Annotated in this window: 38 protein-coding genes, 2 tRNA genes and 9 pseudogenes (1 of these 49 running past the window's edge); 25 read left to right on the top strand and 24 right to left on the bottom strand. The window is 48.9% G+C overall.

Annotation, left to right across the window (positions count from 1 at the left end; all coding sequences use genetic code 11):
* Positions 1 to 43: 43 nt before the first annotated feature.
* Positions 44 to 120 (top strand) — tRNA-Asp (locus tag KP22_RS15635).
* Between the two features lie 233 nt (positions 121 to 353).
* Complete coding sequence (locus KP22_RS15640) at positions 354 to 1142, top strand: endonuclease/exonuclease/phosphatase family protein (protein ID WP_039307112.1); 789 nt, start codon at positions 354 to 356, stop codon at positions 1140 to 1142.
* Positions 1143 to 1211: 69 nt separating this feature from the next.
* Here KP22_RS15640 and mltD read toward each other — a convergent pair whose 3' ends face one another.
* Entirely contained in the window at positions 1212 to 2585 is a 1374-nt protein-coding gene (gene mltD / locus KP22_RS15645) for a murein transglycosylase D (RefSeq protein WP_039307114.1), read from the bottom strand.
* Positions 2586 to 2655: 70 nt separating this feature from the next.
* Entirely contained in the window at positions 2656 to 3411 is a 756-nt protein-coding gene (gene gloB, locus KP22_RS15650; RefSeq protein WP_039307116.1) for a hydroxyacylglutathione hydrolase, read from the bottom strand.
* 43 nt (positions 3412 to 3454) lie between these two features.
* Here gloB and KP22_RS15655 point away from each other — a divergent pair, with 43 nt between their 5' ends.
* Complete coding sequence (locus KP22_RS15655) at positions 3455 to 4165, top strand: class I SAM-dependent methyltransferase (RefSeq protein WP_039307118.1); 711 nt, start codon at positions 3455 to 3457, stop codon at positions 4163 to 4165.
* Between the two features lie 19 nt (positions 4166 to 4184).
* Here KP22_RS15655 and rnhA read toward each other — a convergent pair whose 3' ends face one another.
* On the bottom strand, positions 4185 to 4751 hold the full coding sequence (rnhA, locus tag KP22_RS15660) for a ribonuclease HI (protein ID WP_167333804.1): 567 nt from the start codon (positions 4749 to 4751) through the stop codon (positions 4185 to 4187).
* On the opposite strand from rnhA, the gene dnaQ reads away from it, so the two are divergent.
* The 3 genes and pseudogenes from dnaQ to KP22_RS22810 all read left to right on the top strand — a co-directional run.
* Positions 4705 to 5442 (top strand): DNA polymerase III subunit epsilon, encoded by a 738-nt coding sequence (gene dnaQ, locus KP22_RS15665; protein WP_039307122.1) that lies wholly within the window; start codon positions 4705 to 4707, stop codon positions 5440 to 5442. The two genes, rnhA and dnaQ, sit on opposite strands and share 47 nt — an antisense overlap.
* 171 nt (positions 5443 to 5613) lie before the next feature.
* Positions 5614 to 5690 (top strand) — tRNA-Asp (locus KP22_RS15670).
* A gap of 261 nt (positions 5691 to 5951) precedes the next feature.
* Positions 5952 to 6179: pseudogene (locus KP22_RS22810) on the top strand (integrase arm-type DNA-binding domain-containing protein); the annotation flags it as partial.
* Positions 6180 to 6803: 624 nt separating this feature from the next.
* Here the strand turns inward: KP22_RS22810 and KP22_RS23050 are convergent.
* The 4 genes and pseudogenes from KP22_RS23050 to KP22_RS22235 form a co-directional block, all read right to left on the bottom strand.
* Positions 6804 to 7217: pseudogene (locus KP22_RS23050) on the bottom strand (DEAD/DEAH box helicase family protein); the annotation flags it as partial.
* An 82-nt stretch (positions 7218 to 7299) separates the two neighbouring features.
* Complete coding sequence (locus KP22_RS15680; RefSeq protein WP_156103761.1) at positions 7300 to 8124, bottom strand: DUF6094 domain-containing protein; 825 nt, start codon at positions 8122 to 8124, stop codon at positions 7300 to 7302.
* Between the two features lie 29 nt (positions 8125 to 8153).
* Positions 8154 to 8922, bottom strand: a pseudogene (locus tag KP22_RS23055) (hypothetical protein); the annotation flags it as partial.
* A gap of 97 nt (positions 8923 to 9019) precedes the next feature.
* A pseudogene (locus KP22_RS22235) lies at positions 9020 to 9258 on the bottom strand (ISAs1 family transposase); the annotation flags it as partial.
* Here KP22_RS22235 and KP22_RS21900 point away from each other — a divergent pair.
* From KP22_RS21900 to KP22_RS15730, 10 genes and pseudogenes are all read left to right on the top strand, one after another.
* Positions 9255 to 9772: pseudogene (locus KP22_RS21900) on the top strand (IS630 family transposase); the annotation flags it as partial. The pseudogenes KP22_RS22235 and KP22_RS21900 sit on opposite strands and share 4 nt — an antisense overlap.
* Before the next feature lie 209 nt (positions 9773 to 9981).
* Positions 9982 to 20577 (top strand): non-ribosomal peptide synthetase/type I polyketide synthase, encoded by a 10596-nt coding sequence (locus KP22_RS15690; RefSeq protein WP_167333805.1) that lies wholly within the window; start codon positions 9982 to 9984, stop codon positions 20575 to 20577.
* A gap of 60 nt (positions 20578 to 20637) precedes the next feature.
* Complete coding sequence (locus tag KP22_RS15695; RefSeq protein ID WP_039307126.1) at positions 20638 to 21555, top strand: chlorinating enzyme; 918 nt, start codon at positions 20638 to 20640, stop codon at positions 21553 to 21555.
* 5 nt (positions 21556 to 21560) lie between these two features.
* The gene (locus KP22_RS15700; protein ID WP_081926257.1) at positions 21561 to 22358 is read left to right on the top strand and encodes a thioesterase II family protein; all 798 of its coding nucleotides are present in this window, start codon (positions 21561 to 21563) and stop codon (positions 22356 to 22358) included.
* Positions 22359 to 22520: 162 nt separating this feature from the next.
* Positions 22521 to 26183: an AMP-binding protein gene (locus KP22_RS15705; RefSeq protein WP_039307129.1), complete on the top strand. Its 3663-nt coding sequence runs from the start codon at positions 22521 to 22523 to the stop codon at positions 26181 to 26183.
* Positions 26183 to 26932: a thioesterase II family protein gene (locus KP22_RS15710; protein ID WP_039307131.1), complete on the top strand. Its 750-nt coding sequence runs from the start codon at positions 26183 to 26185 to the stop codon at positions 26930 to 26932. The genes KP22_RS15705 and KP22_RS15710 overlap by 1 nt, the downstream gene beginning before the upstream one ends.
* An 11-nt stretch (positions 26933 to 26943) precedes the next feature.
* Positions 26944 to 28308, top strand: coding sequence for an MATE family efflux transporter (locus KP22_RS15715; RefSeq protein WP_039307133.1), 1365 nt, complete (start codon positions 26944 to 26946; stop codon positions 28306 to 28308).
* 42 nt (positions 28309 to 28350) lie between these two features.
* On the top strand, positions 28351 to 31947 hold the full coding sequence (locus tag KP22_RS21320; protein ID WP_052012544.1) for an SDR family NAD(P)-dependent oxidoreductase: 3597 nt from the start codon (positions 28351 to 28353) through the stop codon (positions 31945 to 31947).
* Positions 31948 to 32008: 61 nt separating this feature from the next.
* Complete coding sequence (locus tag KP22_RS15725; RefSeq protein WP_197061585.1) at positions 32009 to 32572, top strand: GNAT family N-acetyltransferase; 564 nt, start codon at positions 32009 to 32011, stop codon at positions 32570 to 32572.
* Between the two features lie 302 nt (positions 32573 to 32874).
* Positions 32875 to 33480: a LysE family transporter gene (locus KP22_RS15730; RefSeq protein ID WP_039307135.1), complete on the top strand. Its 606-nt coding sequence runs from the start codon at positions 32875 to 32877 to the stop codon at positions 33478 to 33480.
* 140 nt (positions 33481 to 33620) lie between these two features.
* On the opposite strand, the pseudogene KP22_RS21910 reads toward KP22_RS15730, so the two are convergent.
* A pseudogene (locus tag KP22_RS21910) lies at positions 33621 to 33929 on the bottom strand (integrase core domain-containing protein); the annotation flags it as partial.
* A gap of 16 nt (positions 33930 to 33945) precedes the next feature.
* Positions 33946 to 34827, bottom strand: a pseudogene (locus KP22_RS15735) (IS110 family RNA-guided transposase); the annotation flags it as partial.
* A 69-nt stretch (positions 34828 to 34896) separates the two neighbouring features.
* On the opposite strand from KP22_RS15735, the pseudogene KP22_RS22815 reads away from it, so the two are divergent.
* From KP22_RS22815 to KP22_RS21925, 3 genes and pseudogenes are all read left to right on the top strand, one after another.
* Positions 34897 to 35594 (top strand): annotated as a pseudogene (locus KP22_RS22815) (IS3 family transposase); the annotation flags it as partial.
* 674 nt (positions 35595 to 36268) lie between these two features.
* Positions 36269 to 37777: a group II intron reverse transcriptase/maturase gene (gene ltrA, locus KP22_RS15750; protein WP_167333806.1), complete on the top strand. Its 1509-nt coding sequence runs from the start codon at positions 36269 to 36271 to the stop codon at positions 37775 to 37777.
* 74 nt (positions 37778 to 37851) lie between these two features.
* Positions 37852 to 38358 carry an IS3 family transposase gene (locus tag KP22_RS21925; protein ID WP_081923421.1) on the top strand — a complete coding sequence of 169 codons (507 nt, stop codon included), beginning with the start codon at positions 37852 to 37854 and terminating at the stop codon, positions 38356 to 38358.
* A 148-nt stretch (positions 38359 to 38506) separates the two neighbouring features.
* Here KP22_RS21925 and KP22_RS15755 read toward each other — a convergent pair whose 3' ends face one another.
* The gene (locus tag KP22_RS15755) at positions 38507 to 39007 is read right to left on the bottom strand and encodes a S24 family peptidase (RefSeq protein WP_052012545.1); all 501 of its coding nucleotides are present in this window, start codon (positions 39005 to 39007) and stop codon (positions 38507 to 38509) included.
* A gap of 66 nt (positions 39008 to 39073) precedes the next feature.
* On the opposite strand from KP22_RS15755, the pseudogene KP22_RS15760 reads away from it, so the two are divergent.
* Positions 39074 to 39660: pseudogene (locus KP22_RS15760) on the top strand (integrase core domain-containing protein); the annotation flags it as partial.
* Between the two features lie 481 nt (positions 39661 to 40141).
* On the opposite strand, the gene nrdF reads toward KP22_RS15760, so the two are convergent.
* From nrdF to KP22_RS15795, 7 genes are all read right to left on the bottom strand, one after another.
* A complete protein-coding gene (nrdF, locus tag KP22_RS15765) occupies positions 40142 to 41104 on the bottom strand; it encodes a class 1b ribonucleoside-diphosphate reductase subunit beta (protein ID WP_039307144.1) in 963 nt (320 codons plus the stop codon).
* A gap of 24 nt (positions 41105 to 41128) precedes the next feature.
* Complete coding sequence (gene nrdE, locus KP22_RS15770; protein ID WP_039307146.1) at positions 41129 to 43276, bottom strand: class 1b ribonucleoside-diphosphate reductase subunit alpha; 2148 nt, start codon at positions 43274 to 43276, stop codon at positions 41129 to 41131.
* Positions 43273 to 43680: a class Ib ribonucleoside-diphosphate reductase assembly flavoprotein NrdI gene (gene nrdI, locus KP22_RS15775; protein ID WP_010280810.1), complete on the bottom strand. Its 408-nt coding sequence runs from the start codon at positions 43678 to 43680 to the stop codon at positions 43273 to 43275. The genes nrdE and nrdI overlap by 4 nt, the downstream gene beginning before the upstream one ends.
* Before the next feature lie 10 nt (positions 43681 to 43690).
* The gene (gene nrdH, locus KP22_RS15780) at positions 43691 to 43930 is read right to left on the bottom strand and encodes a glutaredoxin-like protein NrdH (protein ID WP_011094848.1); all 240 of its coding nucleotides are present in this window, start codon (positions 43928 to 43930) and stop codon (positions 43691 to 43693) included.
* 503 nt (positions 43931 to 44433) lie between these two features.
* Positions 44434 to 45228 (bottom strand): adenosylmethionine decarboxylase, encoded by a 795-nt coding sequence (speD, locus tag KP22_RS15785; RefSeq protein WP_039325154.1) that lies wholly within the window; start codon positions 45226 to 45228, stop codon positions 44434 to 44436.
* 44 nt (positions 45229 to 45272) lie between these two features.
* The gene (gene speE, locus KP22_RS15790; protein ID WP_039307150.1) at positions 45273 to 46136 is read right to left on the bottom strand and encodes a polyamine aminopropyltransferase; all 864 of its coding nucleotides are present in this window, start codon (positions 46134 to 46136) and stop codon (positions 45273 to 45275) included.
* A 108-nt stretch (positions 46137 to 46244) separates the two neighbouring features.
* Positions 46245 to 46592 (bottom strand): YacC family pilotin-like protein, encoded by a 348-nt coding sequence (locus KP22_RS15795; RefSeq protein ID WP_011094845.1) that lies wholly within the window; start codon positions 46590 to 46592, stop codon positions 46245 to 46247.
* Between the two features lie 369 nt (positions 46593 to 46961).
* Here KP22_RS15795 and KP22_RS15800 point away from each other — a divergent pair, with 369 nt between their 5' ends.
* Complete coding sequence (locus KP22_RS15800) at positions 46962 to 48647, top strand: ABC transporter permease (RefSeq protein WP_052012547.1); 1686 nt, start codon at positions 46962 to 46964, stop codon at positions 48645 to 48647.
* A gap of 4 nt (positions 48648 to 48651) precedes the next feature.
* On the top strand, positions 48652 to 49737 hold the full coding sequence (locus tag KP22_RS15805; RefSeq protein ID WP_039325155.1) for an ABC transporter ATP-binding protein: 1086 nt from the start codon (positions 48652 to 48654) through the stop codon (positions 49735 to 49737).
* Here KP22_RS15805 and KP22_RS15810 read toward each other — a convergent pair whose 3' ends face one another.
* The gene (locus tag KP22_RS15810; RefSeq protein WP_039325156.1) at positions 49738 to 50172 is read right to left on the bottom strand and encodes a GNAT family N-acetyltransferase; all 435 of its coding nucleotides are present in this window, start codon (positions 50170 to 50172) and stop codon (positions 49738 to 49740) included.
* Between the two features lie 149 nt (positions 50173 to 50321).
* Here KP22_RS15810 and hpt point away from each other — a divergent pair, with 149 nt between their 5' ends.
* Complete coding sequence (gene hpt, locus KP22_RS15815; protein WP_209428708.1) at positions 50322 to 50858, top strand: hypoxanthine phosphoribosyltransferase; 537 nt, start codon at positions 50322 to 50324, stop codon at positions 50856 to 50858.
* Positions 50859 to 50916: 58 nt separating this feature from the next.
* Here hpt and can read toward each other — a convergent pair whose 3' ends face one another.
* A complete protein-coding gene (gene can, locus KP22_RS15820; RefSeq protein ID WP_039307156.1) occupies positions 50917 to 51558 on the bottom strand; it encodes a carbonate dehydratase in 642 nt (213 codons plus the stop codon).
* Between the two features lie 138 nt (positions 51559 to 51696).
* Here can and KP22_RS15825 point away from each other — a divergent pair, with 138 nt between their 5' ends.
* Both KP22_RS15825 and KP22_RS15830 read left to right on the top strand, forming a co-directional pair.
* Complete coding sequence (locus KP22_RS15825) at positions 51697 to 52635, top strand: ABC transporter ATP-binding protein (protein ID WP_039307157.1); 939 nt, start codon at positions 51697 to 51699, stop codon at positions 52633 to 52635.
* Positions 52632 to 53402, top strand: a complete 771-nt coding sequence (locus KP22_RS15830; protein WP_039307158.1) for an ABC transporter permease — start codon at positions 52632 to 52634, stop codon at positions 53400 to 53402. Before KP22_RS15825 ends, KP22_RS15830 begins: the two co-directional genes overlap by 4 nt.
* Before the next feature lie 70 nt (positions 53403 to 53472).
* Here the strand turns inward: KP22_RS15830 and panD are convergent, their stop codons facing one another.
* The 5 genes from panD to pcnB all read right to left on the bottom strand — a co-directional run.
* Positions 53473 to 53853, bottom strand: coding sequence for an aspartate 1-decarboxylase (panD, locus tag KP22_RS15835; protein ID WP_039325177.1), 381 nt, complete (start codon positions 53851 to 53853; stop codon positions 53473 to 53475).
* A gap of 17 nt (positions 53854 to 53870) precedes the next feature.
* A complete protein-coding gene (panC, locus tag KP22_RS15840) occupies positions 53871 to 54725 on the bottom strand; it encodes a pantoate--beta-alanine ligase (RefSeq protein WP_039307160.1) in 855 nt (284 codons plus the stop codon).
* Positions 54726 to 54879: 154 nt separating this feature from the next.
* Positions 54880 to 55674, bottom strand: coding sequence for a 3-methyl-2-oxobutanoate hydroxymethyltransferase (gene panB / locus KP22_RS15845; RefSeq protein WP_039307162.1), 795 nt, complete (start codon positions 55672 to 55674; stop codon positions 54880 to 54882).
* 116 nt (positions 55675 to 55790) lie between these two features.
* Positions 55791 to 56288 (bottom strand): 2-amino-4-hydroxy-6-hydroxymethyldihydropteridine diphosphokinase, encoded by a 498-nt coding sequence (folK, locus tag KP22_RS15850; RefSeq protein WP_039325157.1) that lies wholly within the window; start codon positions 56286 to 56288, stop codon positions 55791 to 55793.
* Positions 56288 to 57671: the 3' portion of a polynucleotide adenylyltransferase PcnB gene (gene pcnB, locus KP22_RS15855; protein WP_209428709.1), read on the bottom strand. It continues 29 nt past the right edge of the window; the window shows 1384 of its 1413 coding nt (coding positions 30-1413); the start codon falls outside the window, past its right edge; the stop codon is at positions 56288 to 56290. Before pcnB ends, folK begins: the two co-directional genes overlap by 1 nt.

Genomic DNA, 57671 nt, shown 5'->3' on the forward strand with positions numbered 1-57671 from the left:
AGCAGTAAGCCGGAGCGATCTGGTGGTTGTAGAGAAATTCGGTGGAGCGGTAGTTCAGTTGGTTAGAATACCTGCCTGTCACGCAGGGGGTCGCGGGTTCGAGCCCCGTCCGTTCCGCCACTTATTAGCAAAAAGCCCTAAGTTAACGCTTAGGGCTTTTCTGCATATGCCTATCTTAGAGTTATCTTAGATCATTTTCTATTTTTCCTTCCCTATGCGTTTTTTGCCAACTATTTCATCTTTTCCTTTCCTATCGATGGGGTGTCAGTAAGTATGCGGTAAAATTCTTATAACGGAAGGGGGCTTTTTTTTGATAGGGTATTTGGTGTATTGAAACTAATAGTGGATGAGGCGTGCGGAAAAGAACCTATGCAATGAGATATGTTGCCGGCCAACCAGCTGAACGTATCTTCCCTCCTGGGGAAATTCATTACCCTGAGCAAGCTTTACCGACAGGCTCATTGTTGCTTGAGGGGGATATTTTACGCGTAATGGTGTGGAACATTTTTAAGCAGCAAAGGCTGGACTGGCTTTCCGTATTGCAGAATTTCGGTAAAGGTACTCAGTTAGTCCTGTTGCAGGAAGCACAAAGCACGCCAGATCTCATCCGTTTTGCAACTACTAACTATCTTTCTGCCGATCAAGTTCCTGCGATTATTCTTCCACAACACCCATCAGGAGTCATGACACTATCAGCAGCCCAGCCAGTATATTGCTGTCCTTTACGTGAAAGGGAGCCCTTGTTGCGTTTGGCCAAGTCCTCTTTGGTAACTGTCTATGCGCTTCAGAATGGCCAGAGGTTGATGGTTATTAATATCCATGCGGTTAACTTTAGTTTTGGTGTTGAGGTTTATACCAAGCAACTGGCTGCAATTGGAGATCAACTCGGACATCATCAGGGGCCGGCTATTATGGCTGGAGATTTCAATGCATGGAGTCAACAACGAATCAATGCACTCAATCGGTTTGCGACAAAGATGGGGTTGCAGGAAGTGTATTTTGTTGATGACCAGCGGCGCAAGGCGTTTGGGCGACCGCTAGACTTCGTTTTTTACCGTGAGTTGACTGTTAATCAGTCTTCCGTTTTGGTGACGCAGGCCTCAGACCATAACCCACTACTCGTTGAGTTTAGCCTGATTTAATCGCCATAAAAAAATAGCCCTCCACAAACTGTAGGAGGGCTATTTTTCGTTGTTGATTCTAATACAGCATTAAGAATCAGGTTTTATATTATTGCTAACATAAAGCGTCAGACGATCGCCTGGCTGGATATGGGCATTTTTGTTGATAACCGTATTCCAACGCATCACATCAGCGATATTTACACCGTGACGTTTAGCAATACTTGCCAGTGAATCACCCTTTCGTACCTGGTAGGTGATAGAGCCGCTATCGTTTGAAGCTTTAGCAACTTGCAGCGTCTGACCAACTTTGAGCGCACCAGCGCTACGTAAATTGTTCCAGCTCTGCAAATCTTTCGTGCTGATATTAAGGCGTGCTGCAATCGCCGATAAGGTATCACCTGAGCGCACCTTATACTGCTGTGAGGCTGGCGTTGTCTGCGTTTGCGCTAAGCGTGTCGGTTGAACCGCTGCGATGTCCCCATCAGCCAGTGAATCTTTCAACTGCTCAACGTGAGCTTTAGGAACCATAATGTAATGTGGCCCATTTGGCGCGGTGACATTACGTTTATAGCCCGAGTTATAGCTCTTCAGTTTGTTCAACGACAGACCCGCCATCTCAGCGGCTTGTGTCAACTCTATCTGTTGCCCTAGTTCCACCTTGGCTAATGCCCGGCTTTCATTGGGCTGTGGCAGATTCACGCCATATTTCTTACTATTTTTAAGAATGTCGCTCAAGGCCAACATTTTGGGAACATAAATTGACGTTTCGCGCGGTAACGCTAATGCCCAGAAGTTGGTTGATTTTCCTTTCGCTTTATTCGATTTCATCGCCTGCATGACGCGTCCTTCACCACTGTTGTATGCAGCAACTGCCAGTAACCAGTCACCATCAAACATCGTGTTGAGTCGTTGCATCATATCCAGCGCAGCCGTCGTAGACGCAATCACGTCGCGACGCCCGTCGTACCATTGGTTTTGTTTCAAACCATAATTACGTCCTGTGCCAGGGATAATCTGCCATAGCCCTGCGGCATTGGCGGATGATGTGGCACTTGGATCAAAAGCGCTCTCCACTATGGGTAGTAGTACCAGTTCCATCGGCATTTTACGTTGCTTAATCTGCTCGACTATCCAGTACATGTACGGCTCTGCCCGTAATGTTACATCGTGGAGATAGCTCTTATTTTTCAAATAACGCGTTTTTTGCTCGCGGATCCGTGCGTTTTCCGGAACCTCCATCTTCAGCTCGTCGCCAATGAAGTTCCACAGATCTCGTTGCGCGATGCTATCGTCATCTAGCCATCGCGCGGAGGCCTCTCGACCATCTGTGTACTTTCCTGCTTCACTTTGACTTGCCGAAGACAAACTCTGTGCATGCTGTTTAGGTTGCGAGGTGTCATGGGGTGAGACCTGACAACCCACCAGCAAGACTGAGGCGATGATCATCGCTTTAGCCTTCATATGTTGGTCAATAGTTGCTTAAAAGACGAGCAAGGATACTTTGATTGGAGGAATAGCACAACCTAAACCTTCAAAAGCAGTCTTTCTTGCTGCGTAGCATCTCAAAAGCTTGCCAATTCTCTATATTTTCAGGTTCACTTGATAATTTTCTTTTTAAATCAATTTCATGGCAACGGAGGAATAGGTTGATTTTTCTCTCCAGACCCAGCGTTGTTGGTAAACTAGACTGCGATTTTTCTCGTATCTGACTGATTTTATGAAGATAAGATTCAATATCTTGATCTTCAGGCCATATGGTATTAGAAAACCTTAAGTTTGACAGTGTGTACTCATGAGCGCAGCACACCACCGTATCGTCAGGGAGTTTTCCTATTTTTTTAATTGATTCATACATTTGCTTCGGTGTTCCTTCAAATATACGACCGCATCCCGCAGAAAATAGCGTATCGCCACAGAACAAAAATGGCGCATTATAGTAAGCAATATGACCAGAAGTGTGTCCTGGAACCTCAATTACAGAAAATTCCGAATTTAACAAAGAGACGGTATTTCCTTCCTCCAATAGGTAGGTTGCGCCGCATTTCGCGGTTTCTTTCGGGCCAAAAACGGGCAAGTTAGGGTAATGATTGAGTATCCTACGGACGCCTCCAACGTGGTCTTTATGGTGGTGAGTGAGCAAAATGGCTTCGGGAAAAAGTGAGTTTTGCTCGAGCGCATTAAGCACTGGACTTGCCTCACCAGGATCGACGATCACACAGCGGTTTGCTTTATTACTCAATAACCAAATGTAGTTGTCCTGAAGTGCGGGGATACTGATAAGATTCATTCATCACCTCTTTTTGCTAGTAGCCTGGGGACGACAATAGAAGATGAAATCGGCACAAATCCCTCAGACCATTGTTGCACCTGATTCATGGGATGATATCACCTGCGGGCAATTTTATCGTGAGTCGCTTGAACAGGCCTTGTTGCCATGGTGGCCAAAACTCTTTGGTTTTCACCTTATCAAGATCGGTGCACTGAGTGCGGAAATCCACGTAACAGAGTGCGCGATTGCGCATCAGGTCAATGTTGCTCCACACGGTGATAATCTTCAGATCATGGCTGATGCCTATCAATTACCTTTCTCTGAAAAGTCGATTGATGCCTGTTTGCTTGCTCAAACGCTCTCTTATTCATCGGACCCACATCGTATTTTGCGGGAGGTTGATCGTGTATTAGTGGATGATGGTTGGTTAATACTCAGCACGTTTAATCCGATTAGTCTGGTTGGTCTTGGCAAACTGATCCCTCGGATTAATAAAAAACATCCCTATTGCAGTCGCATGTTTACTCAAAGGCGTATCACGGACTGGCTGGGACTATTGAACTATGAGGTTATTCATCAGACTCATTTTCACGTTACGCCATGGCGAAGGAATAAAGGGAAGCTGAATAAACATATTCCGATGTTGGGATGCATGACGCTGATTATTGCTCGAAAGCGAACCATTCCACTGACGTTCACGCCGATGAGAGCACGGTTGCGGAAAGCATCTGTGCGCCGCACGGTGGGCGCAACAAAGATATATCGGAGATGAGGTAGACGCCTCAGGTGATTTAGTCAGCTTGATAACCCGTGTCATCAAGTGTTGGTGCACTTGCCGCAGCGCGAGCGAGTTCATCACAGCGTTCGTTTTCCGGGTGACCCGCATGCCCCTTTACCCATTCCCAGCGCACGGAATGGCGCTGAATCGCGGTATCCAGCCTTTTCCAGAGATCGACATTTTTGACTGGCTTTTTGTCAGCGGTTTTCCAACCACGCTTTTTCCAGTTATGAATCCAACTGGTGATACCCTGACGAACATATTGACTGTCTGTGCTGAGTACGACGTCACAATCAGTGGTCAGTGTTTCAAGCGCTGCAATAGCGGCCATCAATTCCATTCTGTTATTCGTCGTAAGACGATAACCTTCACTTAATGCTTTTTCGTGCAGCTTGTAGCGCAGCAGGGCGCCATAACCGCCGGGGCCGGGATTACCGAGGCAAGATCCGTCGGTGAAAATTTCTACCTGTTTGCGCATCTCTGGTAGACTCTCCCTTATGGTAAAAACGGCAAGTCTGACATAAACGAAAACGATGAGCACTGAAATTACGCGACAAATCGTCCTGGATACAGAAACCACCGGTATGAATAAGCTGGGGGTTCACTACGAAGGGCATAAAATTATCGAGATCGGTGCGGTCGAAGTGATTAACCGCCGCCTGACTGGCCGTCATTTTCACGTCTACATCAAACCCGATCGTTTAGTGGATCCAGAAGCCTATAACGTACATGGTATCAGCGATGAGTTTCTTGCTGATAAACCGACGTATGCTGACATTGCAGATGATTTTCTCGATTTTATCCGTGGTGCGGAGTTGGTCATTCATAACGCGACGTTTGATATCGGCTTTATGGATTATGAATTTCGATTGCTGAACCGGGATATTCCCAAGACGGAGACGTTCTGTAAGATCACTGATAGCCTGTTTATGGCGCGGAAGATCTTTCCCGGTAAGCGAAACAGTTTGGATGCGCTCTGCGATCGCTATTTGATAGACAACAGCAAGCGTACGTTGCACGGCGCATTGCTCGATGCCGAGATTTTGGCAGAAGTTTATCTGGCGATGACCGGTGGTCAAACTTCCCTGACATTTTCGATGGAAGGTGAGGCGCAGCAGCAGAATGATAATAGCGAAACGATCCAAAGGATTGTCCGCCCACAATCGGCATTAAAGGTGCTTTATGCTGATGAAGCAGAGTTATTAGCGCATGAACAACGACTGGATCTAATTGCTAAAAAAGGGGGGAGTTGCCTGTGGCGAGTGGAATAACACCGCCGGAATATCGCCCTTTGCGTAGCAGAACAAATAGGTTGATGACGTCGTGGGTGAGAGAATAGTCAGTGAGATGAAATTATAAGCAAACAGAAACGGTTAGTTATAAAAAGCATTGACGTAATAGTGCCATCATCTTAGTATTCATCCCGCTCAGTGAGCACGAGTGGAGCGGTAGTTCAGTTGGTTAGAATACCTGCCTGTCACGCAGGGGGTCGCGGGTTCGAGCCCCGTCCGTTCCGCCACTTACTTATTCCGAGGTGTATTTATACATCTCTGGATGAATGAAAACCGTATCGCTGTCAAAGGCATACGGTTTTTTTTCGTCTCTATGATACCCTCGGTATAGCAGGGTATCCGGCGCAAAATGGCCCACGAAATGGCCTACGCGTCGGAAAGAGAAATTTCGTAGGCCATTTTGGTTTTGTGGCTGAGAAAAGGTTGCGGATACAGGACATTACACCATTCCCGTCGTTTGGCTTTTAACGACAACCAAGGAGTGAACGATGGCCGTAACCCACCGCCTGCTTTCTGCCGTCGCAGTACAAAAAGCAAAATCCGCTGCTAAAGATTATGAACTGTCTGATGGTCATGGCCTGACACTTTCCATCAGAACCACAGGTAAGAAAATCTGGCGTTTTCGTTACCAGCGCCCCAATTCCGCAACGCGTACCAATATCACGCTGGGCCATTATCCTGCCATGACGCTGGCTGTCGCGCGTGTACTCATGGCCTTCGTCCACCACCATCAGATCGAACGTGTTTTTGGGCAAATGGCGCTTAATGTATTCACTGGCCTGGTAATTCCCTTCGCCGAAGCCGAATTCAACATTCGCCATGGCGCGTTCCATGCGCTGTGCCTGGCGGTCGGAAAACACCAGTTCACCGCTACTGTCCATCAGGTTGATGAATTCGTAGAGGTTATCGCCGAGCATAGACGCCAGAAACGCGTCGCCAAAGGCATTTTTCAGTTTTCTGGCCGTTGCATCGCCGATGGTCGGGATGCGTTTCAACGCCTTATTCACCATCTGAGACTGTAAATCATCAGACAGGGCATTCGGGCGTATCAGCGTCCACAGCGGCGTCTGGCAGTGTGAGCACTTGCGGGGCTTTTCTTCCTGTCGCAGGTGGTTTAGTGCAAGCCAGTTGCCGTCCGTATCGGTAATGGGCCGACCGCAGTCGGGGCAGACGCCGAAGGGGATGCCTTGCCGGCGACGTACCGCGCAGGCGGGTTTCCAGTGGTAGCCCATGCGCATCCGTACTCGGCCGAGGATAAAAAACTCAGGGCCGGTAACGGGAACGTGAAGCCGCTCGCGCAGCAACATCAATTTTATCAGCGTATCCGGGCCGTTGAGCACCCAGACACGGGCATTGTCGATGGTTTCCTGAATTTCCCGCCGCCACTTGTAAACCAGATGCGGCGGCGAGAGCACCAGCGTGCGGCGGAAGCCTTCTCGGTACAGAACGGCTGCCGTGGCGATGGCTAGCAGCGTTTTTCCGCAACCCATCTCGCCATTGATAATGGCGGCATGTTCGTTACGTTCGACCAGCAGCTTTGCCACTGCCTGGACGGTATCGGCCTGTGCCGGGAACGGGCGGCGTTTTAGCATGTCCATCACAGCCTGCCGTTTCCGGTCGGGCGTACCGTCATAAACGGGGGGAAGGGACTGGTTTAGCGACGCCAGCAAGCTGTCGCCGAATTCGTCGATAAACTGATTCAGTGGAAAAACAGCGGGTGAAGCCGTTGACGGAGATGTCTCGGTCATAGTCATGTTCCTCGTAATGAAGAACGGGACAGATTTCTCCCTGTCGGGAGCGCTGTCCCGTCAGGGGGGCGTTATTGATGGCGGCGGGTTAACGAATGGTGATCAGTTGCCCGAAGGTTTCTGAGTCCGGCGTCATATCCCAGGCGGAAATGGCTGGAATAAAACGATCCGTCATCGTCGTGGTCTCGGTAATTTCACCCTCGTCGTTTTCAGTGAATTCGGTTTTACGATCTTTCACTTTATAGGTGTCGCCGCGAACCACCAGCGTGCGGCCCGATGGCGAGGTGATCGTGCCGCTGATCGCGCCTGCGGCCAGCGCCAGTGCGAGATGCCAGCGGGAAAGTTGCTTTGCCGGTGGCCGTGGTGGCTGTGGCTGAAGGCAAAGCTCAGTGGAGAATGCCGGCCATAGCCCTTTCAACTGTTTCATTTCTTCTTCAAGCTGAACGGGTTCGAGCGTGACGCGGTAAAAATGTTTCAGCGACTGCCGGGCGACGGGGACACGGTAAGGCGTTTCCCACATATCGGGCAGCGCTGGTGTGGTCTCCTCGCCTTGCCCGACACGCAGCAGACTCCGCTGGAGTTGTTTGACGTCATCGGTATGTCGCTGGTGCTGGCGGATCCGGCGGCCAAAAATCACCACCTGCTTAAACTGATCCGCGGCGGCGGAAAATAGCCGCACATCCGTAAAGCTGTTCGCCAGCCAGCCCGCGAATTCGCGATCAAGCGTGTAATACGGAATAATCAATACCAAGATACCGCCGTATTGCAGATTGCCCAGGGTGCGCTGGTAAAACAGCTTTTCCAGCCGGGCGCGGCCTTTGCGGTCGGTTTCCTGTTTACCATTGACCAGATCGCCGTAGGGCGGGTTGAGAAACAACAGCGAAAAGGCCTGTTGCGAGATAACCGTGTCCATCAGATCACCGTGCAGGGACAGATCGGCCATATACCGTCGGATGATGCCCATTGTTCAAAGATGGACAGCAGTTTATAAGGCTGGTTAATCAACGGGCTGATGACTTCATTATGTTTGCAGGACAGCCAAAACAGGCGGGATAATGGGGTAGATATTCGTGTTGAAGTGGGGGGGATAAGAGGGACTTTATTTCTAACGGGCATTCTGATTAATTTTTCAAGTTCAGCATGCCGGATGACGAAGCAGGCATCTTGGGGTAGGGCATGTAAAGGGAAGTAACCTTTTTATTCTGTCATGCCATGTAATATTTTCAAATATCTGAAATATTTTTCCTGAAATAGCAACCGAAATTCCATAATTTATCGTATTTTCGCCAGTTATCGGCAACGGAAGATTCAGGGACTGGGCCAGTAGGTGTTGTATCACAACATATTCCTGTCCTATTAATGGCGTATCAAGAATTTTGTGTACAAAAAAATGAACTCTCCTTCGGTATCGACAATTAAGTTTCGTTCATTAACTATGCAATTTTTGTCAAGTAGACAGAGCCGATGAATAAGACTATTTTTTTGTCTGTTTGAGTTTTATTTTATTATTTATTGTTCGGATTTTTCTTAATCTTACGGGGGACTGAAAATAAATGGAAAGATATATTTTCCCACATAAAGCATCTCGATAAATATCACTTTTAGTTATTTTTATGTTTGTTGATTGGTTAACTATTTTAACTGCTTCTTGTATCGTAGCCCAGTCCGGTATTCTGTTATTTGACGTTAAGGGTATATTATGGCTATTCATAATCTATCTCCTTTTACATGACGAAATTTACTGTGATAAAAGTAATTGTTAATGATAATTCTGCTTCGAAAGCGTCATACCACACGGCGATAGCGGTGTCGCTTTTAATCTGCCCGAGCACCAGTTGATTGGCGCACGCATAAGCGCTGATCATATGAATGGTGCTGTAACGATCTTCCCGATTATAAGAGCCGCGCAGGGCTTTACCATCAATGGCAACACTTCACCCTGAGTCAGGTTGTGTACTGAGCGCATCCAACTCAGAAAGCACGCGTGAACAGCGGACTGCTCGATGGTCGAGATGAGACGGTCAAAGGTATCATCGACGGTAATCCCCCCGTAATCCCGTCTTTTATGAAGATGAGGTAGACATTGATTTGAATCCTAAAATAGGCGCTGACTGGCAGTTACGGGGACAACAAAAGAAAGTAGTGACGCCCGGCATCAATGAAAAATGTTACCTTGCCGGCGCACTTCACAGTCAAACGGGTGAAGTCATCTACGCGGAAGGAAGCAGCAAAAAACAGCTTTATTCATCAGTCTGTTAGAAAAACTCAAAACAGCTTACGCCCAGACAGAAAGCGTCACGCTCATTGTTGACAACTACCGTATCCACAAAAGCAAACAAACCGAAAAATGGCTGGAGAACAACCCTAAATTTAAACTTGTCTTTCAACCAATTTATTCGCCCTGGGTAAACAGGGTAGAACGACTCTGGCTCTCATTACATGAGACGGTTACCCGAAATCATTAGTGTCGTTTCATGTGGCAATTACTGGACAAAGTTCGCCACTTTATGAAAACGGTAAATCCCTTTCCTGGCTCCGGACATGGAAAGGCAAAAGTGTAGCGCTATTAGGTGTAGTTAGTTATTTATTTTATTAGTTAATATAATGCTAATTATTTGTGTGATAATCAATATTTAATTTAACACCATTGACTTTGATTTTTCTTTTGTTTAACATTAATTAACATTATCAACTTGGATGATTTTTTTGTTTTCCTTTGGTTAACATTTTTTTTAAATTTAGGTCAACTATATTGGATGTGGTGATCATTTTGCGTGATATTGCGGAAAGTTTATTAAAATGTGAGTTGTCAAACGATGAGCTCAGGAAGTTATTAAACCATCTTCGTTATTCATCATCAGAAAAAAATCAGAATTATTCATCATTGGTGGGTATTGGATGCCGTTACCCGGAGGGAGTGAAGAGTCCAATTGAATTAATTTCTTTTATGGAAAAAGGACGAACTGCCGTTAAGAGACTCTCACTGACGGAAAGATTTTCTACTGAGATAACTGCAATCAGGCATGAACCAGCTGTTGGCGCTTTCCTTGATGAGATTGAAAAATTCGATCCGCTCTTTTTCGGCATATCCCCGAAGGAGGCTGGAGAAATTGATCCGCAGCATCGTTTGATGATGTTGGTGATTCAGGAAGCACTGGAAGATGCGGGTATCCCTGCTAACAGTCTGAGGGGAAAATCGGTCGGCGTCTTTATTGCCTCCTCATCTGACGATTACCAGCATCTTGCCCTTAGTGAAGAACGCATGGACCTTGTCAATGTTTATACCAGTCTTGGGACAAGCCGCAGTTCTGGTGCTGGGCGTATTTCATATCTGATGGGATTTACTGGACCATCGCTCCAACTTGACACTTCTTGTTCATCCTCTTTAGTAGCAGTCCACCTAGCTTGCCAGAGCTTGGCAGCGCAGGAATGTGAAATAGCTATTGTAGCGGGTGCTAATCTCATACTTTCTGAGAAAAATATTCAGCTACGCCATCAGCTTAATGCCGTTTCTGTACAGGGCATTTGTCGGCCTTTTGACGAATCAGCAGATGGTTTTGTGCAGGGAGAAGGAGTAGCCGCTATAGTGCTAAAGCCTGGCAGCAAAGCGATTGAAGATAACATTCCTGTTTATTTAGATATTCTGGCATCAGCATGTAATCACAATGGCGGTGGCAATGGTTTAACTGCACCCAATAGTAAAGCGCAGGAAGCTTTGCTTCGGCAGGTGCTCAGGCGCGCTAATATTGCGCCTGAAGATGTTTTTTATATCGAAACGCATGGTACAGGAACCCGTCTTGGCGATCCTATTGAAGTTCAGTCCATTAATAATGTCTATGGCACAGGCGAAGCGCAACATTCCCCTCTATATATTGGCTCTTCAAAAGCCAATTTCGGCCACCTCGAAGCTGGCGCGGGACTGCTTTCACTTATTAAAACAGCAATGGCGATGGAGAGAGGAAAGCTGCCGCCACAAGTTAATATTCAGCAACTGAATTCATTGATCGACTGGGAGCAAGGCAGAGCACGAGTGACGACTGAAGTCTGTGACTGGCCTGTCAATAAACAGGGTAAGCGTATAGCAGGTATTAGCTCATTTGGAATTACGGGTACGAATGCACATTTAATTGTGAGCAAAAATATTATGAGCGAAAAATATTCAGAGCCCGGCGGAACTGAATATTACCCTTTCCTGCTGTCAGCGAAACATCCGGAAAGCCTTGCTGCAAAGATTCAACAATTTAAGTCTCTTGCTGTACAGCAAAAGCATAATGTATCAGACGTATGCCGCACTCTGGCGCTAGGAAGGCAGCATTTTGATCAGCGTTTCGCTTTCAGTGTCGGTAATTGGTCAGAGGTAAATGAAAAGCTGAGCAAGGAACATGCTACCAGGCCTAAATTAGCCCCGCCCGCCAAAGGTTGGGTTTTTGCCTGTACAGGACAAGGATCGCAATATCCTGAAATGGGTCATGAATGGTATAAAAATTTTTCCGTATTTCGTGTGGTTTTCGACGAGCTCGATAAGTTATATTTTGTCCAACGCGGAGAATATCTTAAAGATATTCTCTGGAACACTCCGGATGAAGATAAACTAAATGATACTGGCGTAGCGCAACCTGCTTTATTCGCTTATGAGTATGCGACCTTCAGGTTACTTGAATCCTTAGGTATTAAACCATCAGCTGTTATAGGCCACAGTCTCGGTGAGTATGTTGCTGCATGCATTGCTGGTGTGTTTACACCAGAACAGGCTTTTGGGCTTGTGTTGTTGCGTGCAAAATTAATGGCTGCATTACCGTCAGAAGGTGGAATGTTGTCTGTGCGTGCTTCGTTGGAACTTATCACAACGCTTATCGTTGATTATGAGCGTTTGGAAGTTTGCGTGGTCAACGCGCAGGAATTAATTGTGGTGGGCGGGCCACATCACGAACTCGAAAATTTAAAAGCTCTTTTAAAAGAAAAGAATATATCTGCATTTCCTCTGACGGTTTCAAATGCGTTTCATACAGTGGCGATGGAACCTGCAATGTCAGAACTGACTGAACTGGTTAGCGCTCTGGACGTAAAACCTCCAGTAATACCTATGGCAGCTAATCTAACGGGGGAATGGTTCGATACAGCGTGGCAGATGCGTGATTACTGGGCAAAGCATATGCGAAATACAGTGCTTTTTTATCCCTGTGTCGAAAGTTTCAGAGCTGAGGGATATTCCCATTATATTGAAATTGGGCCACGACCAGTTTTAAGTCAGATTATTAAGTCAATAGATACAGAGGCTTATACGCTTCACTGCGCAGTTCCCGGTCAAGAGCGAAAAAGTTTATGTGATGTGTTATGTCAGCTCTTTACTTTGGGTGAGGATATTCACTGGCAGATGATTTTCTCTGGCCTTGATATTAAAAAAATTCGTTTACCTAATTATCCATTTAAATTAACCCGTTGTTGGCTGGAGAGTGCCGACATATCCTTGGAAGGGAGAGATACTGGAGCTATGAAAGGAATTAATGAGCAAGAAAATAATAATTTTTCGGCTATCTTGTCAGACCTTTCAGATATTTTTTCTGAGTTGTTGCATGTTCCCTGTTCTGAGATGGATACCTGTCGTTCCTTACTTGAGTCTGGTGTTGATTCCTTTATTATCGTAATGGCGGTAAAAAGGATTAAAGAAAAATTTAATATTAAAGTAACGGTCAAAGAAATCTTTGAACGCTATATTTCAATTACAAAGCTAGCTGAACATCTGGTTGCCCAGGGCGCGGTTTCGCATAATAAAAGTTCTCTCATTAGTGCATCATTAAATAATAACCCGGCGACATCATCAGATTCTCTGAACACACAGACTACTTCCGTAAGGTCAATGCCGGATGCTATCGCTATACAAACTAAACCACAGCCATCGTCATACCATTATAGTGCCGCCCCCAGCCCGCTTCAGAATGTGTACGGACAGTCAGGGAGCGAACATCCTGTCAATGTGAGTGAAACTTATGTTCCGCCTCAGTTTTCTTTTGCTGAAGATGAAGTGTATTCGGACAATGTCACTGTGCTGCCGAACAGCAATAATGATGCACTTACGCTAACCCAGCGCCATTATCTGGCTACATTTATTGAACGCTACAACGCGAAAACGGCGCGTTCTAAACAGCAAGCTGCTCTGAATCGCCCACATTTATGTAATAACCGAAAGTCATCTTCTGGTTTTCGTCCTGAGACCAAAGAATTGACCTACTCGATTCAGTGTCATGCATCATCCGGTTGTACGATTAGAGATATTGATGGCAATGAATATGTCGATCTCGCAATGGGATTTGGATCCACCTTTTTTGGTCATCGTCCGCAGTTTATTACAGATCGTTTGCAGCAGCAGATAAATCAGGGGTACCAAATCGGGCCAGAAAGTCATCTGGCTGGCGAATGTGCGAAAATGATTTGTCAGACTAGTGGAATGGAGCGGGTACTTTTTACCAATAGTGGCACAGAGTCAGTGATGACTGCTATACGTATTGCACGTGCTGCGGCTGGCCGCTCTAAGGTGGTGATGTTCCAGAATGCCTATCATGGCCATTTCGACGGCACAATGACCGTTCCTGATCACGAAGCCGGGCTAGGCGCCAGCCTCCCTATGACTGCAGGCACGCCAGCGTCAATGATCAGTGATGTGATCGTATTGCCCTATAACTCGCCGCAGTCTATTAACTACCTGAAAACGCATGGTCATGAGATTGCTGCAGTCGTTACCGAACCTGTACAGAATCGCGATCCTAGCCTCCATCCTGCTGAATTTTTGCAGAACATCCGTCAGGTGACACGTGATAACGGCATTATTCTGATCTTCGATGAAGTTCTGGTGGGGTACCGTATCGCACTGGGTGGAGCTCAGCAGTGGTTCGGTATCGAAGCTGATATGGCGACATATGGCAAAGTTATTGGCGGAGGCTTACCGCTGGGGGTTGTTGCAGGAAAAAGCTGGATTATGGATCGTGTGGACGGTGGGCAGTGGCAATACAACGATGAGTCAGCCCCCGATCCGCAAACGACTTATACTGCTGGAACATTCTGCAAGCATCCTTTAGCCATCGCTGCCTGTCACGCAGTATTGAGCAAAATGATTGAAGAAGGGCCACGCCTGCAGGAACAACTTAACAAAAAAGTTGATGAGCTGGTCAGAATATTGAATGAAGTCTTTGCTGCTCATAAGGTACCGCTTCAAGTATACAACTTTGGTTCGTTTTTCCGCTTTGCACAAAATGGCAATCTAAGTTTTGTCTATCAACCGCTTGAACTGGATCTCTTTTTCTTCCACTTGGTAGAAAAGAATATCTACGTCTGGGAAGGTAAAACCTGTTTCCTCTCCACTGCCCATACTAATGCGCATATTCAGAAAATTATTCATGCTGTCAATGACAGCGTAGCGGAAATGAAAGCTGCGGGGTTCTGGTGTGAAGCCCCACCTCCTAGCGATAACAGGACGTTTCACAGGCAACCAGCGGGATTTGCGAAGTACGACTCGCCAGAAAAAAAGTCTGAGCCGGCTTCTATTCTGAGCCGGGCAATGTCGTCAAACCAGAAGACGGAACATAAAGCTGGAGAGAAATACTTAAGCAAATACCCTAGTTCTATTGCAGATGGTTCGTTTCTGGCTAAAACGTCAACCCAGAACATCATCGACTTTGGTCTCTATTTCTTTGGCGATGATGTGGCAGATAAATTTGCTCAGATCCTTGATGCTGCGCGATATGCTGATGATGCGGACTTTCATTCTTTTTGGTTGCCTGAGCGTCATTTCAATCCTTTTGGCGGGTTTGCGCCGAAACCCGCGGTGATTAGCGCTGCACTGGCAAATGCCACAGAAAATATCCATATTCGTGCCAGCGTTCTGGCACCACTGCATCATCCAGTCGGTTTAGCAGAGGAGTGGTCAGTAGTAGACAATCTCAGTCATGGGCGTGCTGGCATAGCGCTGGCTTCTGGCTGGTTTGTTAATGACTTCGTACTCAATCCTCCAGCCTGGGGCCAGCAACGCGAGGTAATGCTAGATCACATGAATGCCATTCAGCATTTATGGAAAGGTCATGCTTTGGCTGTCGCGGGTCCAGATGGCCGAGTTGCTGAAGTCACACTTCATCCCCGTCCGGTGCAGTCGGGCGTACCAATGTGGCTGACCACACTTGGTAATCGGCAGAACTATATTGACGCCGGTCATAAGGGGGTAGGGATCCTGACCAATATGATCGGTCAGAAACTTAGCGATCTCGAAGAAAATATTGGTCTGTATCGGAAAGCGCGAGAAGAAGCTGGATTTGATCCTCAGGAAGGACACATCACCGTGTTGCTTCACACCCTGATCATGGACGATGCCGCACGAGCCATTGAAACTGCGCGTGAACCATTCTGTAACTACCTTAACTCATCAGTTGCATTGTTCCAGAAAATGGTGGCTCAGGAGGGGCTGGAAGCAGATTTTGACAGTCTGTCAGAGGAAGACAGGGCTTTCCTGCTCAATGCCGCTTATGGGCGTTACCTGAAAGGCAATGCATTGATAGGTGATGTCGATAACTGCGAAGCCGTTGTCAGATCACTGTATGAAATTGGGGTGACGGAAATTGCCTGCTTTGTTGATTTTGGCATTGATCCAGATCTCATGCGTGCCTCATTTGACAATATCACCAGACTCAAAAATCGCTTTCGCAATGGAAATGCAAAAAACCTACATTACACCTCACTTGCTCCTATCGTGACTGGTGAGTCCGGGCTGATACAGCCGCAAGCGGTCTGTGAAGAGACTGAGAAGGAGAATGGTCAGCAAGATATTCTGCTGACTCTGACGGATGACCAGCGGATGCTATGGTTTATTGGTCAGCGAAGCCAGGATGGCATGATGGCCTTTGCACAGACTTCTGCGTTAACACTGCGTGGAACAATTCAGAAGGATGCCTTTCAGAAAGCCTGGCAACAGGTCGTGATGCGTCACGATGCGCTAAGAACCCGAATTGATGCGCATGGTCAACAGCAGTGGATTGCGTCTCAGGTCCGGGCCACTATTCAGCATATCGATCTGAGTCTGCTTGATTCAGCGCAGCATGATGCCCAGTTGCAGGAATTCCTGACTGCAGAAAGCCAGAAAACGTTCCATTTTGACGATCTGCTATATCGCCTAACGCTGGTGTCACTGGGTAGCCAGCATCATGTTCTGATATTTACCGCCCATCACCTGATTTGCGATGGCGTATCGGTCGGTGTGATCCTGACGGAACTTGCGGCCTGTTATGATGCTTTTTGCCAGAATCAACCCGCGCCTCAGCTTGCGCCAGTATTGCAATTTTCTGAATATGTACGCTGGCGTCATAATCAATATCTTGAAAAAGACTATCAGCGTGAAGAATCGTTCTGGCTAAATCAACTGGCTGAACAAAATCTTGAAACTCTCAGCCTGCCTCTGGATTACGCCCGGCCTGTAGTGAAAACCTATCAGGGCGATCGTTATATCATGACGCTTGACAGAGATAGCCTGCAACAGCTGAAATCCTTCGCCCGCAATAACCAGATGACCTCTTTTATGGTGGTCTTGGGCGCCTTCTATTGCCTTTTGTATCGTCTGGCACGACAGAAACAGGTTACTGTTGGTGTGCCATTCTCTGGCCGTACTCTGCATAACAGTGAAACGATGGTGGGGTATTTATCCAATGTTTATCCTATCGCGCTGGAAATGCACGATGATGAAACAGTGACGCAGTATCTGCAACGTCTGCGTATCATCCTTCTGGACGCTTATGAACATCAGAACTATCCCTTTAGTTCTCTGATAGAAAAAGGAAATTTCCGTAGGGACGCCAGTAGTTCACCGTTATTCAATGTCGCTTTTAATTGGGATCGTGTTGATATTCCGCCAATGCATGGGCTGGAAGTCACTAATTTCCGTTTTACACCGAGTTTTGTTGAATATGATCTGATGATCAATTTGCTGGAGGTCAATGAGGAGGCGGAATTGTCGTGGGATTTCAATACTGATCTCTTCGACAAAACTACCATTTGTCATTTATCCCGGCAGTTTGAGTATCTGCTGATGCAGTTTATTTCAAATCCCGGTCAGCCTTACAGTCAGATGGCGCTGGAAAAGCATGCTGTACAGTTGTCGCAGATCCCCTCTGCATCACATCAGGCAGAATTTGTTGCAGTCAGCCAATGGCTTAGCCGCTGTGCTGAAAAATTTCCCGATAATCTGGCGGTCGTCGATGGTAAACGCCAACTGAGCTATCAGCAGCTTGAACACTATGCCAATAAAATGGCCAACAGGCTTTTGCAACGCAATATTGCTAAGGGTGATTTCGTGGCTCTTTGCCTGCCACCGTCAGTGGCTTTGCTGGTTGCCATTCATGGCGTGATTAAGGCGGGAGCGGCTTATGTACCGCTAAATACACGCTATCCGGTAGAGAAGCTGCAGGCGATGGCGGATAAGGCTGGAGCCAAATTAGTTATCCGTGCGCAGGAAAAATATGAAGAGATCTTCCCGCAGACTACAAAATCTGTCTTTATCCTTGATGAAGCTTTAGAGGCGCTAAATAAGGCACCCAAAAAGGTTTGCGCAGTGCCTATGGATGCTGATGACATCGTCTATCTGATCCATACCTCAGGCAGCACCGGTTTGCCAAAAGCGGTGCAAACAACGCAGGGTAATCTGGTCTCATTTTGTTATGCCGCGCTTGGGCGCCTTAAGATGACCGGTGAAGAGAGTTTTCTGAATGTCTCTCCGGCTTCGTTTGATATGTCAGTGCCTGACTTTTTCCTGCCGCTACTCAATGGTGGAAAAGTAATTCTGGCATCAGAAGATGACAGGCTTTTACCTGCTAATCTTGTCACGCTTCTGGAACAGTATGATGTCAATTTTATGCAGGCTACGCCGACCACATGGCAGGCGGTGGTTGACAGTGGATGGCAGGGTAAAGGGAATCTCAGAGCCTGTGTTGGTGGCGAAATATTAAGTCGTTCACTCGCTAAGGCTTTGAAGCAGCGAGCAGCATCCGTATGGAATGGATATGGCCCCACTGAAACCACAGTCTGGTCTAATTTGTTAAAAGTAAAAGACAGTGATCTGCGTTCAGCAATGATCCCAGTAGGCACTCCGCTGTCGAACGCTGCTGTATATGTGCTGGATAAGTTTTTGCAACCTGTGCCAGAGGGGCATATCGGCGAAATTTACATTGGCGGCTATGGGGTTAGCCGGGGGTATTTCAATCAGTTGGATATCACCAGCAAAGTCTTCCTGCAAAATCCCTGGGCAGAAGGAAACCTGTATCGCACTGGTGATTTAGGTCGTTTCTCACAGAACGGGTCCATCTCTGTGTTAGGCCGTGCTGACACCCAGGTTAAAATTCGCGGTTTCCGCATCGAAATTGGTGAGATCGAAGCCGCTTTAACGGAATTGGAAGGCGTTTCCACCGCAGTAGCACGTGTTGAACAGCATGATAGTGACTCGGTGTTAACAGCCTTTGTCGAACTAACAGATTCTGTTTCGGTGAGTGGCACTGAACTGCGATCGCAGTTAAAAGCGGTTTTGCCTGATTATATGGTGCCTAGGGTTATCAAAGTGATGGACTCTCTGCCCAGGTCGGGAAACGATAAGATTGACCGTCATCAGCTTCCTGCTTTAGACATCTCTGCAGAACAGATGGCTTATGTTGCGCCTGCCACCGAAACTGAGAGCACGCTTTGCAGCATATTGCAGGATGTTCTGGGTGTTGAAAGCATCAGTGCAGAAGCCGATTTTTTTGAGATGGGCGGTTCTTCCCTCGATTTAGTTCGGGTTCAGCAAGCGATTCAGAATCAGTTCGAGGTTGCAATTCAGGTTACTAAATTATTCACCTGTACCACAGCGAGAGAGATTGCGGTTCTGATTGATGAACCAGACGCAGGGAGTACTTCTTCCTGTGCCGCTAAAGTGCGAATATCTCACGAAGAAGGTGTTAACCCTATAGTGTTACCTGTAACGCCTACTGTGGCTTACCATTTGCAGCATCTGGGATATCGAAATCATCTTAACCTGATTAAGCAGTTCGACCTGCATCACTCCGCGCTGACACCGGCATTGATGGAGCAAGCTATTACACAACTGGTGCAGAGGCATGAAGCTCTCACGATTTCCTTGTACCAGAATGTCAGTGATGAATGGGTACAGGAAGTCGGTGCCAGCCGGCCCACGCTTGAAATCCTTGATCTGGCGGAGTGTCTGGCAGTTTCTTTCCAGTCAACGCTGGAAAACTCGTTGTCACTGATGCAGGAACAGTTTGAACTCAAACGGGGATCTTCCCTGGCGCGCTTCATTTGGATTAAAGCACCGCATGGTATAGCGGATAAACTGATGCTCAGCGTGCATTTTGCCCTGGCAGATGCTTATGGCATGGAATTGTTAGTCGATCAATTAACCATGTTGCTGAGGGCGCCGGATGTAGTAATACACAATGTGCCAGATGAAAGAAGCCGCTATCGCAACTGGTTTGCTGCTTATCAACAATTCAGTCATGAGCAAGCCCTCGCGGATTTATCTTTCTGGCATGGCCTGCCATGGTATCGCACAGCGAAACTCCAGTGTGAGCGCAGAACCCCAGCCTGCAGCAGAGCGCGTTTCTATCATCGGGATGATTATCTGGCGTTGATGAGAGCACTTTCAGGCCAGCATCAGGTCTCTGCTGAGCAACTCGCAGAGCTGGAAGATTCACAAACAATTCATTTTTTCTCGCTTGATGCCGCAACCACCTCAGTGCTTAAAGCATCACTGCTGGAGAAAGAGATTGAGCTGGTTGATGCGCTGCTGGCAACTTATTACCAGTTATTGACGCCACTGTTAACAGGTAGTTTTTTACCCATCGACTTTATGTTCTCTAACCGTAAGCCGATCTTCAAAAACATCAATATCACTGAAACCGTTATGCGGGCTGCGGAAAATATCATTCTGCCACTGGACCTGAAAGAGGGGGACATTTTTAGCCATGCGCAGCAAATCAGCCAGTGTCGTACTGGATTACCCCACGGCGGGCTTGGACTGCCTGCTTTGCGTTTTCTTAACTCTGATGCTTCTGTACGCGGCCAGATCGAGGCATTACCGTTACCTCAGGTAGGGTTCAATTACTTGTCTCTGTGGTCGAAAGGGGATGCTGACACGGCCGGAATTCTGAGTCCCGCTAATTTTCAGGCAGGAAGAAATATCGGTAACGATATTCAGGTCGAACGAAGCATCTGGCTTCAGCTCTATGTTGACGAATCTGCCGACAGTCTGGAGTTCGCACTGAATTATGAAGCCCATCGTTTCTCTTACAGTGAAGTGGTCTTATTAGCAAAGCGCTTTAAAGAAATAATTTCGTATTTCTGCTAACAGTATGAAGTTAATCATGACGGTCTACTATAAATAAACCGAAAACGGGAAGGAATCACTATGTTTGTTAAAAGCGAAGATACTTTATTTACTGCAGAGCAAATTGAACAATTTAACCGCGATGGCGTGATAGGGCCGTTTAAATTGTATGAACCGGAAGAAGCGAAAGATATTCTGCACCGTATTCGTACTAAAAATATCGATACTTCACTTTCTATTCATCAGAATGAAGTAAATTATGATCGTCATTTTGATATTGCGGAATTATCTAAACATATCGGTCATCCGGGTATTGTTAAGCGTGTACGAGCTCTGATGGGGCAAAACCTGCTTTGCTGGCGAAGTGAGTTCTTCCCAAAATTCCCGGGTAGCGCTGCGACAGAGTGGCATCAGGTAGCAAACTATCAATATGCGACTGGCGAACCATTACTGGAGTCAGCGCTGCCTGAACTGGATATGCCGCTGGATATTACGGTGTGGACCGCTTTCACTGATGCTACAAAAGAAAATGGTTGTATGCGTTTCATTCCGGGAAGCCATAAAAAAATGTATTACGATGAAGCTAAAAGCGTTCAGGTAGGACGTCAGGAAGAGTTTGCATCTGTCAATTCAAAAACACAGTTCTATGGCTATGATTTCCAGGAATTTAAAGTCGATCCAGCCTGGGATCCTGAAGCTGAAAAAGTGCTGGATATGGAGATGAAACCGGGTGAATGCGTAATTTTCTCTGCGAAATGTGTGCATGCCTCTTTCCCTAACACCACTAAACGTAACACTCGTTTCGCCATTACTGCACGTTATACCCCAGCCCATGTGAAGGTGTACCCGCATAGCGATGTGTTTATGGCACATGGTGGAAAATTTGATCTCCGGGCTTCAAATTATGGGCCTGTACTTGTAAGTGGTAATGATCCATGGGGACATAACAATATCCGCGCGGCGAACAGTCACAACGAACCGTTCCCATTTGTAGAATAAGCACCATGAACAATACGGCAGAAAAGTCAAAACAGAACACTGAAGTTTGCTACTCGCTACGGGTTCTGCGGCGCGCGCCGGAGGCAGACTGGCGTTGTTTAGGGTTTCCACCTGCTGGAGCAGGCCCGATGTTCTTTCAGTCGTGGCGCGATGTGTTATCTGAACGTTTCCAACTGGAAGCGATTAATTTGCCGGGTCGTGAAATGAGGATGACGGAGCCAATGCCACAAACGATGGGCGCTCTGGTAGAAGAGGTGTTTGCCAGGATCGTTGAGTCTCTGGAACCTGATCCACGGCCAGTCTTGATGTTTGGGCACAGTTTCGGGGGATTGCTCGCCTATGAGGTACTGCGTCTTTTCTCTGAGCGAGGCGTCAGACATCCTGTTGCGTTCTGCGTTTCGGCGCATTGCGCACCGATGTTCCGAACTCCAGTCGGCGCGTTGCATCGTCTTGACGATGACTCCCTGGTATCAGTTTTGCAGCGTTTCGACGGAGTGCCGCAGGAACTGAGGGACAATAAGGAGTTTCTGGCTATGTGTCTGCCTGTCATTCGTGGCGATCTGCAGTTGGATTATGCTTCACCGCTCAGAACGAACAATAAAATTGACCAGCCAATATTGATCGTCGCAGGTCGGGATGATCATGTCGCTCCCCTGGAATTTATGCGCGGCTGGGAAAGTATGACCAGCGATCATCGTCAGTTTATTAGTTTTCCGGGACATCATTTTTACTTGCTGGCGCAGTTAAAAAGTGTAATGGCTGAGCTGGAACGATTTTCGGAGCGAGTATTCAAAAAAAACTAGTCGTCAGGTTGCAAGACAAGCTTTATTTGTTTCCTGAGCATTGAATGAAATCTCATGGAATTAAAGTGACTATAAAATTATTTATAGCTGCTTTGTCTCTGTATGACTGAAATATATCTGGCTGTGCCAGTTAAAAAGTCAATGTGTGTAAATGGAGATGGAATGAATAATAAATTAAGCGTTCTAGACATTATTGAGAGCCAGTCAGTCTCGCTGCTTTCGGTAAACCTGAAGGAGACACGCGCCGCATTACTTACAGGTAAAACACTGACTGCTGACAGTGCGGGACGTCGAAATTTATCTGATGCTTTGCGTTATGCCGCAAAGCAGGGGAACGGCATTCGTTTTATCGGCGATGCGGGAGAAAACCTGACGCTTTCTTATCGACAACTGGAGCAACAGGCCGAACAGGCCGCACTTGCGCTCCTGGCCGGGCAGGAAAAGGCGCCACAGGCGGTGGTACTCCAGACCCGGAATTTACGGGATACGGTGGTGGCTGCATGGGCCGGTTGGCTGGCCGGTATACCTGTTGTGCCGCTGGCGGCAGTCTCACTTACTCATTCGGATGATGTGAAGAGCCATAAACTGGCGGCAGTACTGAACACGCTGAGCGATGTGGCCATTATTTGTGATGATAACGAACAGCAGGGGGTACAGCAGTTCGCTCAACATGCAGGAACAGCGCAGGTCGTCGTGAAATCACTTGCAACACTGCGGGAAACCGCCAGTGAGAAGGTTTTGCCTGAGGTAGATCCTGAGCAGCCTGCGCTTTATCTTCTGACCTCCGGCAGCACATCTGCACCTAAGCTGGTGGTGCAGAGCCACGGTAACATTCTGAACCGTTCTCGCGCCAGCCAGATAGTTAATACCTTCACCACAGAGGATGTCTCCCTCAACTGGTTGCCTCTGGATCATGTGGGGGGGATAGTGATGTTTCATCTCCAGGATGTGGTCACGGGTTGTGAGCAAATTCAGGCATCGACGGATTACGTCCTGCAGGATCCTCTGCGCTGGCTTGATCTCTGTTCAGAGCATGATGTTACCTTAACCTGGGCACCTAATTTCGCTTTCGAGCTGATTAACAGCAAAGCGAAGTATATGGTTAATCGTGGCTGGAATCTGAGTAAACTTCGTTTCATCCTTAATGGTGGCGAATCCATTGTGGCTCGCCAGGGTCATCAATTTATTCGTAACCTTTCAGCGTTTGGTTTGCCCGCAAACGCAATGACCCCCTCATGGGGAATGTCAGAAACCTGCTCAGGTGTAACTTTTTCATTCAGCTTTCTTACATGCCCTACTGATTCGCCATTTGTTCCGGTAGGCGAACCGGTACCTGGCATCTCTCTGCGCATTGTTGATGAACTGGGAGCGGTAAAAAAATATGGTCAGGAAGGGCATCTGCAAATCTCAGGTTGCTCGGTTTTCACGGGTTATCTCGGTGCGGCAAGCAAGACTTCGCCTTTCAGTTCAGATGGCTGGTTTAACACCGGTGATCTGGCACAAATCACAGAACAGGGCGTCAGTATTGTGGGAAGGGATAAAGATATGATCATCGTAAACGGAGGAAATATCGCATTTCATGAAATTGAAGCCTGCATTAACTCACTTCCTGGCGTCGATCCGACGAACAGTTGCGTTTTTACCCAGCGTGGCGAACAAGAGTTGCTGTGTATTGCTCTCACAACTTCTCAGGAAGAGGACAGCCTCAACACGCTTCTGAAGCTGGTTCGTGCCAGCGTACGCGAGAAGTTTTCTGTTTCCGTGGACCGTATATGGCGGCTCACGCCTGAGCAGATTAGCAAGACATCCATCGGTAAAATTCAGCGTAAAAAGGTGCAGCAGACGATCGCTGACGCAAGCATCAAGCCGTTATGGGAGAGTACCCCGTTGGCAGAGAACCGCTTAGTTAACCAAATCTTCCGGCGTCTATGGCAGCCTCTGGCAATCAGCGAGACCAGCTTGCCTGTACAGCGCATTCTGATGTTTTGTGCTGAGACATGTAACCTGGCAGACGTGGAAAAGGCCTTCGCAGGTACAGATGTTGCAGTGCAACAGTTACGGATTCAGGATAGCAGCAGCCAGTTTGAATGGACGGAAGCGATACAGGCTCAGCTAAACAGTCAGCAGCCCGTCAGCCACATTATTTATATTGCAGACAGTGACAGAGAATTAACTATCGCGGAACAGGCCACTTCTCTGCTGGCCCCTTTGCTTGCACTATTACAGACGTGGGAAAAAGCACGCTGGTCATTGCCGCTCACTGTCGTCACCCTTCACGGTCAATATGTCACTCATACGGACCAGCCAGTTAACCCAGTAAATAGCCTGGTGACTAGTCTTGTACGTTCAGCTCGTGAAGAGATCCCTCGCCTCAGTTGCCGGGTTGTTGACATGACAGATATCAGCCAGATGACAGTCGAAGACTTGCTGACAGAAATACGCTCTTCCGCGCAGGACAGCGAAATTGCATGGCGTGATGGTTTACGTTATGTGAGCCGGCTGGCGAGGCTGAAGATAAGCGGTAACGGTGCGGACAGCAGCATTAACCCGAAATATGTCCTTATTGGCGGATTGGGCGGAGCGGGTAGTATTCTTGCCGAACGGCTGGCGCAGAATGCCGACGCACATATCTGGCTGATTGGCAGAACTCCTGTAGAGAATATGAACGCTGAAAGCTTGATGCGCTTAGCGCGCTTGAAAAAAGTGTCGACCCATGTTCACTATCGGGTAGCCGATGTTGCCGATTATCCCAACATCGCGGAAATAATTGCGCAAATTCAGGCAGCAGAAGGGGGAAATATCGGGCGCATCTATCAGCTAGCGGGGAGTTTCAGGCAGTGGCAGATAAAGGAAATCAATCCTGCTGAAGATTTTGCACTGCTGGACAGTAAAGTTCAGGGCAGCAGTAACCTTTACACCATTGCAAAAGAGTTTTCTGTGCCATCGCTGGTGTTCTGTTCCTCAGCGAATGGTTATCTTTCCGGTGCTGGCGTGGCGCTCTATGCGGTTGCCAACCGTTATCAGGAAGCGCTTGCAGAATTGGCTCAACAGGAAGCGCAACTGCACGTTACCAGCGCAGGATGGTCGATGCTTGAAGACACGGGACTGAGCCAGGGTTATGTACACAAAGCGTTAACGGAAGCAAAAGGTTATATTGTGGCAGATCCGCATCAGGCCATCGCATTGTTGGATCCTGTCATCGCTTCTGGAGAGCATGCTTGCGTGGTTGGCCTCAACCCAGATGCACCAGCAATGGCGGGGGAATTCTGGTTTAAACCGATGGCAGATGTTGCTGCAGATAGTGCAGAATCATGTGCTAATCAGGCTGAAGAAACCGCTGGTGATAATTCCGCAGATGCGGTTGCGGAAAAAATCGCAACGATATGGCAGGAGTTACTGGATCTGGATGAACTGGGCTGGGACGAAAATCTGTTCGACCTTGGCGCTAACTCTCTTTTGCTGCCACAAGTGATACTGCGTATCGAGCGTGAATTGGGCTTCAGGCCAGCACTGGTCGATCTGTTCCAGTACCCCGACGTTGCATCTCTGGCGGAGTTTGTCAGTGATAACCTGCTGCAGCTCCCTATGGAGAGGCTGGCTGCCGTGGCGGAAGCTCAGCTTATGACTTTCTGGAAGGAAACTCTCGATATTGATGATTTATCTCCGGATGAAAATGTCTTCGATCTAGGTGCTAATTCTCTGCTTTTACCTCAGTTACAGCGCTTTATCGAAACTCATTTGCAGCAGAAAGTATCGCTGGTTCACCTTTTCCAGTACCCCACTGTGGCCACTCTGGCTGACTTTCTTAACGGGCAACAGAGCTGATGGGCAACCGCTGGTTAATCTCGCCAGATAAACAGGTAGACCGCTGCAAAGCGGCGGTCATTCTGTTTCATCACGCCGGAGGCGCGGCTTCCGCCTATGCAGGATTCCGTCACCTTCTGCCGCCAGACATTCGTTTGTGGCTGGTTCAGTTACCCGGCAGAGAGTCTCATCGGCAGGGAAACTTATGCTGTGATGGCAACGAAGCCGCCCGACAGATTCTGGTGGCTATTGAACATGAGGCTGATGCGAGATTGCCACTCGTATTTTATGGACACAGCATGGGGGCAGCGCTGGCAATGCAAACTGCGGCACTGGCTCAGCATACGCTGAATATCACCCGGGTCTGTTTGTCTTCCCGACGACCGCCTCATTTGACGGCATTTGAGCAGGATTTGCTTCTGGCGACCGATCAACAGGTTTTGGAGGCGGTGATGCAGTACGGCGCGGTACCCGAAATGATTCTCTCGGATTTGGAAATGCGGCAGTCACTGATTGATAAAGTGAGAAATGATTATGGTGTAGCCAGAAGCCTGCATTGCACACGGCCAGAACTGTTGCTGAGAGAGGTCGCGTTGTCAGTCTGGGGGGGGAATAACGATCCCGGCGTTTCGTTGCTTCATTTATGTCAATGGTCAGGATATAGCCGTGGTGCTTTTGATTGCGTACTGTTTCCCGGCGACCACTTTTTTCTGTTTGATGCGCAGAATAAATCGTTGATTGCGCGAAAACTAGTGCAAGATTTTATTTAAGGATTGAATTTATGTCAGTGACTTCTGTGAGTTTCAGTCGTCTTATATTGCCTATCTTTTTTCAGATGGCGTTATTACTTGCTATATTTCTTACGGATACTTTTTTTCTGAGTTCAGTATCGGATATGGCCGTTGCAGGTGTGGGGAGTGCTATTCCTGTATTATTAACAGCCATTGCGCTGATGCACGCTTTTTCCGATCCGGGTATCAGTATTCTTGGACAACAACTGGGGCAGGGCAATCGTTCCAGGCTCTCGTCAACATTCTTTGTCATGCTGGTGGTTTGTTCTTTACTTGCAATTATTCTGACTGCAACCACGTTATTGATTGCTTATCCTTTTGGTGAGTGGATTGGGCTGGATAAGGATGCCTCAGTCGCCAGCCGAGACTATCTGATATATATTTCACCAATATTTATTCTTGATATTCTTTTTATCAATTTTAACTCCATGATTTTTGCTCACGGTCAAACTCGCTGGGCAATGTACGCGGCAATTTCATCTGCGGTCACTAATCTGGCTCTAAATATTATCCTTTATCTCAATGTGTTTCCGGGTTGGCAGCTTGGTGTTAAAGAAGTCGCTATGGCCACTTTGTTCGCGCAAATTCCACCTATTCTGATAATGGGTTATGCTATTTTTTATGTGATTGGCTTTCGTTTTAAATTTTCGTGTATACATCCTGCAGATTTTGGCTGGGCGCGTAAACGTATTTTAAGTATCAGTATTCCTGCTACCATTGAACCCATTTCATATAATATCAGCCAACTGGTTGTTTATTCGATGCTTGCTGGTATCAGCGTAACTTCCGTTGCCGCATATTCCTATGGCAAGAACATATTTTTGCTGTTCTCCTGGGCCGCGGCGCTGGCTGTGGGCATCGGGACACAAATTGTAGTCTCTCATTTTCAAGGTGAAAAACAGTATTGCAAGGCCGATAACAGAATGACTCGTAGTCTTTGTAAATTTTTGCCAGCTGTTTTTGTTGCCGGGATTTTCATCAATTTTTTTGCTGACTCTATTCTTTCTGTATTTACCCAGGATCAGGCATTGATTGCTCTGACGCAAAAGTTCCTGATGTTTATGCTTGTTATTGAAACATTTAAAGCCGGTAATTTTGTTCTCTTCCCGACGCTGCGAGGTTCCGGAGATATTCGTATGCCTGTTGTTATAAGCCTGATTTCACACTGGATATTTTGTATTGCTCTGGGGTATTACCTGGCCTTTTACTGCAACTGGGGCATCTACGGATTAATGACTGGTGTAGCCGCCGACGAATTATTACGTTTAGCAGCCAGTGTATGGCGCTGGTATAGACGTTATTGGGTGACTAATTACGAGGCCAGTACAGAAAACGTAGTGCCGCAGCAATCCTGATTTTTCTTTACCAGAGCAGAACGCCGGGAAAAAAACGGCGAGATGCTTACAGATGTATTGATTATGGAAGATAAAATGAGCGATATTCATTATAAGCCAACAGACATTGCTGTTATCGGGATGGCTGCTCGTTTCCCGGATGCCAGTAATATTGAGCAGTACTGGCATAATATACTTGAAGGTAAGTGCAGTGCGCGCCGCTATTCTTCATCAGCATTGCGTCGTGCGGGGGTCAAAGAAGAAGAGCTGGCGGCAGGTGACTATATTGGCGTAACGGCTCAAATTAATGATGTGGAGTATTTTGATCCGGCATTTTTTGGATTTAACCAGCGTGACGCTGAAATACTGGACCCACAGTTTCGCCACTTCTTTGAAGTGGCTTGGCTGGCTCTCGAAGACGCGGGTTTAGCTCATGGTCGTGAAAATCATATTGGCGTATTTACCACGAGTGGTATGAGCCTGTATTCAGGCAAAAATATGAATAACTATTTTCGGGTCAATGTTGAACCTGACAAAAAAATCATGGCCAATCTTAATCCCGTTCAGGCAAAGATCTTAACGGAGCGGGAATACTTACCTACTCAGCTAAGTTATAAGCTTAATCTTACCGGTCCGGCTTATGCAATCAATACCGCCTGCTCCTCTTCACTGGTAGTTATTCATCAGGCTATTCTGAGTTTACTAAATGGCGAATGTGATGCCGCTCTGGTAGGGGCGAGTGCCATCCATGCACCACATATTGCAGGCTATTCTTACAGCGAAGGTAGTATTTTTTCTGCTGATGGCGTTTGCCGTCCCTTCGATGCTCAGGCAAACGGCATTATCGGCGGTAATGGCACGGGAGTCGTTGTTCTAAAGAAGCTGGCGCATGCGCAGCGTGATGGCGATCGCATTTATGCCGTTATCAAAGGCAGTGCTATTAATAATGACGGAGCGCAGAAAGTAAGCTATACCGCACCCGGCGTTGACGGGCAAAAGCGTAACCTCCACACCGTTGTCCAGTGTGCTGGTATCAATATTAACCATATCGGTCTTATTGAAGCACATGGTACGGGAACGTTACTTGGCGATCCGGTTGAGATGGGGGCGCTAGCTCAAGCCTTCAGTGAACTAGGTTCGCGCAACGAACAGAAAGTAGTGATAGGCTCTGTTAAATCAAATATCGGTCATCTGGATACAGCAGCAGGCATTGCTGCGTTTATCAAAGCGGTATGCGCGGTTCATTACGGTATAAAGCCAGGTACTGCTAATTTTAACGCTCTTAATCCCGCTCTGGCGTCTGCTGACAATAGCCTGTTTACGGTGAACAGCGTTGCCACTCCCTGGACTGAAGCGATTGAAAACAGACATGCTCTGATCTGCGCTTTAGGCGCGGGCGGCACGAATGGGCACATTATACTGTCAGGCTATAGCGCTGATCCTGTGCCGCAACATGCAGCTTACGCCGAGGAAGATGGCAGACATGCCGTGTTGTGTATCAGCGGCAAATCGAAGACTGCGCTTAACGCCAATATGCAGGCACTGGCAGATTATTTGCAAAGTAGTGAGTATATGCTGGAAGATATCTGTGCCAGCCAGGCTAGAACACGCGCTTTTCATGACCACCGGTGTGTTGTCTTTGGTGCTTCCAGAGACGAGATGATTGCTCGTCTTACAAATTCGGATGTAGAACATGTGTTTAGCGGCGAGAAAAAACGACGAGTGATTATTAAAAAGCACGCCTCGTCTCTCCTTGATATAAAAGGAAGGGTCAGAAAAGCCGGACAGGAAGAAAAGCTTGCTCATGCGCTAATCGCTGGAGAGATTGATCCCTATGACCTCTTTTCACAGGTTCAGGCCCGGCGTATTTCTCTGCCTGGATATCGGTTTGATCGCGTACGTTGCTGGGTTGATGTTGCCCAACAGGAAAAGTCTATGCTGCCAGTTTATCAGTATCATTGGCAGCGTCTGGACAGCTACAGGCCACAAAATGAAACTCACAGCTTATCAATCTCCATTGAGAATACGCTGTCTCTGGGATGTCTAGCAGAGCGGTCGGATGATATAGTGCAGCGCACCGCTTATGGACAAACGCGCGACTACTTACTACTGCAGGACGACGGAGTGGATCGTAATCATATTGTCGACCATCTGACCTCCCTAGGGCGTTTCCTTCATCAACTCGATGAAGCTCTGGAGCGTCCGCTTAAGTTAGTTTTTCTCTCGCACCAGTCAGCATGGCTTGAAGGCGAGCCTGCGGCTGCGACAGCGAGCGTTAGCGCTATGATCTGGGCTGCCTTAAAAGCAGCGTCGCATGAACTGCTTAACATTCAGCTACACTGGCTGGATATATCAATCGACACCACCGAGCTTCAGCTTCAGCACGCCGTATCTTATCTCCTGTCAGTCGATAACAAGGGGATGGAGCTGGTACAACGCGGCGATCAACTCTGGTATACAGCACTTTCCCCGCTGGTGCAAAGAGGCATCCGCCCTCAGAACATGCTGGCAGAAAATGATGCGGTGGTGCTGGTGGGCGGAAACGGCGCGTTGGGCCGGCAGTTGCAGGCTTATTATCTCAGTCTTGGCATAAAGCACTTGTTTATCATTGCCCGTCGGTCGCCCGAAAAACCTGTGCGTGACGAAATTGATTCGCTGGCTCGGCAGGGTATTCATCTTTACTGGATAGAGGGTGATGCTGGTCAGGCACCGACCTGGCGGGAACTTGTCAGTCAGGTGGTGGGACACAAATTAAAGATAAAAGTTCTCTATCATCTTGCAGGCGTGCTCAGTGATGCGCCAGTGGCCAGCTTAACTGCAGAAACTATTGCAAAGGTACTAGCACCTAAACTGGATACTTGTGACCGTTTAGAGGACGTGCTTGAGGAATTAAAGCCGCAGTCAATCGTTCTTTACTCATCGCTTAGTACCGCACTTGGTTCACCCGCACAATATTCTTATGCTGCAGCGAACGCTTATCTTGATGCCTGGGCAAGGGCGATGCAGCTAAAAGGGCTAAATGTGAGAAGTATTCAATGGGGGCCCTGGGCGGGGGAAGGGATGGCACACAACAGCAGTCATCGTGGTGTCAACGATAATGCCAGCCGGATTGAAGCTATTTCTGCTGCTGAGGGGATATATGCGCTGGAGAGTATTCTTTCCGACAGTGCATCGGTATATATAGCTGCGCGCTTGCCAGCAAATGACAGCGAATTCATACAGGGTAAAATGACATGTACTGAGCTGGGACGCTGGATATTTGATCCTTTCCGTACGGATAAGACGGATATTACGTGCGACACTGATGGTAAATTGGGTCAGCCTGGGGTGAACAGTATGATAAAGGAGATTATATGTGAGATGGCTGGAGTTGGGCACGATCAGGTGGATTTCACTGAGATGACTTTTTCTGCTTTGGGGCTAGACTCGCTGGCGATGACGCACCTGAGGAGACGCATCGCTACTGAAGCTGGCGTAGCACTGACGATTGGCGAATTATACAGCTACCCTACGGTATCCTCTTTGATTGACTATTTACATCATAAAGCGGTGCCAGCACAAAAAAAGCCAGACAACAGTCTTCAGCAGCAGTCGTTTTCTGATGAAGCGGACCGCGAGCGTAAGAGGCTGGTTGCCGAGATATGTCAGTTATTAAGCTGAACATGATTATTGAAGAGTAAGAACGCAGCATGAAGCTGCCAGAAAAAAGAGATAAATTTTAATGATACTGGAAACTGAACGATTAATTTTGCGACAGTGGCGGGATAAAGACTATCCTGTTTATACCAGACTGACATCTGATCCAGAAGTCATGCGTTATTTTCCCACACTGTTATCCGCGGAACAGAGTATCGAGCAGGCCGAAAAGCTGAAAAACAAAATCGCCGAACAAGGCTGGGGATTCTGGGCGGTGGAAGTGAAAGAGAGTGGCGAATTCATCGGTTTTATCGGGCTTAGTGCGGTTGATGCAGATAGCGGTATCCCACATGCACCAATGATTGAAGTCGGCTGGCGTCTTCTCGCTACTCACTGGGGAAAGGGATATGCCACAGAAGGGGCGAAGCGAGCGATCCAATATGCTTTTGAAGATCTGGATGCACAGGAAATCTATTCCTTCACCGCTTTGGTTAATGAGCCATCTCAGCGTGTAATGATTAAGTCAGGTATGAAAAATACAGGCGAATATTTCGAACATCCGAAGTTACCGCCTGGTGATAAGCTGGCGCGTCATTGTCTTTATCGAATTAAACATGAGGAATGGTGTAATCGCACTGCGGTTGAATAGTACCATAATAAAATTCATTTTCATTATAGCCATTCAGCGGTGTATCTGTACACTGCTGAAATATTTATTTTTTATATACCCTTCATACTTCAAGTTGCAGGTGTGTTTGCTTTCCTCGCTCACCCCAGTCACTTACTGGAGTAAGCTCTTGGGGATTCGCTGCGTTGCCGCCTTCCTGCAACTCGAATTATTTGGGGTATATAGGGTGTCTAAAATCGAGTATGGCAGTGCATTTTATCAGCGAACTGCTGCGGGGAACGCTCGCTTTTACTTTGTGAATCAAGTATAAACAAAGGAATGCTATGTTATCTTACGAACAAATTATTAATGTTATTATCATGTCGGGAACCTTGCTGTTAATGCCCGGCCCGACTAATACTTTATTGTTATTCTCTGGCGCAACGATAGGGTTTATCAAAACACAGAAGCTGATAGTGGCTGAACTCATTGGTTATTTAGTTGCTATCAGTTTTTGGGGGTGTATGGTATTCACTTTGTCGGCACAAATGCCGGAGTTAATCATAATTATAAAAATTGTAAGTGCTGCTTATATATTATTCTTATCGCAAAAAATATGGAAGTTTCAATTGGTAAATATTGATTCTGCTAGGATAAAATCGTCCAATATTCTCTTTGCAACTTTATTTAATCCCAAAGCGTTTGTGTTAGCAACCTATATATTTCCTCAGGAAGCATTTTGTAGCGCTCATGTTTATCCTTTTGCTATGCTGGTTTTCTTTGCAGCATTGATACCAGTTTCTCTTATCTGGTGCGGGGTTGGTCATTTCGTTTATCAGAGAGAGGGGGGGCTGGGAACAATCAAAGCGGCATTATTTTATCGTTTGGCTTCTGTTATATTATTCTCTTTTTCCATTTCGATATTATACAATGCTTTTTCAAAAAATTAAAAATTTGTCAAGCAATTTGAAAGGATACGATGCTATTTTAGCAAAAGAATGAAAAACTCATAATAGATGAGTGTGTCCATATTAATGAAATGGGCACCTCCCCATGCCGGCTTCAGTGAACCATGCTGTAAGTGTAGTGGTCAAGTAATATTGGCCACGGTTTTACAGTAAAAACGGTATCTGTTCTCTGATTCTTCCGGCGTCAGCCCTCCGTTGTAATGGTGAAGCCTGACGCTATTGTAGTAATTCAATATATAACCGCTGATTTGTCGCCGGGCCTCGTCCTTGCCTGCGTAACCATTCGTTGGCACCCATTCTGTTTTCAGACTGCGGAAGAAGCGTTCCATGGGGCTGTTATCCCAGCAGTTTCCCCGTCGACTGACGCTTTGCTTTATTCTGTAACGCCAGAGAATTTGTTGATATTTCAAGCCTGTATACTGGCTTCCTTGGACGCCCTTCTAAGAGTCAAGCCGTTACCGGGATGCTGTCGATCTGCCTGTTTTGATTTCGTAGTAATGTATAAACTTCGCGTGAGATATATCGTTTCAGGCACCGTATTGCTTCCATTTTTGTATGCCCTTCGGCTACTCGCCGGGCGACATATTCCTTAGTTTTTGCGTCAGTTCGTAATCGACCAATGGCGATGATATGGAGTGCACTATTTGCAGCACGATCTCCGCCCCGGTTAAGTCGGTAACGGTTCGTTTTTCCCGAAGAGACAGGTACAGGGCTGACACCACACAGTGCTGCGAATCCTGATTCAGAACTGAGTCGTTGCGGATTGTCTCCGGCAGTGATCAGTAACTGCGAAGCACTTTCGTATCCAATAGCATTACGTTTAATCAGCTCAGGCGCCAGCTCGTCGACAATTGCCGCAATCAGGACATCCAGATCAGCGATTTCGTCATTTAACTCGAGATAGCGTCGGGCCAGGGATTTTAATGCAATGCGATAAACGTTCGTAACATTGCGGTATTCACTGGCATCTGGCCTCCAGGATCCCAGTGTTCTGATAAGCTGCATGCGCGTCATATTTCTGAGCTGTTCACGCAATTCATCTGGCGCAGAGATAATATTGGAATGAATAATCTGGAGAGCGACTCTACGGGCAGATATCGCTGTTTTTCGGCAGGTTTTTAGCACCCGCAGAGACTCAATCATGCCATCACGTCTTTTTGGTGTGACTGTCCGTATTCTCGAGAAGGCGGCATGAGCAGCGCACTCTGCATCAATCGTGTCGCTTTTACCACGCTTATGCCGCTCCATGCGGTCTGGTGTCGTTACCTCAAGCACTTCTACTCCGGCTTTGAGTAAATAACGCAGCAGTCCTGAGCCGTAGGTGCCTGTAGTGGATCAGTAATTCCGGACACCTCAATAGCCTGTTAATGTAACAACAGAAAACTGAGGTAACTAATAATGGTTCAACCAAAACAAACCAAACGCCGTTTTTCTCCCGAATTCAAACTGGAAGCCATTGAGCAGGTTGTCAAATATCAACAGTCTGCTGCGGAGGTTGCCCGCGCGCTGGAGCTGGACCCCGGCCAGTTGCGTAAATGGATTCGTCAGTACAAGGCTGAAATGAGCGGGGTGACACCGGACAACCCGGCCCTGACGCCGGAACAGCGCGAAATTCAGTCGCTCAGGAAGCAGATTAAACGCCTGGAGATGGAAAAAGAGATACTAAAGCAGGCGGCCGTGTTGATGAGCGAAATCCCCGTCAAATCTGTGCGATAATCACACGGCTGAAAGCAAAATGGCCGGTGGCGGAACTTTGCCGTTTACTGAAAATAACACGCCGTGTTTACTATGCCTCGCTAAAGCCGCAGGTGAATATAACCCGGCTTCATCTGAGAAGGCGCATACGGGAACTGCACCGGCAGAGCCGGGGTTCAGCCGGCAGCAGAACGCTGAGCCTGCTGATGCGCCAGTCGGGTTATGAGGTGGGGCGCTGGCTGGCCCGCAGGCTGATGCGGGAGTGCGGACTGGTGAGTTGCCAGCCCGGAAAGCACCGTTATCGTGGAATGAAGGAGGCCTCACCGGCCTCCCCCAATCTGCTGAAAAGGCGCTTTATGCCATCAGAGCCGAATCGGGTGTGGAGCGGCGATATCAGCTATAGTGTGCCCGGAGTTCAGGGCCGGCATGGATGCTCAAATGAACCACGAGTCTGTCTGGAATATTGAAGCGGTAACTCATGACGAGAAGCCCAACAAGCCCACCGGGTGTGACGGTGGAGAACCTGAGCGGCAGTGACCTGCGGCATGCCTGCAGGGTGATGTAACCCGCTGACAACGGGGATTGAGGCGAGATCACTAAGCCGAGATGATCCTCAAGGTTGAGTACTGAAAGGTTGAAGAACATGAACCCGTTAATCCGCCTCTGTGGGTTGAAACGTCACCATGACCTACGTGATCTGACAGGTCATGCAGGGGGAACCGGCAACGATAAATAGCTGTTACCGGACAAAGATAATCAGACATGTAAGCTGAATATCGGGTCAGCAGTTTTTTTTTCACAGTCCGAACTGCTGCTCCCTGCCAACTTGCGGCAAGCAAGGATAAAGAGTGCGACGGGCAGCCTCCTCAGTATGTCTGAGTCCAGGCAGGTGAACCGGGGAAGGTCAGTGATGGGTGTTAAGGGGGCATGGCCCCGAGGACGCACTGACTGGCGGAGCTTCCGTAGTAGTCCGCGATGGGGAAAGCCCATTACATGGCGAAGGGAAGCAGTTTAAAGGTGTTTGCGACGTGAATTAACTGACCTAATGAGGTGAAGACCTTTGATAATCAGCGAAATGCAACGCAAGCTTGCCACATGGGCAGCAACCGATCCGTCCCGACGGTTTGAACGGCTGCTGCGTCTGATAACACAATCCGCATGGCTGGCCGAAGCTGCGCGGATCACGCTGGCCTCAAAGGGGGCTCATACCCCCGGTATTGATGATGTGAACAAAGCAAAGCTACAGGCCGGGCTGGCTACTGAGCTGTGCAAGCTCAGGGAAGAACTTCTGTTGGGGCAGTACCAGCCTCTGCCAGCCAGACGGGTTTACATCCCCAAAAGCAATGGAAAACAGCGGCCGTTGGGCATTCCCGCTCTGCGGGATCGAATCGTTCAGCGGGCTATGTTGATGGCTATGGAGCCTATCTGGGAGAATGACTTTCATACGCTCTCATATGGCTTTCGGCCTGAGCGCAGTGTTCATCATGCGATCCGTACGGTAAAGTTGCAGCTTACCGATTGCGGAGAAACACGGGGGCGCTGGGTGATAGAGGGTGACCTGTCCAGCTACTTTGACACGGTACATCATCGACTGCTGATGAAAGCGGTACGCCGCAGGATCAGGGATCCACGCTTTATGGCTCTGCTGTGGAAAATCATCAAATCGGGACATGTTGATGCCGGACTCTTCCGGGCTGCGAGTGAGGGAGTACCGCAGGGCGGCGTACTGTCGCCACTATTGTCGAACGTCATGCTCAACGAGTTCGATCAATACCTGCATGAACACTACCTGAGCGGAAAAGCTCGGAAGAACCGCTGGTACTGGAATAATAGTATCCAGAGGGGTCGAAGTACGGCGGTTAGAGATAAATGGCAATGGAAACCGGCCGTAGCCTACTGTCGGTATGCGGACGACTTTGTCCTCATCGTCAAAGGCAGTAAAGCACAGGCGGAGGCCATCAGGGAAGAATGCCGGCGCGTACTTGAAGACAGCCTGAAACTGAGGCTGAACATGGACAAGACCAGAATCACCCATGTCAATGACGGATTTGTCTTTCTGGGGCACAGTATCATCCGCAAGCGCAGTCGCTATGGCGATATGCGGGTGGTCACGACAATCCCACGGGATAAATCCAGAAACTTCGCGGCGTCTCTGACTACATTGTTATCAGGCAATTACAGTGAAAACAAAATCGATATGGTTGGTCAACTCAACCGGAAACTGAAAGGCTGGGCGACGTTCTATCAGTTCGTTGATTTTAAGGCCAAAGTATTCAGTTATATTGATCGTGTCGTGTTCTGGAAGCTTGCTCACTGGCTGGCCCGAAAATACCGAACCGGCATCAACCCCCTGCTGCGTCACTGGTGCAAACCGCCAGCCCCCGGTCAGAGTAAGACATGGGTGTTATTTGGCAGAACCAGTCACGGCAATCTTGCGGGTGAGATCCTGTATCGGATGGTCGGGCAAGGTAAGAAGTCGTTCCGCTGGCGTCTGCCCGAGGGTAACCCTTATCTGAGGACGGAAGTCAGAAACACATATACATCACGTTATCCAGAAGTGGCAATGGCATTTGCCAGCGTTTAGACGGAGATCCGGATGCGTTGAAAGGTGCACGTCCGGTTCGGGGAGGAGAGACAGGGAAATAGTTCGACTACGCCCTGTCTCTTACTCTACTAAGGGTGAACGGAGGCTGGGTTTACCTGGCGCTGGTGATTGACCTCTATTCTCGACGGATAGTGGGTAGCGCGATGTCATCCTCTCCGGATGCAGCGCTGGTATGCCGTGCGATGCGTAATGCGCTGGAAACGCGGTCGATAAAGCGTCGTCTGCTGTTTCATTCGGACCAGGGAGGGCAGTACGCAAGCAGGAAATACCGGCGGTTGCTGTGGCGACATGGCGTAATGCAGAGCATGAGCCGCCGGGGAAACTGCCTGGATAACTCGCCGATGGAAAGGGTGTTCCGTAGCCTGAAAAGCGAATGGCTGCCGGCGAGGGGATATGCCGATATCCTTCATGCGGCACGGGATATTAGCGAATGGATACACGGTTATTACAACACGATACGCCCTCATCGCCATAATGGTGGGTTATCACCCTGTAAATATGAAGAGCAGTTGTGGGGGAGTGATCATTTCTGCATAGCTAAGGGGGAGAGTCTGGGATAGCGCGACGCCTTGAATGGCGCGGCTTCCGTGGGATTTCAGAGATTTTGCATAGCTCTGGGTAAAATGAGCAAAAGTCGACTTTTTTGTATTTAAAACTGCACAGTTTCGAGCGCCGATTGATCCTGTTTAATCGGCATTTAAACCACTATTAAATTGTTCTGCCAAACCACACGACGCGGCCAATGATTGCGAAATCCTCTGGCTGATTGTTCATATCCACCGTAAACGGCTCATACGCTGTATTTGTGCTTGATACCTTCAACAGCCCACCAGGAACGCGCTGAACTAACTTAACCAGCAGATGACCATCTACGCGCAGCACGTAAATTCCCTCTTTAGGGTCTGTGTCAGCGCCATTCACGAGGATGTTATCGCCATCATTCAGTGTTCCTTCTAGTGATGAGCCGTCTACAGTGATTACGAATAGATGATGTGGATCTGTGTTGAGAAAGTTTTTTATCCAGTATTTACGGAACGCCATAGAAAACTTTGGTGTTTCTGTTTCATTCAATGCGCCATGACCCGCCGCAGCTCTCACGTCATAACGTGGTATGAAAACAAATTCTCCGATATCGACGTTATTCCCTAGCACGTCAGATGCTGCTTTGTGAGACGTGCCAGACTCGCCTAAAGCATTACCAGTAATCAACCAATGAGCACTTGTTGATAGGCTTTCCGCTAAACGCAATATGTAGCTTGCTGCTGGCTCCCTTAACCCGCCATACCACCATCGAAACGGGCACATATCGGCAGAGTGGCCGTGAAGGAAAGCAACCAGCGGTGGTGCTCTGACGGGTTCGAGTTCCGCTGTGATAACGGCGAAAAACTGCGTGTCACGTTCGCGCTGGACTGCTGCGATCGTGAAGCGCTTCACTGGGCAGCCAGCACGGGTGGCTTCGACAGCGAAACTGTACAGGACGTCATGCTGGGAGCCGTGGAGTGTCGCTTCGGCAGCGGCCTTCCGGCAACACCGGTGGAGTGGCTGACGGATAACGGTTCATGCTACCGGGCGTATGAAACACGCCAGTTCGCCCGGATGGTGGGACTTGAACCGAAAAACACAGCGGTGCGGAGCCCTGAGAGTAACGGAATAGCAGAGAGCTTCGTCAAAACGATGAAGCGTGACTACATCAGTATCATGCCCAAACCCGACGGGTTAACGGCAGTAAAGAACCTTGCAGATGCGTTCGAGCACTATAACGAATGGCATCCGCATAGTGCGCTGGGTTATCGCTCGCCACGGGAATATCTGCGGCGGCGTACGGTAATGGGTTAAGTGATAACAGGTGTCTGGAAATATAGGGTCAAATCCACATAGTTTTTTCTTCCTTTATATAGAACGAATCATTAATGTGTGTTTTTTTGAGCAGATTGGTGTAAGTGGTAGTTTGGAAAGGGGCTACATTTGTTCCATATACTGAGGAAAAGAATATGGCAGATGGAACGGTCTTGTGATGTCATCTGTAGCGACTTAGTGCTTCAATACGTGTGAATTGTCACGTGCCGCCTAAAAATCGCTCGTTTAGCACGATGACGCGAGAATCGTGCTTGCTGACGCCATTCAAAATGGCCTATAATACGGATCACAGCGATGACGAATGGTGATGGATTTTCTTATTTATCACATAGATGGATGATAAGGTAGATTTCCGTCCGTTCCGCCACTTATTGAAGACCCTGAATCAGCAATGATTCAGGGTTTTTTCATTTCTAGCCCTTATAAAAAAGCGGTAGAAAATAGCTTATAGAAAAAATGGCCACCTAGAACGCGGTGGCCGTTTTTTTAGAAATCCCAATCTTCGTCTTCGGTATTGACAGCTTTGCCGATCACATAAGACGAGCCAGAGCCAGAAAAGAAGTCGTGATTCTCATCGGCATTTGGCGATAGCGCTGAGAGAATCGCTGGGTTCACATCCGTCATGTTGGCGGGAAATAACGCTTCATAGCCCAAGTTCATCAGTGCTTTGTTGGCGTTGTAGTGAAGGAATTTCTTCACATCTTCTGTCCAACCCACGCCGTCATAGAGTTCCTGCGTATACAGCACTTCGTTGTCGTACAAATCCTGTAGCAGGTCGTAAGCGAAGTTTTTTACCTGCTGCTGGCGAGCGGGATCGGCCTTTGCAAGTGCTCTCTGGAATTTGTAGCCAATATAGTAGCCGTGTACGGCTTCGTCACGAATGATAAGCCTGATCAAATCCGCCGTGTTGGTTAGTTTGGCGCGGCTTGACCAGTACATCGGCAGGTAGAATCCAGAGTAGAACAGGAACGACTCCAGAAACACGCTGGCGACTTTCTTCATCAATGGATCGTCACTGCGATAGTGCGACAGAATAATGTCGGACTTTTTCTGTAACGCCGGGTTCTCTTCGCTCCAGCGATAGGCATCGTCCACTTCGCTGGTCAGGCACAGCGTTGAGAAAATGGAGCTGTACGAGCGAGCGTGCACGGCTTCCATAAAGCTGATGTTAGACAGCACGGCTTCTTCATGCGGCGTTACTGCATCGGGCATTAACGTTGGTGCGCCCAGCGTATTTTGGATGGTGTCCAGTAGCGTCAGACCGGTGAACACACGAATCGTCAACTGACGTTCGCGGGTATTCAGCGTGCTCCACGACGGAATATCGTTCGAGAGCGGCACCTTTTCTGGTAACCAGAAATTAGACGTTAGCCGATTCCAGACTTCCAAATCCTTGTCGTCTTCAATTTTGTTCCAGTTAATCGCCTGGACGCGAGTGAGTGCGGTCATGTTTCGATTTCCTTCCGCGATGGCTTACAGCGCACAGGACACACAGCCCTGAACTTCGGTGCCTTCCAGCGCCATCTGCCGTATGCGAATGTAATAAATAGTTTTAATGCCTTTAGTCCAGGCGTAGATCTGCGCTTTATTGATGTCACGCGTGGTGGCGGTATCGCGGAAAAATAGCGTCAGCGACAGCCCCTGATCGACATGCTGCGTTGCGGCGGCGTAGGTATCGATGATCTTCTGCGGCCCGATTTCATAGGCATCCTGGTAATACTCCAGGTTGTCGTTGTTCATATAAGGGGCAGGGTAGTAGACGCGACCTATCTTGCCCTCTTTACGAATTTCGATGCGTGACACAATCGGATGGATGCTGGACGTCGAGTGGTTGATATACGAAATCGAACCAGTCGGCGGAACAGCCTGCAAGTTTTGGTTATAGATACCGTGTGCAATGACGGATTCGCGCAGCGCTGCCCAATCCTGCTGATTGGGAATGTGGATGCCAGCCTGTTCAAATAGTTCACGTGCGCGAGCTGTTGTTGGCTCCCACTGCTGTTCGATGTATTTATCAAAATACTCGCCCGTGGCGTATTTGGAGAGTTCGAAACCTGAGAATCGCTGATTTCGCTCTATCGCTAGCGCATTCGATGCCCGAATCGCGTGGAAAGCGACGGTGTAGAAATAGATATTGGTGAAATCGACAGCTTCTTCTGTGCCGTAAAAAATACGCTCTTTCGCCAGGTAGCCGTGCAGATTCATCTGGCCTAAGCCAATGGCGTGTGATTCGTCGTTACCTTTTTCGATAGATGGCACAGAACTGATGTGGCTCATGTCGGAAACGGCGGTCAGCGCACGGATCGCCATTTCAACCGTCTGACCGAAATCGGGCGATGACATTGCGTTGGCGATATTCATCGAGCCGAGGTTGCAGGAAATGTCTTTGCCAATGTGGCGATAGCCGAGATCGTCGTCGTACAGGCTCGCGTCATTGACCTGCAAAATCTCAGAGCACAGGTTGCTCATATTGATGCGGCCGTGAATCGGATTCGCACGATTCACCGTATCCTCAAACATCATGTAGGGATAGCCAGATTCGAACTGGATTTCGGCGAGAATCTGGAAGAACTCACGAGCCTTGATTTGGGATTTACGGATGCGTTTGTCGTTGACCATCTCGTGGTATTTTTCGGTCACGCTAATTTCTGACAGCGGAACTCCGTAAACCTGCTCGACATCATAAGGTGAGAATAGGTACATCACCTGATTATTCTTGGCGAGTTGGAACGTGATATCGGGGATGACTACACCCAAAGACAGCGTCTTGATACGGATTTTCTCATCGGCATTTTCCCGCTTGGTATCCAGAAAACGCAGAATATCTGGGTGATGTGCGTTGAGGTACACCGCGCCGGCGCCCTGACGCGCGCCAAGCTGGTTAGCGTAGGAGAAGGCGTCTTCCAGCATTTTCATGATAGGAATAATGCCGGATGACTGATTTTCGATACGTTTGATTGGTGCGCCGGTTTCGCGGATGTTGCTGAGCATGAAGGCTACGCCGCCACCGCGTTTTGATAGCTGAAGCGCGGAGTTAATCGCTCGACCAATCGACTCCATATTGTCTTCAATACGCAGTAGGAAGCAGGAGACCAATTCACCGCGCTGCTTTTTACCGCAGTTGAGGAACGTCGGCGTGGCCGGCTGGAAGCGCCCGCTGATGATCTCGTCAACCAACGCGCTAGCCAGTGCTGTGTCTCCTTTAGCGAGGGCCAGCGCTACGAGGCAGACACGGTCTTCATAGCGTTCCAGATAGCGGTTGCCATCAAAGGTTTTGAGCGTATAGCCAGTGTAGTATTTGAACGCCCCCAGAAAGGTTTGAAAGCGAAATTTGTGAGCGTAAGCCTGCTGGAAAAGGCTCTTGATGAAATCGAAGCGGTATTGATCCAACACTTCTGCTTCGTAGTAGCCTTCTTCAACCAGATAACGCAGTTTTTCTTCCAGATTGTGGAAAAACACGGTGTTCTGGTTCACATGCTGTAGGAAATAACGGCGTGCCGCGAGCTTATCCATCTCGAACTGGATATTTCCCTCCGCGTCGTAGAGGTTCAGCATCGCGTTTAGCGCATGGTAATCGAGCGAGTGAGCATCCGCGTCGGCCTTGGTTGCCTTTGCACTCACGTGGTCTGTTGTTGCCAAAATTCAGTTACTCCCTTACGCACATTTGCAACGTCTTCTGCCGTGCCGAGCAATTCAAAGCGGTACAGGTAGGGCACCTGACATTTCTGCGCGATGATGTCACCGGCGATGCAGTACGCTGCACCGAAATTGGTATTGCCTGCGGCAATCACGCCGCGCAGGTAAGCGCGATTGTGCGGATCGTTGAGAAAGATGATGACCTGACGCGGCACAGCCCCTTTCGTGCTGCCTCCGCCGTAGCTAGGGACAACCAGAATATAGGGGCGATCAACTTTCAATGCAGGCTGTTCTGTCGCAATCGGTATTCTCAGGGCGGGTAAACCAACCCTGGAAATGAAGCGATGCGTGTTTTCCGACTGGCTGGAGAAATAAACCAGCGGGTTCATATTCCCCCCCTTACTGCAATTGCAGGGCGGCGTTCAGAGTACTGATCTTATCTGGGCGGAAGCCGCTCCAATGGTCATTGGCCGTCATCACGACGGGCACCTGCTGATAGCCCAACGCTCTTACCTGCTGTAACGCCTGTTCATCTTCAGTTAAGTCCACCAGTTGATAGTTAATTCCTTGCTTATCCAGCGCACGGCATGTGGCGTTGCATTGAACACAATCTGGCTTAGTGAAAATAGTAATACGCATGATTCGTATTTACCCTTTGGCGTGAAAGAAGTATGTCGGAGCGGCTATCTTTAGTGCATGTGCACTCGAACCGATCCACTGGGTAGCGACCCGTTACGCGAGGGCTACACAAAGAATACTAGATGTGTACATTTAAAATTTCAACCACACAAGATATATGATTTTTAGTTGACCTTATACAAATTCACGCGAACCCAGATGTGGCAAGGTTGGGAGAGAATGCAAGTAAAAAATGCAAAAAGAAATAAATGCGATACGTATCATTTTTGACGAAATAGTGTGCGAAAAAACGAAAAGGGGAGTTGGGAAAATGGAAATGTTGCCTAAGATTGCTGACAAAGTACGTCGAGCGGTGGTAATGGATAGATCGTAAAGACGCTGCAAGTACCTCCCTGTAAGCTCGAGCCGCGCCATCCCTGGCGCGGACGCTTTACTCTTCTATTCCATTACCACCGTTTTCGTTCTGCAAAGAAGTTTACCAACGTCTGGGGTGAGGCCGTCGATTACAGAACGGGCAGATTTCTGCCGTAATAGATTTCCTGCATTTCGTGATACAGCAGATCGGTAATTCTTTTCCGTTCAGCAACGCTGAGCTCTTCTGGACTGACGTTGAACAGGTAGTGTTTCAGGTCGAAGTCTTTCAATAACATCTTGGTATGGAAGATATTTTCCTGATACACGTTCACGTCCATCATGTGATAGAGCGATTTCATATCCTCGGACATGAAGTTCTGAACCGAATTGATCTGATGATCGATGAAATGCTTTATTCCATTAACATCACGGGTAAATCCCCGCACGCGATAGTCGATGGTAACAATATCGGATTCAAGCTGGTGGATGAGGTAATTCAGCGCCTTCAGCGGCGAAATGACGCCACAGGTAGAGACTTCAATATCTGCACGGAAGGTACAAAGTCCGCCTTCCGGGTGACTTTCCGGATAGGTATGAACGCAGATATGGCTTTTATCCAGATGGGCAACGACGGAATAGGGCAGCGGACCAGGATGTTCTGAGGTATCCACGTCACGTGGATCGATGGGTTCTTCACTGACCAGAATGGTCACGCTGGCACCTTGTGGATCATAGTCCTGACGCGCGATGTTAAGGACGTTGGCACCGATAATTGAGCAGGTTTCAGTGAGGATTTCTGTTAAACGGTTAGCGTTATATTGTTCGTCGATATAGGCGATGTAACCGTCACGATCGTCAGCCGTTTTGGTGTAACAGATATCGTAGATACAAAAACTCAGGCTTTTCGTCAGGTTGTTAAAGCCGTGTAGCTTCAGCTTGTGCAATTTACGTCACCCCCTTGTGGCTGTGTGATTCCCTAAGTGATGGATTATTGCGCATTTTGTAACGCGCTCAGCAGATACTGTGGCAGGGCAAAGCTGCCGATGTGAACATCAGGCGTGTAATAGCGACAGGTGATAGCGGATTGCGCAAAACGCTGGCGCAGCGTGGTGGCCTCTATCTGGCGCAGAGCAGGGTTATTGCTGGCCCAGGCGAACGTCATAATGCCGCCGTAATACGTCGGGATCGCTGCCTGATAAAAGCTGACATCCTTGAAATAGTGGCTGAGTTTTTTATGGCTACCGATGGCTTCATCCTGTTGCAGGAAACACACGCCATTCTGAGCGACAAAGATCCCGCCTTCGTTCAGACAGCGGGCACAACCCTGATAGAAATCTGAGGTGAACAGGCTTTCGCCGGGGCCGATGGGGTCGGTGCAATCGGAAATAATGACGTCAAACTTTTCGCTGCACTGTCTGACGAAGTTAACGCCGTCATCAATCACCAGCTTAAAACGCGGATCGTCATAGCTACCGGCGCTGTGGTTGGGCAAATACTGGCGACAGAATTCCACCACGCCAGCATCGATCTCCACCATCGTGATTTGTTCGACGCCGCGGTGTCGGCTGACTTCCCGCAGCATGCCGCCATCGCCGCCACCGATAATTAGTACGCGTTTGGCGTTACCGTGTGACAGAAGAGGGACATGGGTGAGCATTTCGTGATAGATGAATTCATCGCGCTCGGTGGTTTGCACCACGCCGTCAAGTGCCATCACACGGCCTAATGCATCGTTTTCAAAGATGATGAGATCTTGATGATCGGTCTTTTCGTGATACAGCACGCGATCAACCGAAAAGTACTGGCCAAAGTTGGCATGCAGGGTTTCATACCAAATTTCTTTCTGGGACATGTTAGGGCTTCCTCCGCGATAACAGCCATGAAAATTGGCGCGCCATCATAGCCGACTCTTTTGCCGCTTGCACGGTCAAATTTCAGTCAGTGCGGAGGAGCAGGGAAATTACTGCGCGTAGGAGAGTAAGCCAAGTGAATTACGTGCCAGAGACTGACATTTCTTCGGTGTCGGGATCGCGATTTTGCTAAGGTCGCGATAACTGTCTTCACCCATCGCCGTCATGTCGTAAGCGTTGTAGTTGCTGAGATCCCAGCGATTTTGCTGAGCAAATGCAACCAGCGTCCGACGAATCTGCTCATTCGGTAGGTCTTGATAGCCACAGTGGTTTTTCAGATAAACAAAGATCGCGGTCAGATCGGCCAGATCTTCCGCTTCAAATTCATTCAGCGCCTTGCTGGCGGAAGAGAAGCTCATCAGGCTTAGCAGGAGCAGAGCCAGCGCAGAGTTTTTCATGGTTGAACCTGTTCCAAATATCGTCAGATGACGTTATCACAGATATCCCATGGGGTTCCAAGTTTTCTTACGGGAAACACCTGATATCCCACGTTATTCTTCAGGCTGCATGTGCGTTGATTTTGTTACTTGATTCATCCATGGACTTCGTCCTGTCGGGCTCACGCTTTGCGTTGTTCAAAATACTCACGTTTTACTCTGTAACTCGAATTATTTAGGCGATGACGATAAAAAACGTGCGCTGAGAAGATGGAGAGCGTATGCGAATAATTCGTTGAAATGATTAACATTTATTTTATCGATGCTAAGTGATGAAAATCATCCTGGGTTAATCGCAGGATTAGAGCCTATTTATCGCCGTTTGATACGATGACGCCGCTGTCAGGCTCTGTTATTAATAACAACGATCTCATCCAATACAGTTTTTATTCTATGATCTCCGGTGTCTGGCGCGTCAGTAGTTGGTTGTTGGCGGGACTGTTGCTGCTTCCTTTAGCAACGGTTTTTTATCAGGCTTTTTTTGCCGACGGCATGGGGTTTACCCAACTGTGGCAATTCGGTTTACCCAGCTACCTCATACATTCTGCGATCATCGCGATTGGTACGCTTTTCTTCAGTTTACTGTTTGGACTGCCTTCGGCCTGGTTTATCGCCATGTACCGCTTTCCCGGCCATCGCGTGTTGCAATGGGCGCTTTGCCTGCCGCTTGCGATGCCCGCTTTCCTGCTCGCCTACCTTTATACCGATGCGTTACGCCATCTTTCCCTATGGTTGAGGGAAAGAGGATGGCTGATTGCATCGCCGTGGGGGGAGCCCCATGTTGCTGGGCTACCCGTTTCACTCGGCTGCGTGAGTTTGATACTGGCGTTGGTGTTGTATCCCTACATTTACCTGTTGGTACGCGAAGCGCTGGCGAAACAACCTGCCAGTCTGATTCATTCAGCTCGCTTACTGAATCAGACGCGCGCTCAGGTATTCCGACGCTTATGTTTGCCTATAGCGCTGCCAGCGATTGCCTGTGGCGGCGCGTTAGTGGTGGTCGAAACACTGGGTGATTATGGGGCGGCGTCTTATCTGGGTATTCCAACCATGACAACACAGGTGCTGGATATCTGGCAGGGACAGGGCGATTTGGGGGCGGCCGCGCGCCTGGGTGTGTTGATTCTGCCCGCGATCTTTCTGTTGATGCTTCTGGTTAATCTCTGGCGTCGGAAGCAGAAAATTTATCAAGCTCAGGCGAATTCTTCTCTGATAGTTCCGCCTGTGTTGAACGGGTGGCGCAGCAGGGCGGTTCGCTGTTATTGCTGGGGTGTTGTTTGTCTGTCGTTCCTGTTACCGGTTCTATATCTACTCTTTCTCGCTACCCGACACATGATGTCGATAGGGGATATAGCATTCCTTTACGCGGTGATGAATAGCCTGTTGGCGTCCGCCGCGGCGACCGTCATCATTACGCTAATGGCGCTGTCGTTTATCTTCTACACGCGCACAGCAGGCGTGTTTGCCAATCAGACGCCGGTTCGGTTGGTTAGCCTGAGTTTTGCTTTACCTGGTGCGGTACTGGCTGTTGGGCTCTTTACCCTACTGTCGCTGGTGGATCGCGGAATTAATTTCCTTGCCAGCGCTGCCGGGCTTACCAGTGCGGATGATTTGCTAGCGGGCTCGTTATTTATTCTTATTCTTGCCTACAGCGTTAAATTTGGACGCCTGATGCTGGACAGCCTTGAGCGCAGTATGGAAGCGATTCCAAGGTCGTTGGACAGCGTGAGCCTCACGCTGGGGGCTTCTCCCCTTAGCCGTTGGTCACGCCTGCATATTCCGCTGTTGCGCCACAGTATGTTCATCGGGGCGTTGCTGATCTTCACGGAAAGTATGAAAGAGCTGAATGCCTCGCTGATGCTGCGTCCTTTTGGGATTGATACGTTGGCAACGTATGTTTTTCGCTTTACGGCGAGTGAGCAGGTTGCGTCATTGGCTTTACCTGCGCTGGTGTTAGTCGCGGTAGGGCTGATACCGGTTTTTTGGCTGCATCGCGTACTGAATATAAAAGGATAATCACATGGCTCCGTCGATAGATATTCTGAGCGTTCAGGCGGTAAGTTGCTCGTTGCAGCAGTCTCCCGTGTTGGAGAACCTTTCATTTGCCGTGCGCGATGATGAAACTATCTGTCTGCTGGGCAGGAACGGTTGCGGTAAAACGGCGCTCTTACAGGTGATCGCGGGCCTGCTGCCGATTACTCAGGGCAAGATTTTGCTGGCGGGAGAACCCGTCAGTTCACCGCAGGGGTATGTCTTGCCTGAACTGCGTCAGGTTGGGCTGATTTTTCAGGACTACGCGCTTTTTCCCCATCTAACCGTGGAAGGCAATATTGCGTTTGGTTTATATGGCCGCCCGGAAAGCGAGGTGAGGCCAATTTGTGCGGAGATGCTGGCGCTGTTGCAGTTGGATGATGTCGCTACGCGTTATCCACACGAGCTATCTAATGAGCAGCAGCAGCGTTTGGCGATTGCCCGTGCGCTGGCCTGTGAGCCGAAGTTATTACTTCTGGACGAGCCATTTTGCGGTTTGGACAGCCAGACTCGCTATCGCCTGATCGCTGAGTTACGGCAGGTTCTCAAACAACGTCATGTCGCGGCAGTTTTTGCTACGCATAGCCGAGAGGAAGCTTTTGCCTGCGCTGACCATCTGATTCTGCTGGATGAAGGGAAGATTATGCAGCAAGGTTATCCGTCAGAGTTGTATCATCGCCCTAATAGTCGCTTTGTGGCTGATTTTATGGGGAATGCGAACTATTTACCCGTGAAAATCATGAGCGACCATCAATGGCAGAGCCCATTGGGCGATCATCACGCGACACATCCGCTCAACCAGCCGATTGATTCTCAGTGCGACTGGATGGTGCGTCCGGCAGATGTGGCGCTCGCGCTCGATCCTGATGGCCACGCATCGATCGACGATAGGTTGTTTATGGGCACATCAAACTTGTACCGGGTGAAGCTGGGAGAGCTGATGCTGCTGGTGCAAACCGGCAACTGGTTTGAACCAGGACAGCAGGTGCGTTTAAGCATTAAGACGGATCCTCCGGTCTTGTATCCTGCTTTACCGATCGTCAACAGCACGGCTGACCACCCTGAAAAGAAATGACTATGCCTCTGAGTGTAGCTCTGATGCCGACATTAGCCAGGCGCTGTTATGCTTTTCAAACCCTAATTTCGGGTAGTAATCCACCGCCAGCGGTGCGGCCTGCAAAATGATTTTGCAGCCTTTTTCCAACTGCTTAGCGGTGTGTTGAATGAGCTTTTTTCCTATCCCCGCATGCTGACAGTCGTCTGACACCGCCAGATCGGACAGATAACAACAGAAATGAAAATCCGTCACGCTGCGCGCAATGCCAACCAGCGTCTCCCCTTGCCATGCGGAAACCAGCAGGTTGGCGTGCTTAAGCATACCTGCAATCGCCGTCTCATCATCCAGCGGACGGCGCGGTCCCAATGAGGTTTTCGCCAACAGCTCAATGAACTGCTGGCTGGAAAGCGGAGCGTTCACTTTGTAGCAAACATCCACGGGTGGTGTGCTCATGATGTCTCCTTCATGGTGTGGTTTCTGATATACTTCGCGCGCTTGGGCGCAGCCCAGACTGATTTAAACGTCAGCATTGGCGCATCATCGATAATGAGTCCGTCATTTTGCCGATGGTGCTGAATACCTTACTTCAAAGAGTTATCAGTATGATGAAACATACCGTGGAAGTCATGATTTCTGAGCAGGAAGTGATGGCGCGGGTTACCGCACTGGGACAACAGATCAGCGAACACTACCGTGATAGCGGCAGCGATATGGTGCTGGTGGGGCTATTGCGTGGATCGTTTATCTTTATGGCCGATTTATGCCGGGCGATCGATGCCCCCCACGAAGTGGATTTCATGACGGCATCCAGCTATGGCAGCGGTATGAACAGTACACGCGATGTTAAAATCCTGAAAGATCTGGATGAAGATATTCGCGGTAAAGACGTATTGATCGTTGAAGATATCATCGACTCGGGTAATACACTGAGCAGAGTGCGGGAAATTCTGCAACTGCGTGAGCCGAAATCGTTGGCTATCTGTACGCTGCTGGACAAACCGGAGCGCCGTGAAGTGGCGGTGAAAGTGGAGTGGGTGGGGTTCTCCATCCCTGATGAGTTCGTCGTCGGTTATGGTATCGACTATGCTCAGCACTATCGCCATTTACCTTACGTCGGCAAGGTTGTACCGCAAGACTAATGGTCAAATAAGGCCGATGCCGTAAGCGACGCCCAGCAAATGGGCGTCAGGCAGAGAATCAAGGCAGTGAAGAAATCGCGCGGCGATAACGCTGTTCTAGCGTTTCCCGGTTGGTCGCAGTCACTTCCAGATCGCGCAGACGGCCATCCTGAATGCCGTAAACCCAACCGTGGATCGTGATTTTCTGCCCACGCTTCCAGGCGGACTGCATGATCGTGGAGTGGCCGAGGTTATAAACCTGCTCGACAACGTTGATTTCACAGAGCGTATTCAGGCGCTGTTCGGGAGGCAATTCCCCCAGCAGCGAACTGTGCTTGTACCACAAATCACGAATGTGTAGCAGCCAGTTATTAATCAAACCCAATTCTGGGTTTTCCACCGCCGCCTGAACACCGCCACAGCCGTAGTGGCCGCAGATGATAATATGTTCGACTTCAAGAACTTCGACGGCATATTGCACGACAGACAGGCAATTGAGGTCGGTGTGAATAACCAGATTTGCGACGTTGCGGTGAACAAACAGTTCACCAGGCTCAAGGCTGGTCAGACTTTCCGCAGGTACGCGACTGTCCGAGCATCCAATCCATAGAAAACGGGGACGTTGTGCCTGCGCCAGACGTTCAAAATAGCCAGGATCCTCTTCCACCATCGTTTTAGACCAAAGCTGGTTGTTCGCGATGAGCGTTTCAATTTCTTTCATGAAAGTAAATGACCTGTAACAAACAAGAGGCAGTGGGGAGTAATATAAGGCAACATGCGTCGTTTGAAAAACGATAGTTTATCTCCATCATGACTTCGAATCTGTAGAACTCACTGATAATAAGGCAATCCATTTCTTATGACATATGCACTGGAACTGGCGCAACTAACCAAAACTTATTCGGGAGGCGTCAAGGCGTTACGGGGGATAGACCTGAACGTGGAAGCGGGGGATTTCTATGCGCTACTGGGGCCAAATGGCGCAGGAAAATCCACTACGATTGGGATTATCAGCTCGTTGGTGAACAAAAGCGCCGGTAAAGTCCGCGTCTTTGGCTACGACCTTGAACTGGATAAAGTGAATGCGAAGCGCCAACTGGGGTTGGTCCCGCAGGAATTTAACTTCAATCCTTTCGAAACCGTATTACAGATTGTGGTGAATCAGGCGGGTTACTATGGCGTGAAGCGTCAGGATGCATTGCAGCGTGCCGAAAAATACCTGAAACAGTTGGATCTGTGGGAGAAACGCAACGAAAAAGCGATGATGTTGTCCGGAGGGATGAAGCGTCGCCTGATGATTGCGCGTGCATTAATGCATGAGCCCAAACTGCTGATTCTTGATGAGCCGACTGCGGGCGTGGATATCGAACTACGCCGCTCCATGTGGGGTTTTCTGAAAGAGCTGAATGCGCAGGGCACCACGATTATCCTGACGACACACTATCTGGAAGAAGCGGAAATGCTGTGCCGCAACATCGGGATCATCCAGCGGGGAGAGCTGGTGGAGAATACCTCGATGAAGCAGCTGCTTGCTCAGCTTAAGTCCGAAACGTTTATTTTCGATCTGGCGGCGAAAAGTCCGCTGCCACAGATTGAAGGTTATGCGTTCCGCCTGACGGATACGTCAACGCTGGAAGTGGATGTGATGCGCGAGCAGGGTCTGAACGCGTTATTCAGCCAGCTAAGTGCGCAGGGGATAACAATATTAAGTATGCGTAACAAAGCTAACCGGTTGGAAGAGCTGTTTGTCACGTTGGTTAATGGGGACGGGGTGAACGGTAAGGGAGAAAGGGCATGATGCATTTGTATTGGGTGGCGCTACAGAGTATCTGGGTTAAAGAAGTGACCCGATTTGGTCGGATCTGGATTCAGACACTGGTGCCGCCAGTGATCACCATGACACTGTACTTTATTATTTTCGGTAACCTGATCGGTTCACGTATTGGTGAAATGCACGGTTTTACCTACATGCAGTTTATCGTGCCGGGCCTGATCATGATGGCAGTGATTACCAATGCGTATGCCAACGTAGCTTCCTCCTTCTTCAGCGCCAAATTTCAGCGCAATATTGAAGAGTTGCTGGTCGCACCAGTGCCAACTCATGTGATTATTGCGGGTTATATTGGCGGGGGAATCGCGCGTGGTGTCTGCGTTGGCGTACTGGTTACCGCTGTGTCGTTGTTTTTCGTTCCGCTGCATGTGCATGCCTGGTGGATCATCGTTCTGACGTTGCTACTGACGGCAACGCTGTTCTCGCTGGCGGGATTACTGAATGCGGTATTTGCGAAAACCTTTGATGATATCAGCCTGATTCCGACGTTTGTGTTGACGCCGCTGACCTATCTGGGCGGTGTATTCTACTCGTTAACGTTGCTGCCGCCTGTCTGGCAGGCTATTTCCAAATTGAACCCAGTGGTGTACATGATTAGCGGTTTCCGCTATGGCTTCCTCGGAATTCAGGATGTGCCGCTGCTGTTCACGATGTCGGTGCTGATTGCCTTTATCGTGGTGTTTTATCTGCTGGTCTGGTGGCTGATTGAGCGCGGACGCGGGCTGCGGACGTAGTTTGTCGGTTATACGTAGTTTGATGAGAAGGCGGTGGTAACACCGCCTTTTGCTTATAGATAAAGCGCGATCAGGCGACCTGAACCGGAATGGCTTTGGCCTGACGTTGCAGCTCATTATCACCAGCGAAATAGGCAACCTTAGGGTTGTGGCTTCTGGCTTGTTCGTCCGACATCTGCACGTAGGAACAGATAATCAGCTTGTCGCCCACGCAGGCGCAGCGAGCGGCGGCACCGTTCACAGAGATAATGCGTGAGCCTCTTTCGCCTGCGATGGCGTAGGTAGAGAAACGCTGACCGTTATCAACGTTGTAGATATCAATCGCTTCGTATTCCAGAATGCCTGCGGCATCCATAAAATCCTGATCGATGGCGCAAGAGCCTTCATAATGCAAGTCAGCCTGAGTTACTTTCACCCGGTGCAGCTTGCCTTGCAGCATGGTACGTATCATCGCTTTGTTACCTCGGTTCATACAGTCAAATCGACCTGGTGGTTATCAATCAGCCTAGCCTTGCCTAACCAGGCAGCCATCAAAATCACAGCACGCGTGCTGGCAGCGCTTAGTGGTTGCAGCGTATCAGCATCACGGATAAACAGTTCATCTGGTGTAAAGCCTGCTTCGCGCAGCTTCTCTGCTACCTGTTCCAACAGTGCGTCTGTCTGGCGATCGCCGTTGTCCAACTGCGCCGACAGATCCATCATCAACTGATAAAGTTGTGGCGCCAGTTGACGCTCTTCAGCACTCAGATAGCCATTACGTGAACTTAATGCCAAACCGTCTTTTGCACGCACGATAGGGACGCCGACGATATCAATGTCATAGCCCATATCACGGACAAGCTGCCGGATCAGCGCTAACTGCTGATAATCTTTCTCACCGAAGCAGGCCAAATCCGGCTGTACCAGATTGAATAGCTTGCTAACGATGGTGGCTACACCTCGGAAATGGCCGGGACGGCTGGCACCTTCCAACATGGAAGACAGGCCGGGCACATCGACAGACGTTTGCGACTCCAGTCCATTTGGGTATATCACATCCGGGCTTGGGGCGAAAACCAGATCGGCACCACGGCGGTTCAGTTTCTCGCAGTCTTCCTGCAACGTCCGGGGGTAGCGGGCTAAATCATCTTGCCGCTCAAACTGCATGGGATTGACAAAAACGCTGACAATAACGATGTCGGCACGCGCTCTGGCTTCATCGACCAGCGTCATATGCCCGTCGTGTAAATTACCCATGGTGGGAACCAAAGCAATACGTTTCCCTTCCTGACGCCAGCGACGGACTTCGCGGCGCAGAAGCAGAGGGGTTTCGATAATCAACACACCGATACTCCTTAACAACAATAGCCTGATTAGTGGAATGAATGCCGATCGTTTAGGCCCGAGATATCGGGGGCTACCACGGTGTGAGGCATCTCTGCGGGAACCTCATCACCGTGTTTCCCCCTAAATTCACGTTTCAGTAACCAGCATTAGATTAATGAAATGAATGTTCTTCGGCTGGGTAGATACCCTGTTCGACTTCTTGTGCGTATAGGCGTACCGCCGCACGGATATCACCGCTTTGTGCCAGAAAGTTCTTGGCAAATTTAGGTGTGCTGTCACCGGTAATACCTAAGGCATCATGCATGACCAGAATCTGCCCGTCGGTAACACTGCCTGCGCCAATACCGATCACCGGAATCGATAGCGCTTCTGTTACGTGTTTGGCCAGCGCGACGGGCACGCATTCCAGTACGAGCAACTGCGCACCGGCTTCTTCAAGCGCGAGGGCGTCGGCTAGAAGCTGGTTGGCATCACTTTCGCTTCGGCCCTGAATTTTATAGCCACCGAAGATGTTAACGGACTGCGGAGTCAGGCCAAGATGACCGCAAACCGGCACGGCACGTTCGGTCAGCATTTTTACCGTTGGGGCAAGCCAGCTTCCGCCTTCCAGCTTCACCATATTGGCACCGGCGCGCATCAGTTCTGCGGCCTGGCTGAACGTTTGTTCTGGTGTAGCGTAGGTCATAAAAGGCATATCGGAGAGAACCAGAGCCAGCGGTGCGCCACGGCGAACACACTGCGTATGGTAAACGATGTCGTGTGTGGTTACGGGCAATGTGGAATCGTGACCTTGCACGGTCATTCCCAGAGAGTCCCCCACCAGCATCACGCGAATACCTTGTTCAAAAAACAAACGAGAGAAGCTGGCATCGTAAGCCGTTATCGTAGCGAATTTTCGCTGCTCTTGTTTCCATTGGCGCAAGTGGGAGATAGTCGTCGGTTTCATGACGGTCTTCCTATGTCAATAGGGCGAAGAATAGAGAGGAATATTCTAATGTAAGCCGACGTGTAGCGATATACCCGCCATGCTTCAATCTGCTTGTCTGTAGACTTTATTATGGCTTAGGCGGGATTGCTGCTGTCCCACAATGTCAGACCATTGCGGCCGACATCGTTTAACCGTTGGGCGAGTGTTTCGCCGTCGGGGAACGTCAGTTCAGGAGCAATTTCTGCGAGCGGATAGAGCATGAATTCACGATTTTTCATATCGTAATGCGGCACCGTCAGGCGTTCAGTCTGGATGATGGCATCACCGAACAGCAGAATGTCCAGATCCAGCGTACGCGGACCCCAACGGTGTGCCTTACGTTCGCGACCTTGTTCCAGCTCGATCGCCTGTGTGCGATCGAGAAGCGACTCGGCGGCTAATTCAGTTTCCAGCTCAACGACAGCATTAAGGTAATCCGGCTGATCCTGTGGGCCGAGCGGGCAACTACGATAAAATGAGGAGCAGCGAACGACGCGAGTCTGTGGAATTGCATCTAGCGCAGCCAGTGCAGCGCGTACCTGTTGCAAAGGCTGGGCAAGATTGCTACCCAGCGCCAGATACGCGCGCGTCATCAGGCTTGATCCCTGCGTGCCGTAGTTGGTTTACGCGGCCGACGAGGACGGGAGCGACGATGTGGTGTAGGGCCATCATCCAGCGATTTAAGCATATTTTGCTGACGCGGCGGTGCAGCAACCTGGAATTCTCCCCACCACTGAGCCAGACGCAGCAGCTCCTGGTGGTTTTCAATCTCGGCGCGCAGACAAAGCAGGTCATACGCGGCGCGGAATTTAGGATGTTCCATTAGTTTATAAGCACGTTTACCCTGACGACGAGACAGGCGCGTTTGCAGTTGCCAGATATCGCGGACTAAAGAGGTAATACGTTTAGGAATCGCCAGAGAACGGCACTGTTCATCCAGAACATCGTTCATTGCCAGTGAGAATGCATCAAAGTAGGCCAGACCGCTTTCCTGGGCCAGCTTTTGCGCATGTTCAATCAACGGGTACCACAGCATAGCGGAGAATAAAAACGCCGGATTCACCCGCATATCGTTTTGCAAACGCTGATCGGTATTTTTCAACACCTGAGCAACCATGCGCTCCAGCGTGGAATCGCCGTTTGGCGTGAAATGGCGGCTCAGCAGTGGGAAAAGCGGCTGGAACAGCTGGTATTCACACAGCATTTTATAAGTGGGATAGCCATAGCCTGACTGAAGCAGCTTCAGCGATTCTTCAAACATCCGCGCCGCAGGAATATCGTGCAGCAAGGCGGCCAGACGAGGAATCGGTTCGGCGGTTTCCGGGCTGACGGTCATGTTCAACTTGGCGGCGAAACGGACGGCACGCAGCATACGCACCGGATCTTCACGGTAGCGCGTTTCCGGATCGCCAATCATACGGATAACGCCCTGACGCAGATCGTTCAGGCCATTGGTATAATCGCGTACGCTAAAATCAGAAATGCTGTAATAGAGGCTATTGATAGAAAAATCGCGGCGTTGGGCGTCTTCTTCAACCGAGCCAAAAATGTTGTCGCGCAGCAGCATGCCACTCTGAGCCTGCTGAGAGGAATTTTTGGTTTCTTGCTGCTCCTGATGCTGCTCGTGGTGACCACGGAACGTGGCAACTTCAATCACCTCGGGCCCGAACATAATATGTGCGAGACGGAAACGGCGTCCTACCAAACGGCAGTTGCGAAATAACTTTCGCACCTGATCGGGCGTAGCGTTGGTGGTGATATCAAAATCCTTCGGCTTTTTGCCTAGCAGCAGATCGCGTACGCCGCCGCCAACCAGATAAGCTTCGTAGCCCGCTTTGTTCAGGCGATAAAGTACTTTCAGCGCGTTATCGCTGATGTCACTGCGTGAAATAGTATGTTGGTCACGCGGGATTACCGTCAGATGCTGACGTGGTTCCTCTGATTCGACCATTTCGTTCTCACGATTCAGTACTTTA

Source organism: Pectobacterium betavasculorum, assembly GCF_000749845.1.
Taxonomy (GTDB): Bacteria; Pseudomonadota; Gammaproteobacteria; order Enterobacterales; family Enterobacteriaceae; genus Pectobacterium; species Pectobacterium betavasculorum.

What these genes read in the sequence shown, in the direction of transcription:
- dnaQ (WP_039307122.1), top strand. Translation starts at nt 4,705, where the DNA reads ATGAGCACTGAAATTACGCGACAAATCGTCCTGGATACAGAAACCACC.
- KP22_RS15825 (WP_039307157.1), top strand. Translation starts at nt 51,697, where the DNA reads ATGACATATGCACTGGAACTGGCGCAACTAACCAAAACTTATTCGGGA.
- KP22_RS15715 (WP_039307133.1), top strand. Translation starts at nt 26,944, where the DNA reads ATGTCAGTGACTTCTGTGAGTTTCAGTCGTCTTATATTGCCTATCTTT.
- KP22_RS15695 (WP_039307126.1), top strand. Translation starts at nt 20,638, where the DNA reads ATGTTTGTTAAAAGCGAAGATACTTTATTTACTGCAGAGCAAATTGAA.
- nrdH (WP_011094848.1), bottom strand. Translation starts at nt 43,930, where the DNA reads ATGCGTATTACTATTTTCACTAAGCCAGATTGTGTTCAATGCAACGCC.
- mltD (WP_039307114.1), bottom strand. Translation starts at nt 2,585, where the DNA reads ATGAAGGCTAAAGCGATGATCATCGCCTCAGTCTTGCTGGTGGGTTGT.
- KP22_RS15730 (WP_039307135.1), top strand. Translation starts at nt 32,875, where the DNA reads ATGTTATCTTACGAACAAATTATTAATGTTATTATCATGTCGGGAACC.
- KP22_RS15710 (WP_039307131.1), top strand. Translation starts at nt 26,183, where the DNA reads ATGGGCAACCGCTGGTTAATCTCGCCAGATAAACAGGTAGACCGCTGC.
- KP22_RS15810 (WP_039325156.1), bottom strand. Translation starts at nt 50,172, where the DNA reads ATGAGCACACCACCCGTGGATGTTTGCTACAAAGTGAACGCTCCGCTT.
- speE (WP_039307150.1), bottom strand. Translation starts at nt 46,136, where the DNA reads ATGTCCCAGAAAGAAATTTGGTATGAAACCCTGCATGCCAACTTTGGC.
- folK (WP_039325157.1), bottom strand. Translation starts at nt 56,288, where the DNA reads ATGACGCGCGCGTATCTGGCGCTGGGTAGCAATCTTGCCCAGCCTTTG.
- can (WP_039307156.1), bottom strand. Translation starts at nt 51,558, where the DNA reads ATGAAAGAAATTGAAACGCTCATCGCGAACAACCAGCTTTGGTCTAAA.
- panB (WP_039307162.1), bottom strand. Translation starts at nt 55,674, where the DNA reads ATGAAACCGACGACTATCTCCCACTTGCGCCAATGGAAACAAGAGCAG.
- KP22_RS15795 (WP_011094845.1), bottom strand. Translation starts at nt 46,592, where the DNA reads ATGAAAAACTCTGCGCTGGCTCTGCTCCTGCTAAGCCTGATGAGCTTC.
- KP22_RS21320 (WP_052012544.1), top strand. Translation starts at nt 28,351, where the DNA reads ATGCTTACAGATGTATTGATTATGGAAGATAAAATGAGCGATATTCAT.
- nrdI (WP_010280810.1), bottom strand. Translation starts at nt 43,680, where the DNA reads ATGAACCCGCTGGTTTATTTCTCCAGCCAGTCGGAAAACACGCATCGC.
- KP22_RS15805 (WP_039325155.1), top strand. Translation starts at nt 48,652, where the DNA reads ATGGCTCCGTCGATAGATATTCTGAGCGTTCAGGCGGTAAGTTGCTCG.
- nrdF (WP_039307144.1), bottom strand. Translation starts at nt 41,104, where the DNA reads ATGACCGCACTCACTCGCGTCCAGGCGATTAACTGGAACAAAATTGAA.
- ltrA (WP_167333806.1), top strand. Translation starts at nt 36,269, where the DNA reads ATGCAACGCAAGCTTGCCACATGGGCAGCAACCGATCCGTCCCGACGG.
- KP22_RS15705 (WP_039307129.1), top strand. Translation starts at nt 22,521, where the DNA reads ATGAATAATAAATTAAGCGTTCTAGACATTATTGAGAGCCAGTCAGTC.
- hpt (WP_209428708.1), top strand. Translation starts at nt 50,322, where the DNA reads ATGATGAAACATACCGTGGAAGTCATGATTTCTGAGCAGGAAGTGATG.
- KP22_RS15725 (WP_197061585.1), top strand. Translation starts at nt 32,009, where the DNA reads ATGATACTGGAAACTGAACGATTAATTTTGCGACAGTGGCGGGATAAA.
- panD (WP_039325177.1), bottom strand. Translation starts at nt 53,853, where the DNA reads ATGATACGTACCATGCTGCAAGGCAAGCTGCACCGGGTGAAAGTAACT.
- KP22_RS15680 (WP_156103761.1), bottom strand. Translation starts at nt 8,124, where the DNA reads ATGGACACGGTTATCTCGCAACAGGCCTTTTCGCTGTTGTTTCTCAAC.
- KP22_RS15655 (WP_039307118.1), top strand. Translation starts at nt 3,455, where the DNA reads ATGAAATCGGCACAAATCCCTCAGACCATTGTTGCACCTGATTCATGG.
- KP22_RS15800 (WP_052012547.1), top strand. Translation starts at nt 46,962, where the DNA reads ATGACGCCGCTGTCAGGCTCTGTTATTAATAACAACGATCTCATCCAA.
- gloB (WP_039307116.1), bottom strand. Translation starts at nt 3,411, where the DNA reads ATGAATCTTATCAGTATCCCCGCACTTCAGGACAACTACATTTGGTTA.
- KP22_RS15700 (WP_081926257.1), top strand. Translation starts at nt 21,561, where the DNA reads ATGAACAATACGGCAGAAAAGTCAAAACAGAACACTGAAGTTTGCTAC.
- KP22_RS15830 (WP_039307158.1), top strand. Translation starts at nt 52,632, where the DNA reads ATGATGCATTTGTATTGGGTGGCGCTACAGAGTATCTGGGTTAAAGAA.